Consider the following 57,671-nt stretch of genomic DNA (forward strand, 5'->3'; position numbering starts at 1 on the left):
GAAGTGAAACCTCTTTGCGCTGATGGTAGTGTGGGGTTACCCATGTGAGAGTAAGTCATCGCCAGCTCATTATTCAAAATCCCCCTGCTAATCAGCAGGGGGATTTCTTTTTTATAAAAAGAAAAATAAGAACAATGGTTTGGATGTCCTGCGAGAAAAATAGAGTGCAAAGAAAGGAGTTGAGAGTATTCATCTTTAAACTATAAATAAGTGAAGGTGAGTGTGGAATTTATAAAAACTATGCTATAACAAATAAAACGGCATAAAAATTGCTTATAAAATGAGATTTCTATAATAGGAGGGTACATGAAATTATCAGTGGGCTTGAAAATTGCAAACTCGCTCTCCTTAACTCCGCAGCTTCAACAAGCGATTCGCTTATTGCAATTATCCAGCCTGGAGTTGGAACAAGAAATACAATTACAACTAGACAGTAACCCTTTACTAGAAGAAGTTGAAGAGCAAATTATCACTGAAAATCTCTCAACGATTGATGTGGATCAGCAAGATTTAACCCATGCGTTAAATGCAGATCATCTTCCTGATGATTTACCAGTTGATACAGATTGGGATGATGTTTATACCCATCAACCTACCAGTCTCAGCGCAGCGGATTTTGAAGAGCGTGAGGATAATCGCCAGAGGCAGCAAAGCTTGCAAGAACATATGCTTGAGCAGATTAATCTTTTACACTTTTCCAAGGTTGATCAGCTCATTGCCTACTGTATTGTTGACTCGCTAGATAATAAAGGTTTTTTAGATACAGACATTGCAGAGATTACCGCCTCGGTACAACAATTGCTTGCCTCTATGGATTATGAGGAAGTGGTTGAAGAAGATGAAGTGTCGGTGGTGTTGAAACATATTCAACGCCTTGATCCAGTAGGGGTTGGAGCAAGGAATCTGGCAGAATGCCTGCTGATTCAGCTTGAAGGTGTAGCTGTCACTACGCCTTGTAGACAGGATGCAATAAAATTATTGCAGCATTATGAGCTGCTCATTAGTAATGAATTACCGAAGTTAATTAAACAGACCGGTTTAAATCAGGATCAACTGCGTTGTGCGCTTGATCTGCTTAAGACACTTAAACCTTATCCGGGACAGGAGTTCGAGGATAAAACCTGCAATTATCAGATTCCGGATGTGGTCGTGAGGAAAAAAAATGGTCGTTGGCATGTGGCTTTAAATCCGGATGTAATGCCAAAGCTTAGACTCAATTCTTTTTATAGCAATATGATCCGTCGGGCCGATCAGAGTGAGGATAATCAATATCTGCGTAACCAGATGCTGGAGGCAAAGAATTTTATTAAAAGTATTGATGAACGACATAAAACACTCTTGAAAGTGGCCTGCTGTATTGTTGAACATCAAAAGGCATTTTTGGAAATTGGTGTAGAGGGCATGAAGCCGCTGGTATTGCGTGATATTGCGGAAGAAGTTGAGTTGCATGAATCGACTGTTTCTCGTGTAACCACCAATAAATTTATGCTGACACCGCGTGGTCTGTTTGAGCTGAAATATTTCTTTTCAAGTCATGTCAGTACGACTTCTGGCGGTGAAGCTTCCTCAACAGCCATTCGCGCTAAAATTAAAAAATTGATTGCAGAAGAAAATGTACGTAAACCTTTATCCGATAATGCCATTGCAAGTTTATTAAAAGAAGATGGTATTGATGTAGCACGTCGTACAGTTGCAAAGTATCGTGAATCGTTACATATCCCGTCATCTTCTGAACGAAAAGTCTTGATCTAAGCTTAAAAATTTGACTATTCTAAAGATTCATTATGACCGTGTAATGAATCTATTTTATTTTGAGGCGCAGTAAAATAATTTAATTCCCAATTTTATATGTTGAATAAGCGTATTAGGTTATTTTCTGGGACTCGTCTAATCCTAACGAAGGTGAGGGATAGAATTATGCAAATAACAATTCGTGGACATCATTTATCAATTACACCAGCAATTGAAGAGCGTATAAAAAATCAGTTTTCGCAAATGACCAAACACCTCGATCAGGTGAATAGTATGCAGGTAAAACTCTCCAAAGATCATCAAATAGACAAGCGCTCAAAAAAAGGCAGCAGCAATCATATTGCCGAAGCGATTATACGCTTACCCGGTATTGAGTTTTTTGCTCATGCCAATGCGGATGATATGTATACCTCAATTAAACTGCTGACAGAAAAATTAAAACGACAAATTGATCGTTATCGGGAAATGCACCTGCATCAGCAGGTTTTAATGGGCTAAATAGCCCAATATAAGAAGGAGGCTTTTTAAAAGCCTCTTTTTTTATGCGTATAATGGATAGACTAATGAACTATTTTTTCTATTTATAGTAAAATGGCTGGTTTTATACCCTTAGCCTTATAAGAGGTCTTGTGATGAATAGTGAACAGCTCGCTGAAATTTTAAAAGCCGCTTTCCCCGAGGCGGATGTTGCTGTGAGTGGTCAGGGCGGAAAATTTGATCTCCGTATTGTGGATGATCAATTTGAAGGTAAGCGTCCAGTTGCACGCCAACAAGCTGTTTATGCTCCTCTCAATGCCCATATTGCCAGTGGTGCAGTTCACGCAGTAACAATTCGCGCGATGACAAAAGAAGAATGGCGCAAAGCAAGCTTATTTGGAGCTTAATCATTTAATGGATAAATTTTTAATTCAGGGCGGTATCAAGCTCGAAGGTGAAGTGCGCATTTCTGGTGCCAAAAATGCGGCACTTCCTTTATTGGCAGCAATGATTCTTGCTGACTCTCCAATTACATTAAGAAACGTACCTTGCCTTAAAGACGTAAAGACGCTGGTCAAGCTGATTGCAGGCCTAGGTATTACTATGTCCTATGAAGGCGACACGGTCGTTGCAGATACGTCTACATTAAATAATCAGTTTGCACCTTATGAGCTGGTAAAAACTATGCGTGCCTCTATTTTAGTGCTGGGTCCATTATTGGCGCGCTATGGCAGTGCAAAAGTTTCTTTACCGGGTGGCTGTGCGATTGGTTCACGTCCAGTCGACCAGCATTTAAAAGCCCTTGAAGCTTTAGGGGCAGAAATTGAAGTTGAAGCTGGTTATGTCAATGCCAAAGTCGCTGGGCGCCTTAAAGGGGGTGAAGTCGTTTTTGATATGGTAACCGTGGGTGGTACAGAAAACATCCTGATGGCAGCGGTATTAGCCGAAGGCGTGACCACCATTCGTAATGCAGCCCGCGAGCCTGAAATTACTGATCTTGCGCAAATGCTGATCAAAATGGGTGCCAAGATTGAAGGGGTAGATACTGATACGCTTGTTGTCACAGGTGTTGAAAGCCTGCACGGCTGTGAATATTCGGTAGTTGCAGACCGTATTGAAACGGGCTCTTATCTGGCGGCTGCGGCGATCACTGGGGGCCGTGTGAAGACCACGCATACTGATCCAGTTTTAATGGAAGTGGTATTGGAAAAATTCGAGGAAATGGGTGCAGAAGTTACCCGTGGTGATGACTGGATTGAGCTGGACATGATGGGTAAACGTCCAAAAGCCGTCAGCTTTCGTACTTTGCCACATCCAGAATTCCCGACAGATATGCAAGCACAATTGATGGCTGTGAATGCCATTGCTCAGGGTTTTGCCACCATTTCTGAAACGATTTTTGAAAACCGATTCATGCATGTACCTGAATTGGCCCGTATGGGTGCAAATATTCAGGTCGAAGGTAATGATGCTGTAGTCACAGGTGTGGAAAAATTATCTGCTGCACCAGTCATGGCGACAGATTTACGTGCTTCTTTTTCTTTGGTTTTAGCAGCATTGGCGGCCGAAGGGGAAACATTGATTGACCGTATTTATCATATTGATCGCGGTTATGAAGAAGTCGAAGCAAAACTACAAGGTCTAGGCGCCCAAATTAAGCGAGTAAGTGAATGAGCGAAATGAGAAACGATGATCCAAACTTTGACGTAATGGGCAATTTTGATCATGGTTTAACTTTAGCACTAAGCAAGGGCCGTATCTTAAAAGAAACTTTACCGCTGCTTGAAACAGCAGGGATTAATTTACTTGAAGATCCGGATAAATCGCGTAAATTGATTTTCCCAACTACCCATAAGCAGGTACGTATTCTGATTTTACGTGCCTCTGATGTACCGACTTATGTGGAAAATGGTGCAGCAGATATTGGGGTTGCGGGTAAGGATGTGCTCATGGAGCATGGTGCGCAAAATGTCTATGAGCCTTTGGACTTAAAGATTGCCAACTGCAAACTCATGACTGCGGGTAAAGTGGGCATGGTTCGACCGAAAGGCCGTTTAAAAATTGCCACCAAATATGTAAATCTGACCCGTCAATATTATGCCAGCCTTGGCGAACAAGTGGACGTCATTAAGCTCTACGGTTCAATGGAGCTTGCTCCATTGGTCGGTTTGGGCGATTACATTGTTGACGTAGTGGATACTGGCAATACGCTACGTGCCAACGGCCTGGAGCCTTTGGAGGAGATTTGCAAAGTATCATCACGTCTGATTGTCAATAAAGCCAGTTTTAAGCGTAAGCAAACATTATTGAATCCGATTTTGACACAGCTAGAACAAGCCGTTGAAGCACGTGAGCAGGCAAAAAAAGCCTAGTTCCATGCCATGAAGAACCGCCCCTTGAGGGCGGTTTTTTTATATTTGGATCAGAACCCCTAAGTCAAGATAAGTCCGCGACAAATTGATACCGGCCAACTTGATAGAGGCAAGATGCTTTAAAAATATTTTATAGGTAAGGGAGAATCTAGTGAAAATGCTGCAACAAAGCAAACAGGAGTCTTTTTCCAGATTACAGTTAGAATCGGTCGCTTATATTGATTGGCTACCATTGATTGAGAAGCTGATTTAATCTATTGCTATAACTGGGCATGTGTCGATGCAAGACTGAAACAATAACAGGCACCTGCAGGATTAAATTCATCGATTGTACTTGAACAACATGGCGCTTTAAATTGGCTGCTCCAGCATGATAATGATTGGGACCACCCGGATGTCAGCACTGAGTACCCGATTTTGGCAAGAGTAAAAGTAATTTCCAATCAGTTCAAGTTGAAATGCCGATGTTATCTTGTCCACAATCACATGGAAACAAGGTAAACTAATCTTTTCCATATCAACCTTGTGGGTAAATTGATGCGACGTTTATCGACTCAAGATCAGAACTTCAAGCAGGCTTTTGCTGACTTGTTGGCTTTTGAAACAGTGAGTGATCCTGAACTTTTAAAAACCGTAGACCAAATCATTGCAGACGTACGTCAGCATGGTGATGCTCATGTTCTTAAACTTACTCAGCAGTTCGATCGACATCCAGCGCATCAATTTTCAGATCTGGAACTGACTCAGGAACAACTTAAAGCGGCATTTGAGGGTTTAACTGTAGAAGTCCGTGAGGCGCTGGAGCTGGCTGCGAGCCGTATCCGCGAATTTCATCAGGCCCAGAAACAGGACGGCTGGACCTATATTGATGCCTTGGGTAACACACTCGGTCAAAAAGTTACACCACTGGATCGTGTGGGTATTTATGTGCCTGGTGGTCTGGCGTCTTATCCATCTTCTGTGCTGATGAATGCTATACCTGCACACGTTGCGGGTGTGTCTGAAATTGTGATGGTGGTGCCTGCACCGAATGGTGAACTGAATCCTTTAGTCCTTGCAGCAGCCTATTTGGCGGGTGTACATCGCGTCTTTACCATTGGTGGCGCACAAGCCGTGGCAGCCTTGGCTTATGGTACAGAGACCATTCCTTCTGTTGATAAAATCACAGGACCGGGAAACCGTTTTGTCGCTGCGGCAAAACGAGCAGTGTTTGGTCAAGTTGGCATTGACATGATTGCAGGACCTTCTGAAATTTTAGTCTATGCAGAAGGCGAAAATAATGCTGAATGGTTGGCAATGGATTTATTGTCACAAGCTGAGCATGACACTGTGGCACAAGCCGTTTTCATTACGCCAGATGAAGCATTGTTAAATGCAGTCGGAGAATGGATTGAAAAACATTTAGAAGCACTGCCAAAAGCAGATATTGCACGAACTTCAATTGATAACCGTGGTGCATTGGTTTTAGTCAAAGACCGTGCTGAAGGTGCTGAGCTGATTAACCAAGTTGCGCCTGAACATTTAATGCTGTGCTTAGATGAAGCTGAGGCAATGGCAGAAGATATTCGCCATGCGGGTGCCATCTTTATGGGGCGCTATACTCCAGAAGCGATTGGGGACTACTGTGCAGGACCGAACCATGTCTTGCCAACCTCAGGTACAGCACGCTTTTCATCACCACTGGGTGTCTACGATTTCCAAAAGCGTTCCAGCCTGATTATGTGCTCTGAAGATGGTGTGAAAATCCTAGCCAAAACCGCTGATATCTTGGCACAGCAAGAAAATCTGGATGCTCACGCACGTTCAGCACGCTATCGTTATCAATAATCGAGTTTTCCCCACATTCTAAAACAATACCAAACCCCTTCTCCCTCAGGGAGAAGGTTAGGATGAGGGAGAATACAAATAATTTCTCAGTTGGGCGTTTATCTCTCCCAAACCCTCTTCTGAAGAGAGAGGGCTTACCCTGATGTAAGTTGAGTATAAAGAGAAAGAAAATGTCAAATATCACTACAGAACAAATGCGTTTTTGGAGCCCTGAAGTATGTGAGCTAGAGCCTTATGTACCAGGGGAGCAGCCCAAAATCCAAAATTTATTAAAATTAAATACCAATGAAAACCCATATCCGCCTTCTCCAAAAGTGGTGGAAGCGGTGCAAAAAGTGTTAGCCAATTCAGCAGATGTATTACGTTTATATCCAGATCCAGATGCTGCCGAACTCAAACAGGCCATTGCAAAACAGCAAAATGTCGCTGTTGAAAATGTCTTTGTGGGTAATGGTTCTGATGAAGTGCTTGCGCATATTTTTAAAGCATTTTTTGTGCAAGAGTTGCCCTTGCTTTACCCGGATATTACCTACAGTTTCTATCCGGTCTACAGTCAATTCTTTAGGGTGAAAACCAAGGCTCTGCCATTAAATGATGACTTTGAGATTGTGGTAGATGATTATAAACAGCCAAATGGTGGGATTATCATCACCAATCCAAATGCGCCAACTAGTATTGCCTTAGGCTTGGCAGCGATTGAAGAAGTACTTCAGGCCAATCCAAACTCCGTGGTTGTCATTGATGAAGCCTATGTGGATTTTGGTGCTGAATCTGCCGTCAGTCTGGTGGAGAAATATGAAAACTTGGTGGTCTGTCAAACAACGTCGAAATCTCGGTCGCTTGCAGGCTTACGTGTGGGTTTTGCCATTGCACAGCCACACTTAATTGCAGCACTGGAAGCAGTAAAAAACAGTTTTAACTCTTATCCGATGGATCGTTTTGCCATAGCTGCGGCAGTAGCCTCTTTTGAAGATCAGGCTTATTTTGAAGCACAAAATCAGAAGGTGATAGCCAGTCGTGAACAGCTGATTGCCCAATTAACTGAAATCGGATTTAAAATTTTACCATCGAGTGCCAACTTCATTTTTGTAACCTTGCCTACAAAAGATGCGAGTGAATTAGCAGCAGAATTACGTGAACGAGGTATTATTGTACGTTACTTTAATAAACCGCGGATTAACCAGTATCTACGGATTACTATTGGAACGGATGAGCAAAATCAGCGTTTAGTCAATACATTGAAAAATGATATTTTGGCCTGATTCTATCTCTTTTAATCTTCCTTTTATCAACACAAACTCTTGTCTTTTCTAACAGGAGAGTGAGACAAAATTTGAATCTAATAAAAGCGAATCTCAGGATTCGCTTTTTTGTAGATTGGGCATATACCAGGTATTTAATAAATCTATCATGGCTGAAACTTTATCAAAGCATTCCTGATATTCAGCATCACAATCAGAGGCAATGGTAATACCGCCGCCTGCCCATAAGGAAATATCTTGCTGGTACTTCTGAATGGAGCGAATCAGAATATTCCAGGAGCCTGTACCATCCTGATTAAAATACCCCATCGAGCCACAATAGGCACCGCGCGGAGCACCTTCTAGTTCTTTAATGATCTGCATGGCACGAATTTTGGGAGCACCGGTAATTGAGCCGCCGGGAAGGGCAGACATTAGTACCTCAAAAGGGTTTACTTCAGGTTTCAATTTTGCTTCCACCTCGCTCACCATATGATGTACTTGATTAAAGCTTTCAATATTAAAAAGTTTTGGTGTTTTAACTGAACCTGTTTCCGCATAAACACTCAGATCATTACGTAACAGGTCAACAATCATGACATTTTCTGCCATATCCTTTTTTGAAGATTGTAATCTTTGTTTCGATTGTTCATCCTGAACTGGATCACTATAGCGTGGCATAGTGCCTTTGATCGGTTTGGTGATGATTTTGCGATTCGCTTCAAAATCAATAAACAGCTCGGGCGAACAGCTTAATAATTCAAAATCGTTAATTTTTAAATACCCTGAATACGGTGCATCAGTCAGTTGCCAAAATTTTGAGGCAGTTGCTAATAATGAGCCTTCGGCCTGAGCCACAAACTCTTGGGTTAAGTTAATCTGATAACAGTCACCAGCAACAATATAATCCTGAATTTTTTGAAATGCCTGATCATAGGTAGATTTATTCCAGCGTGGTTGACAGAGGTTTTTAAGTTGAAGTTCTGGCAGATGGGAGGGCTGAATTAAAAGGAGCTGAATATAATTAAACATCTCGTCTGCTTGAGGATCATCACTATAAAATATCCAGTCCCCGGCAATCGGTTTAATATAAGAGTTAAATTGACCTAAAAATAAAGCAGGCTGGGATTTATTTGGATAATCAACCTGCTGTTGAGCAGCATAATCATAGCCAATAAAACCGACATAGCCTCCTGAAAAACTATTCGTTTCATTTGTCATTGTATGCTGATCATGAAGGAAATTTATATCAAATTTCATATTATGAGGGTGATATTGATCAATACCGATTCTTTTAAATCCCCTCACTTGTTCAGCCTGAACAATAAAATATTCCCGTGCACAGCAGGCAATAAAAGGTTGGCCATCATTATTTAAATAGACCAGATGATCTAGGCTGTTTAATGTAGACAGCATATCTTCAAGCAAAGGAGATAGAACTTTTAAAGGACGTTGATACAAGGTCTTGGTCATGCAAATTAATAGATTTCGAGATGACCTGTTATTTTATATCAAGCAGCACAAAAAATACTTTTAAATCGCCAAATACCGTTTGTCGGTAAGCCGTAGATTGCGACCAACGACAGTTGATCAAAATCCGCCTCAACGCTAAGTTAAGTGGGCGAGCAAAATTACTCAAGGAAAGATGTTTTGGGTTGTTAGAAAATAAAAAAATACAACCTGAACACTGAGTGATTCACAACCAAAAAAAATAGTACTCTTGGGAGAGTAAACAATGAAAAAATTCACTAAATTAGCTTTAGCGACTTCAATTGCTTTCAGTGCAAATGCGATGGCGATGCAAGCCATGGATGATGCATCTCTTAGCGCCACAACGGGTCAAGATGGTATCAATATCGGGATCGGTATTTCAAAAATTGAAATTGATAAACTTTTTATTCATGACAATGATGGTTTAGATACTAGCCCTGCGGGTGGAACAGCTACAGCGGGTGCCATTGTAATTAAAGGTGATGGCAAGGCCGGCAGCGTAAATGAAAATCATGGTCTCGTCATTGGTGCAAACTATGACTCCCTGTTGGCGTCTAAGAACTTGGCTGATTTGCAGATTGACTCGGATGCGGGTAATACTGCCAATGGTGGGGCATTCTTAAATATTGCTGCGCAAGTTTCAGGTTTAAAGATTAATATTGGTGAAATTGGTGTAGCTGCATCGAATGCTATGCCAGATGCAAGTGCGACTTCTATCCGTCGTGGTGCTTCTACAAGCAATTATAATGCGATTTTAAGTGGCCTGGAAATCGTAACCGGTACAATGGATGCGAATATTCAGGTCGGTGCTGCTCCTCAAGGTGCAATGATCAAGTTAAATACAACAATGGTGGGCGGTCTGGAAATCAAAAACCTAGGTATCCTTGATAACTCGACAAAAGGTAAATCTATTGGCGAGGTTACAGTTGGCGGTAATACTGTTTCTGTAGCTCCTCAAGAAGCGGGTGAAATCTTTATCGAGAGTATCAAAGTGGCTGATGCAAACTCTAAAGATTTAACCATTAGTCAAAATATCTCCGTATTTAATGATGCTTATGTTGGCCCTTCTACCACGGTCGGTAAGGCTGCACATCTCCGTATCGTAAGTAATGATACGGGGGCAAAAGACCAATATATTAAAGGCATCCATTTAGGTAGCCGCACCGCAGGTTCAATTGGTGATATGGAAGTCCAAGGTCTTCAAACTTATTATTCGCCAACTGCTGGCACATATACAAAAGGCGCAGTTATTACGATTTCTGGTCGTTAATATTGCATAAAAAAGCGCGTGTTTACACGCGCTTTTTTTACGCATAAATATTTATCTGAAAAATAAAAAAATGCTGTTTTTTTTTGAAAAAAAAGGTATCTTGCTAGTTACAAGGAAGTAGAGTGAATACTCTATAAAAATAAAAGTAAGCATATTCTGCTGATGATAAGAAAAGTTAATAAATATGTTAGAGATTGCGTTGGGCTCGGCATTGATATATTACGCTGCCAAAGAAGCTCTGGATATTAAAAAACAGCCGCAGGGAGCTGTTCACTATACTGAAGTTCTTGATTCACGAAATGATTCTTTTGTGCGTATGCACCGTGAACCGGTAGAAGTCAAACCTGCTATTTTCGAGCAGTTCCAGGGAATTGTACGCCAAGCTTATGATTATAGCTGCGGTTCCGCTGCACTCACCACCTTGCTGAATGGTTATGTAGGCACACAATTAGATGAAGAGCAGGTGATGAATGGTCTGATCAAATTTGGTGAAACAGACAGAATCATTGAGCGCCGTAGCTTTTCTCTTCTTGATATGAAGCGTTTTGTGGCTGCTTTAGGTTTGGAAAGCGGGGGGTATCGTGGTGAGTTCGACGATTTGGTCAAACAGGGGCAGCCTGCAATTGTGCCTATTTCTTATGCAGGATTTAAGCACTTCGTTGTTTATAAAGCTTATAAAGATGGACGGGTTTATGTAGCTGATCCGGCATTGGGGAATATCAGTTTTGATGTACAGCGTTTTAAAGATATTTGGGAAAATAACACTCTCTATTTAATTAATGTGCCAGAACAATATCGAAAAAATTTCTTGACCTTAAAAGACACCGATATGCGGCATGTAGAGGATGCAACGATTAACCGTTATGCCTTGGTTGACCTGCAGTATCCACAATTTTATATGGATAAAATTGCTGATAAAGCTTCAACAATCCGTATGGACCGTAATCGCAATACAGAATCAGAGCAATTTGGGGAATATCAATATAATTTCCTAAGGCTGTATTACAAAAACAAATAAAACCAGAACCTGGCTATAAAAATTAAAATGGTGAAATGGATATGAATGGTAAATGGATGAACAAGACGTTTTTGGTACTCAGTATTCAAATGGTAATGGGAGTTGCATTTGCTGCTGAAGAACCTGCATTGGGTGAATATGAAAGTGTGGATGAAGAGGTCATTGAAACTGCTACAGCAGCTCAAACCAGTCAAGTTGAATCATCTTCTGTTGAAGATGTAAAGCTGGGTGCAGATGAAATAGTCCAGGAAGAAATAGCTACTGACACTACAGCCTCTGTAGAAACTCAAACGCCAGCCCAACCTCAGGCAACACAAAGCACCAATGCCTCTCAAGCCTTACAGCAACAAGAGGGCGATACTACTCAGGCTGGAAATTTAGAAGAAGTATTTACTTCAAATGAGCGTCAATATTCACTGATTAAAAAAGGTGAGATTTCCTCTTATTATGATATTGATTATACCTATTATCGAGATACTCAGCTTGATATGGAAATGGCGCAAGGCCAACTTTACCAGCTACGTGTCCAGGAAAATGCAACGCATAGTCTGACCAATACATTCACTTTTCAATATGGTTTAAAAGATAATTTAACTTTAACAGCATCCTTACCTTTGGTGGCGAAAAGTGATCTGTTAAAAGACACCTCTACGGCGGGACTTGGAGATATTAATTTAGGCGCACGATGGGAACCCTTCCCGCTAAAAGCTGGCCGTTTACCACTCATTTTATTTGGCAATATCTCGACCAAAACTGGTGAAAGTCCTTATGAAATTAATGCCGCAACGGATCTGGCAGCAGGTAAGGGTTATTATTCTGTTGGTATAGGTGCAAGTACGCGCAAGTATATTGATCCGGTGGTTCTCTTTGCTTCCGTCTCGGCAAACTATGGATTCAAAGAATCCGGTTTAAACCAAATTCGCGGCCGACGCATCATTGAAGAGTTTGATCCAGGCATTAGCGGTGGTTTTGCTTTCGGTTTTGCCTATTCATTTAATTATGATGTTTCGATGACCATGTCTTATCAGCAAAGCTTTAACACGGGCGCAGAATTTAGCTATAACACGGGCGAGAGCTATTCGGCTGCAGATCAGACCAGTTCAACTTTTGCAATTTCTCTAGGAGTGCGGGTGTCTCCAGAAACGATTGTGAATGGAACCTTGGGCTTGGGTTTGACAGAAGATGCACCAGATGTTTCGTTGGGGCTTTCCTTCCCATTGGATATTTTAGGTTTCGGCAAGAAAATCAGTTAAGAGGGCTGTCGTATGAAGAATATTCGACTCAGCCCGTTATTAACAGGAATTATTCTTGCGGGCTGTTCAAGTTATACCTTTGCACAGTTGGGAACCAACCTTTCGGTTGATTTGCGTGCATTGTCCATGGGGAATGCGGTGACTGCAGACCCTCCAGGGGTGAATGCCATTCACTTTAACCCGGCAGGACTTACCAAGATTGATGGTCTGCAAACCGAGCAACAAATTATTATTGCAGATTTCAATATTCAGCGTGAGTTTAGTGTTCCAGCAGGCTATAACGTCTTCGGTTATTCTGATGATCCTCTAGTCTGTCACGACGGACCAGAAGTTTCATCTGACCTGTGTACCGACTTCAAGGGACCAGTTAACGGCGATGTAGAATATGTCAGCCTGTATGTGCCTATTCTGAAAAAAATGGTGGATTTGGGAGAAGGTTTGCCGATTGCGGCACCGACGATGGGAGTCGCTTATAATCCACCTGGATCGAAAGCAACCTATGCTACAGCTGTATATGCACCTTTAATTGCAGGTTTTGGCCATGAAGATGGTAATCCCGCCAACTTTATGGGACAGCAGGTCGCTTTGGAAAGGATCACTTATCTGTCCCCATCCATTGGTTATGAGATTAATGACCAGCTTTCGATTGGGGCATCTGTGGGAATGTCTTATCAGGCCGTTGCCATGAAAACAGATTTACGTTTTCCGAATGAGCTGATCGGCATGTTACGTATGATTGATGAAGTCGTATGTACACCATTTAAAGAAAACTCCGACATCATTACCGATATTTTATTACTCGGAATCTGTAATGCTGAAGAGGGGATGAATCCATTTGGTAAATTTGGCCAAATGGAGCTGGCACTGGAGCAGAACCTCAGTCCAAGTTATAACTTGGGTATCTTATGGGAGCCAACGGAAGACTTTAGTTTTGGTATGGTTTATCAAAGCGCGGCAAAAATGCGCTTAAAGGGCAAATATCATATTGATAATGCTAAAGCACCTCAGGAATTGATTCGGGGATTAATGACTTCACCAACCGGTCAGATCCTGGCTGCGATTCTGGGCTTTCCCAATTATATTCCTAGCAGTGAATCAGGGCTGGTGGCCATGGATTTTGAATATCCAGCCCACTTTCAGGCCGGTATTAAATATAAACTCATGCCGGATTTACAAGTTAATCTTGATATTGGCTGGACTGACTATAAAGCATGGGAGCAGTTTAAATTTGAATTTGATCGTAGTATTTCTGCTTTAAAAATTGCCAAACTTTTATCCCCGCATGTCACGGATTCTTCGCTTGCCTTGCCTTTAGGATTTGAATCGCCGTGGAACTTCGGCATAGGAGTAGAATATTCAGCAACCGACCGTTTAAAACTACGTGCGGGCTATGAGCCAAGAAACAGTGCAATTCCTAAGGATAAACGAAATACGATGGTTCCTATTAATGGGGCACAGTTATTTGGCCTAGGTCTGGGTTACCGTTTCGATGCTGATACCGATCTGGACTTATCTATTGGCTTTCTGCGCAGTAAAGATAACATTCCTGCCAACACCAGTAGCCTGGCGAATCAGACAGGTGTCAATAACCTGTTGCTCAACCCTTATGCAGGCTTGAATGTCAAAACAGATACCAAGATTACTATTTTAGGTTTGAACTATCGTACACGCTGGTAAGAAAAATATGATGAAAGCAGGGAAGACAGGGTTAAGGCTATTACTCGCCATGAGTTTGGGATCATGGTCATGGTATAGCTATGCTAAAGAGTTTATTAGCATCATTGGTCCGGATGGCCGACCTTTGGTAGTGCCGCGTACTGCGAATGAGCAGAAAACTAAGACAAAAAAAGTTCAAACTGCTCCAGTATCTCACTCTTCTCCCAAAGTCCTTTCCCAACAGGCACGGCAGAAGTCACAGAGTGCATCAGAAAATAATGTGACCAAGGCTGAGCCAGAAATGAGGTTGGTACAACCAGTACAACTACGAGCTAAAGTCGGGTATCCAGAGGTAGAGGCAGCTACACAGGTAACAAGTTTTTCAGCTTCCAATGTATCTCAATCCAAACCTCAGCAAGCTGTCACACTTCCTCATCCCACACCAGCTCCAAAGAGTGGATTTAGTCACATAGATGGCGTGGATTATGTAGAGAGTGAATATCTGGAAAGCAAAGAGTTTAATTTAGAAGGCAAAAAGCGTTTTTACAGTATGCCGGAAGGAGTGGTGGATAAGAATATAGGATCAACCCGAATACAAACGGTTGAGCGTGAGAAAGGCGTTGGGCAGTCTATTCTAAAATCTTTATTTGCTGGTCCGAGTGTAGATACGGCTCCTATTACACTTGCGCAAAGCTATTATCGTATTTCACAGTCAGAAACTGTTGAGAGTCTGGGACAGCAATGTTTTAAGCATAAAAAAGTTCAGCAGGCCAAACACATGATTGTAGGTAAACGTATCAATTTATGGCCACGCGCACCTTTAAAGGCGGATGAGTTTGATTTTGAAATAGTGAGGCTTGATCCGGGTATTAAAAATGTACAGATTCAGTCTTATGCAGCGCGCCAGCATAATCCTGCTTATTACTGGCCATTTGCAGTATTTTTAGATCAGAAAGCTTGTGTACTCGAAGGAGCAGGGGGCTTTAAAAGTCAGCAACAAGCAGCGAATATTATACGACATGAGTATATTGAAGGGATTATCCAGGTCCCAGAACAGGCTCGTTATCTGTTATTAACGCCATTAGCTTCAGCGATTGATATTGAAGACAAGCAGCTCACTAATTACGGACAATTAAAACTGGTCGCAATTCGTTAAGGATAATTTGAGTAAAAAAAAATGAAAAAGAATTTATTATATCCATTTGCTTTAACTACCCTGGTGATGGCTTTAACCGCCTGCGGAGGAGAAAGCGCCAACGTCATACCAGAACCCGAGGAAGCGACAACCAACGGCTCTTGTAATCCTACAGCAAGTAACTGTCTGGAATGGGGGCTTGAATATCCATTAGATGGTCTGAATTTTAATTGTAGCGGAGACAAAGAAAATAAGTTTATTACTTTGTTTAATGTACGCGATGGAGTGGCTTCAGGAAGCTGCCGGAAAACAGATCATGTGGAATTTTATATTGAGAGTCATGGTGGACGTAAGATTGAGCTTGGATCAATTAAACTGGGTGAGTTTCTGAGCTTGAGCACGACCAGCCAGCTTCCACGCTTGGGTGTTCTGGATATTGCCAAAGGTATTACTGGCCGATCTGTATATGAGTTGAAACCTTCGGATGCCACGGTTCAGGTAGCGATGAAACTGGTGAAAATCTGGCAGACCATGGCACTAGATCAAGGGAATATTTATAATCCGACAGATGTACAGCCGCTCTATATCGAAGATAGTCGTAAAGCCCTGGATCAGCTCAGCAAAAATATTAAATTGACGGATACTGACTTTGTAGAAATCCTGAAACCGGCACTGGATATTAGCAAGATTAGTGATGAGCAGGCATTTAAGGTGGTGGAAAAGTTAGCCAATATTGCCAATGCTGCGGTCTATCAGCCAGAATTTTCTTTATTCTCCACATCCGGGATTATCGGCAATCAGTTCTCGGGTTCAGATGGCCTGACGGGATGTAATAAACCAAGTTGTGATATTAAAGATAAAACAAATAAATACTTGTTTGGTCATTTCATGTTGATTACCGATCGTCAAGGCTATACTTTCGGCAGTGGACTGCAATGGCGCGATAGCCAGTTAAAGCTTGCTGATAGTAATCTGAGTTCACTCGGAGGAATCAATGCCGAGTTAATCCGTAAAGTCAAACCCCAGCAGATGACCGCAAATCCTCAGACCTCATGGATTCACCCTGCAACTAAGACTATTTCAAATTATAAAATGAATATTGGGCATAAAGAGGCAAATAATGAGAGCCAACTTGAGGTTTATCAGGGGCGTTTGCTCAGTGATTATGTGATGGCTGGAAAAGAAAATTTCTATAAACTGATCACTGGTAAAACCAGTTTAGATGACAATGACCGTGCAAGCTTAGGCTTATGGCGTATGAATGCGGACAGTGAAGATTATAGGGGAAGCGTAGATCTTTATAAGATTTATCCAATCAGTTATCTGGACCGGCAGGTTTTTAAAACAGTTGAAAATGTTCGCCCAGGAGAGAGCTATATCTTTCCAATGTACGGTAATCTGGAGTTTAAATTTACAGAGAGCAGTGTTGATCCGGTGACAGTCGGAATTATGATTGACAGTAATGGCAATGTGCGTACCAACCGTCAGTCAGCCACCCAACTTTCGACTGATCCAGTGAATGGTTGTATAGGGGACATCTTGGCAAATAATCTTTTGGATGAAAGAGGCGTGCAACAATACCGACTCGGGACTTTGGGGCGTGCTTTTACCCAGGATAAAACGGTATCCATGCGTTTGATCTTCGCAGATCCGGTGTTTGCTTCATTGAATGGAGCCTTGATTGGACTGAACTCGAGTATTCAAGGTTCAAGTAATTCAGCTGATCTGATTGTGGTCGGGGGAGCGCTACTGAATTTAAACCATGTGCTGAGTACACCAGTTGGACAAACAGGACGGGTCAGTTTCGCTAACTCTGCTGGAGAAAATGTTGGTTGGGCCAATACCTATGCCAGCTTCCAGAAAATTTATAATAACAATAATACGGATGAGAGCCCTGCTGATATCGAGGTGGCGAAATATAGTGGTGGAGAAGTCTCTTTTAGACTGGCTGAGTGTTATCAGGTTAAGGCGAAGACCAATGGATAATAAAAGTTATAGATAAGTAACCTGTCTTAAAGCAGGATGCCAGTCAGTGAAAAAAAATTGACTGGCATTTTTTGTTTGAGGTTCCTGAAAGTAGCTGTTCAAAAACCTCATTTATAATTCGATCCAGAAAGTACCACTGTATTTTGAAATATAAAGTGGACTTATATTAAAAATGACGGTTTCTAGAATAAGTGTAAGAGTTGAGGGTCATAGTGCGGTTTTGACATCCATAAAAGCTAAGAACAGATGTTGGCTTTTGCAGAGATTTTTGGTGTAGATGAGAGGTTTTTATTTTGCTGAAAAAATAATTTATTTAATTCAAGTTTTTGAATATATTAGAAAAATAAGCGTTTGTTAGGGAAAATAAAAAAATATTTCTAAGGTTTCTTACTGATCACGCTTCATTTTAAGCCAAATTTTTTACTGATTTTCCGACTTTATCATTTAACCGGTGTGATCCAGACGTGTACCGAGAGTTTCCAGATGCAGCGGGAAATGATGAGTTTTACGGTCTTCAAAATAATGCCGAAGTGTCTGCTCTACACTTGGAAAGGCCAGTTCCGACCAGGGAATATTTTCTTCCTCAAACAGTTGGCTTTCGATGGTTTCTTCACCCGCGCCAAATTTTCCATTAAGCAGGGTGGACTTAAACAGGACATAAATCTGGCCAATCCGCGGAATATTATACATACAGTACAACTGTTCAATCTCGATTTCAGCCTCGGCTTCTTCACGAGTTTCTCGCGCTGCCCCTTGTTCCATGGTCTCAAACAGTTCCATATAGCCGGCGGGTAAAGTCCATAAACCATAACGTGGTTCGATTGCACGGCGGCAGAGCAAGACTTTGTTTTCCCAGACCACCAAGGCACCACAAATAATTTTGGGGTTGATGTAATGAATATATCCACAGGTGGTACATACCTTGCGAAGCTGCTGGTCGCCTAAAGGAATTTTATCTGTTGTCGTATGTCCACAATTCACACAGAAGTTCATATTCATCATCAATGATACTGGGTAAGGTCAGGATAACTGAAAAATCAAATTTTGGCATCATTTCTATCCAGTTGAATCAAAAATCAGCTATGATGAAATCATCCTTATCAGGAGAAAAATCAATGCATGAGCTGGAATTGACACAAAAGTTACAGCAACGTTTACGTTTTTCCAAACGTATTCAGATTGCACATGCTGCTGTGTTGATTGCTATTACAGATGAAGCTAATCCCAAAGTATTACTGACACGCCGTTCGGCTTATCTGAATAGTCATGCCGGAGAAGTTTCCTTTCCAGGCGGGAAACGTGATCCACAGGATACCAGTAATATTGTCGTGGCTCTGCGAGAAGCCTATGAGGAAACGGCACTCAGCCCTTTTGATGTACATTTAATGGGTGACCTGCCCATGCAAAAAGCCCGAAATGGCATGCTGGTCAAACCGATTGTCGGACTGATTCCACCACAGGTTGAGCTGATTGCTCAACCTTCAGAAATTGACCGGATATTTTTTGTTTCTTTACAGCATTTGCTGGATGCCCAGCCGATACCTTATGAAGTGCGCTTTGCTCAGCAGTCCTTATATTTTCCGAGTATGCGGGTGGAGAATGAAATTGTCTGGGGCCTGACGGCGCGTATGTTGATTTCATTATTTCAGTATGGTTTGGATTATAAAAAAGACTGGCCATTTTTACTGAATTCACCTGTGTTTACACGCTCCAAATTTTTTAACTATTGAACAGGATTTCAGCCATGTTATACAAGTTTCAGGGACATATGCCTCAAGCACTGCATCAACCGTGGGACGGTTGGGTTGCCCCGACTGCGACAGTGATCGGGCAGGTCGAACTCGGCAAGCAGGTTAGCATCTGGTTTGGTGCAGTGGTCCGTGCAGATAACAGTAAAATTCATTTGGGGGATTTTACCAATGTACAGGAAAATGCTGTGCTACATACTGATGCGGGCATTGAGATGCATATCGGCAATTATGTCACCATTGGTCATCAGGCGATGTTGCACGGCTGTACCATTGGCGAGAATAGCCTGATCGGGATTCAGGCCGTGATCCTGAACCATGCAGTGATTGGTAAGAATTGTATTATTGGCGCCAATGCCTTGATTCCGGAAGGCAAAGTAATTCCTGACAATTCGGTCGTGATGGGATCTCCTGGCAAGGTTGTCAAGACTCTGGATGAAGCCAGTATTCAAAAGCTGAAAATGAGCGCGATGCATTATGCCGGGCATTTTCCGAAATTCCAGGCTCTGGAAGAAGTTCAGCTCTAATTCAAAATTTTATCAAACTTAGAGCTGTTAACACGTCATAAATAGATTGGGCTGTGGATCAGGCATCGCTTTGTTCGCAGCACAAAAGGATAAGCATACTCTCCAATAAGCCTAGATTTTTCTAGGCATTTTTGTATCCTGCTCGTGAAAATCTCGCCTAGAAGATAGCAGTGGAGTATTATATCTGCGTTTTTATATTCTCTGAATAAGGGTGTGCATGAAAGTGCTGGCACTGGAAACTGCCAATGAGCAGTGTTCCGTTTCTGTGATTGATGATACTCAAACGTTATTTTTTCAGCTGGATGCGCGCGCCAAGGCACAAACGCAAACCATTCTTCCCATGATTGAACAAGGCTTGAACGAGTTGGGACTAGCTGTAGCTGATCTCACCGCGATTGCTTTTAGCCGTGGACCGGGTTCATTTAGTGGCGTCCGGATTAATGCAGCAGTGACTCAAGCCCTGGCCTGGTCAAATGACTTGCCAGTGATTCCTGTCTCGACTTTACAGGCTTTAGCACAGGCAGCTTATCGTTTGCAGGGGCTAACCGAAGTCTCTGCTGTGCTGGATGCGCGCATGAACGAAGTTTACATTGCTAGCTATCGGCTTGATGATGCAGGCATTATGCAGCCAGTCCATGAAGAACAATTATTAAGTTATGCCGATGGGGCTAAGGCTGCCATATTTATGCCAGTAGGTTCAGGTGTCGAGCTGGTTCAAAATGAACAGTCTGATTATAAAACAGTGAGTGCAACTGCACAGGATATTGCAGTCATTGCACGTGCGGCAGCAAAAAATGAAAACTGGGTCAGTGCAGAATTAGCATTACCTGTTTATTTACGTGAGAACGCGTGGAAAAAAATTCCAGAACAAGGCAAAGCATAATTAATTAGGATTAAGCATGGATCTTTTACTGCTGCTCAAAGCGGCAATCATGGGTATAGTCGAAGGTATTACCGAGTTTTTGCCTATTTCCAGTACTGGGCATCTGATTTTGGCTTCAGAGTTAATGAACTTCTGGAGCAAAGAAAAAAGTGATGTATTTGTGATTGCCATTCAGATGGGAGCAATTGCTGCAGTTATTTATGAATACTGGACCCGACTCTGGGGTGCGGCGACCGGGATTGTAAGTGGCGAACCTCAGGGACGCCGTTTGGGTATTGGATTGATACTGGCTTCTATTCCGATTGTGCTGGTCGGTCTGACTTTGGGACAAACTGTCAAAGAGCTGTTATTTAACAATATTGCGATTGCCATTGGGCTGATTGTGGGTGGCCTGATCATTATCTGGATCGAAAAGAATCCTCCGCAGGTGCGCGCCAAAGAGGTGGAAGATCTGACTATTAAAGATGCGGTCTGGATCGGACTGATTCAGGTTTTGTCCTTGATACCGGGCACTTCACGCTCGGGTGCGACCATTATTGGGGCGATGTTCCTCGGTGTATCGCGTAAGGCGGCAACCGAGTTTTCTTTCTTTCTGGGAATTCCGGTGATTGTGGGGGCGGGTCTGCTCGACCTGTATCAAAGCTATGGGGTTTTCCATACCACCGAAGACTGGGTCGTGCTGGCAGTCGGGATTTTGGTGTCCTTTGTTTCGGCCTTGCTATTAATCCGTGCTTTGGTGGCATATGTAGCCAAACGCGATTTCATGATCTTTGCCTGGTACCGGATTGTATCCGGGCTGCTGATCTTGTTATTTGCCTATACAGGTTGGACATTATGGTAAACCAGATTCGTCTCTATACCGAATCTGACCATGTAGAGAAAGCACAGCACTTTGAGGCTGTGCTTTCTTCTCGTGGAGTAGAGACTGAAATTGTAACAGTAGAACAACTAAATGCTCGCTTTCTCCGTTTACATCCCGAGCTTGGTCTGTGTGTCGATGTGGACGGCTTGTGGCTATGTGCCAATGGCATGAAAATGCAGCCTGACTGGCAGGCCGAAACGGCCCGTTTAAAGCGTGCATCTTTAAAGTCGGAAATGATCGCCCGTGCCTGTAATCTGGCAGAAAAACCGTTTCTGATTGATGCGACGGCGGGTTTGGGTCATGACAGCCTGTTAATGGCACATTTAGGTGCCCAAGTCACTCTGGTAGAGCGGCACCCGATTTTATTTACCCTGCTGGAAGACAGCCATATCCGTGCCCGTCAGGATACCTTTTTGAGTCAGGTGGTTGCGCGTATTCATCTGGTTTTTTCTGACTCGGCAGATTATTTAAAATCCCGGGTGGAACAGAAAAACCTGGTCGATGTGGTGTATCTGGACCCGATGTTTCCACAGCGTGACCAGAACCAGCAAGCGCCCAAAAAGAAGGCACAGGTCAAAAAGCAGATGCAGCTCTTGCACCTGCTACTGCCAGAAGATGGAGAAATGGATCTGGGCGATCATCTGCTGGAACTGGCACAGGATATTGCAAAACGGGTGGTGGTAAAACGTCCGCGTCTGGCGGTTTTTTTGGCGGGCAAACAGCCAGATCATCAGTGGCAAGGTGATGCTTGCCGTTTTGATGCATATTTTCAGCATGAACTTGTAGCTTAATATGATAACTGCTTCTAAATTAATCAAGGATTTGTTATATATGTAACAACTGGCATTGATAAAACTATTATCAGACATACACTTATTCAACACTTGAGCGAGCTATTTATCTCCCTGACCTCCTATGATCGACTTTAAACCCTCCATTAATTTTTGGCATGATTTTAAAAGCAACCAAATGGCTGGAGTATGGTTATTTTTAGGATCGCGACGCTCGTTGCAGCTGGTGCGTCCTTCCATTGTCCAGCTGGTGTTTTGGGGAGTTTTGGGTGGCTGTGCCAACAGCCTGTTTAGCTGGCTGAGTTCTGGCCGTATTGGTGATTTTAACTCGCAAGGTCTGATCAGCTATGCGCTCTGGCCTTTTATTGCCCTGATTGTCGGGATTTTTCTGTCCCAGCGGATTAATAATCCACGTTTGATGCTGGTGCCGGCCTTGTTATGGCTGGTACTCGATACGCATATCATGCTGTTTCAATCTCTGATTCAGTATCTCGGGGATATCGATTATCTGCCTTATGTGTTGTATCCGTATATTCCGACCCTATTTGTGGTGCTGTTTGTCTGGCAAAGTCTGGCAGTGGTCTGGGTGATCTCGCGTGAGCTGCAATGGCCATGGTGGGAACGGGCGCTGATTATACTGGCCACTTTATTTACTCTGGTGGTCTGGCAGATTTCGATTAAGGACCAGCCGATCTGGAAAGTGGAGGAAACTCCGCCAAGTTTTGCAGAAGATGCCTTTTATGCACAGCCGACGCTGCTGAATAAAGCGCTGGACAATATTCAGTATGGTGAGTTTGCCCAGTCGCACTGGTATTTTATGGGGATTGCTGGCGCCAGTTACCAGGATGTGTTTTATTCGGAAATCGAGCGGATTAAAGAACAGTTTGATACCCGTTTTGGTACCTATGGCCGTTCCATTGCCCTGGTGAATCATCCAGCGACCCGCACCCAGATACCGATTGCCTCCAGAACCAGTATGGAGTTGGCGCTACGCCGCATTGGCCAGCAGATGAACCGTGAAAGTGATGTGCTGTTTTTGTATATGACCTCTCATGGTTTGCCAAATACTTTTGAAATGGAAAATGCACCTTTGGATCTGGCACAGGTCGATCCGAAATGGTTACGCGAGACGCTGGATGCTTCCGGCATTCGCTGGCGGGTGATTGTCATTTCCGCCTGTTTCTCAGGAAGCTTTGTCTCAGCCTTGCAAAATGATAATACTCTGGTTATTACTGCTTCTGCGGCGGACCGCCAGTCTTTTGGCTGTTCGAATGAAGCCGACTATACTTATTTTGGTCGCGCGTTTTTTGATGAAGCCATGCGTGAGAACAGCAGTTTAAAAGCGTCTTTTGAACAGGCCGCAAATACAGTAGCCAAATGGGAGTCTGCTCAAGGTTTTGAGCCATCAGAACCGCAGTGGATGATTGGCAAGAATATGGAACTGATGTTGCCGCAACTGGAGCAGCAGTTATTTCCAGAGATGACAACCGTGAAACAGTCTCCTTAAATATTTTTTTCGCAGCAGGTCTGCAAGCAGAATAGGGATATAGCATGGAACTTGTACAGAACAATAGAAGCTTCGACGGTGAACAGCGGATTTATCGTTTTGATTGCAAAACCTTAAAAACCCCGACCAGATTTGGAATTTTTCTGCCGCCTCAAGCGCTGGCCGGGGAGAGCTGTCCAGCACTGTTTTACCTTGCTGGCCTGACCTGTACTGAGGAAACTTTTGCAATTAAGGCTCATGCACAGCGTTTGGCGGCACAATTGGGCCTGATTCTGATTACTCCGGATACCTCACCACGTGGAGAAGGGGTGGCAGAAGGCGACAACTGGGATATTGGTCAAGGTGCCGGATTTTATATCAATGCAACCCAGACACCTTGGGCTGAGCATTATCAGATGGAAAGCTTTATCGTAGATGAGCTTTACCAGCTGGTGAGTGATGAGTTTGTGATTCAGCCAGGCAAAATCGGGATTTTCGGTCATAGTATGGGTGGACATGGCGCGCTTACCCTGGCTTTTAAATATCCTGAAAAATTTAGCTCTGTCTCGGCATTTGCCCCGATCTGTGCGCCAAGTCAGTGTCCATGGGGAGAAAAAGCCTTTAGCCATTACTTGGGTGAGAACCGGGCTGAATGGCAGCAACATGATGCAACTGAGCTGATCAAAGCCAAAGGGGTTTTATTTAATGATATTCTGATTGATCAGGGTTCTTCTGATCAGTTCTATAATCAGCTGAATCCGGCGCTGTTTCAGCAGGCCTGTGACAGTGTGCAGCAGAAACTCACACTACGTGAACATCCGGGATATGATCATGGCTATTACTTTATTCAAAGTTTTATCGATGATCATTTGCAGTTTCATGCGGTACAATTACAACCTTAAGTGACTTTAAGGCTTATATAACTAAAAGAAAAAATAGCATGGGCCCAATTAGAGCGTGGCCCATGTTCTTAGGAATCAATTCTTATAATAAAAACCAGGATAATTCATGCAAAACTCAAGCAATATTCAGTCTTCTTTTGAAGATTCCGGGACCTTATCTTTTCCAGTTGAGCCTCGCGTCAGCAGCCTAGGCTTAGGCACTGTCCAGCGGTTATGCTTTAAATGCCTTACATGAGCAGCATATTTCGCCCCGACACTTTGCTCATTTCCTTGAACGGCTGGCATCAGCAACAAGATGGAAAAAATCCGGCTGAAAAATCTCTCGGGGATTTTCTGAGCAGCCATCCGGCAACTGCTGAACGCATTCAGGCAGTCAAAGCTTTTGAGCAGGAACACGCCCAACTTACTCCTTAAATTTTTTATCGGAGTCATGGTACTGCCACTCGGCAGTCAGTGGCTCCTGTCCCATACGGATCAGATGATCCAGAACACATTTTCAAGTTTATTCAGTCAGTAGATTCATCTGTGCTTTGAATCGTTACGGTAAGATGATCTGCCTCGGGTGTCAGACTCACTTCTGCACCTGGAAAATGAATCAGGAAATTTTGTTCGGTTTCATCAATATTAAATTTATGTTTCCAGTGATTAGCCAGGCGTTTGGCAATTCGTGAAGCTTGTTGCGTCTGGATATGGGCAATACTTTTCATCAGTTTTCTACACTATTCATCATTATCCTGCACTTTAAACCAAGTCCTGATCAAGTTATAAGCTTATCAGCGTGACACAGTGTTTTATTCTTGCAACATCAAGAGCACAGTCGCCGGACTGGATTTGCTATAATGAGGCACATCCAATTTCAGCTCATCAGGTTCTTCCATGTCCAAACCTTATTTAATTGCCCCCTCAATTCTGTCTGCCGATTTTGCCCGTTTAGGGGAAGAAGTGGAAAATGTCTTAGCCGCTGGGGCAGATGTGGTTCATTTTGATGTGATGGACAATCATTATGTACCGAACCTGACCTTTGGTGCAGGCGTATGTAAAGCTCTAAAAAACTATGGCATTCAGGCGCCTATTGATGTGCATTTGATGGTCAAGCCGGTTGATCGTATGATCGGGGATTTTCTTGAAGCAGGTGCGGATATTATTACCTTTCATCCAGAAGCTTCTGACCATATCGATCGTTCCTTGCAGCTGATCAAATCGGGCGGTGCAAAAGCAGGTCTGGTCTTTAACCCGGCCACGCCGTTGCATTATCTGGATTATGTCATGGACAAGGTTGATCAGATCCTGCTCATGAGTGTGAACCCGGGATTTGGTGGACAGAAGTTTATTCCAATGACCTTGGACAAGCTGCGTCAGGCTCGTCAGCTGATTGAGGCCTCAGGTCGTGATATTCGTCTGGAAGTGGACGGAGGAGTGGGGCCTGCGAATATTCGTGAAATTGCGGAAGCAGGTGCCGATATGTTTGTTGCAGGCTCAGCTATCTTTGGTAAACCGGATTATAAAGCTGTGATTGATGAAATGCGTGCAGAACTTGCTAAAGTCGGACAGGTTCAACTTTAATCGTTAGAATGTTTAAAGTGCATAAATCTGTGGATAACTTTATGGATAAGTGTGTAGATATCTATGTTGATAACCATATGGATAAGTTGCATAAAATGTAAACATTTGTGACTCGTTTGATTGCTTATTAGACAAAAAAAGTATAAAAAGAATTCGATTGGAGTTCTTTTTATACAGCGTATGCCTTTAATTCGGTGAGTGTTTATTCACCAGTTATGAGTATTTAGGCGAGTCAAAAAGTAGTCAAAAAGTATAGGGTCTGGCTTGAATCATATAAGATCTCCACACTATTCTTTAAATTTAATTGATATGTATTACTTAATAATTTGCGGATAACTGTGAGTTTTATTTTTAATAAAATTAAATTGGAAAGAGTAACTGGGTATTTCTCCAGATTCAGCATAAGTTGAATGTAAAGCTCTGTCTTGAGTATTTGAGTAAGGCAGGGTTAAATTAGCTCTCTTTTAGTCAGGTTTTGTAAAAATTACAGTTCTAGAAACTGGATTGTATAGCCTCTATTTTCCTTATTCAGGAGGAACGACCTCCCTTGTTAGTTGCTTATTTAAATGGAAATTAACAGGAAAAATCGTCAGGACGGCCTGACTCTGTCATATAGGAGGAAGGCGAAATGGCCTGGATCATCTTAATTCTTGCGGGTTTATTTGAAATCGTGTGGGCATATTCAATGAAATTGTCTGACGGATTTACCCGGCTCACCCCAAGTCTTGTCACGCTGTTTTTTATGGTGCTGAGTTTTGTGCTACTGGCGTATGCCATGCGCACATTGCCCTTGGGGACGGCTTATACCATCTGGACTGGAATTGGAGCCGTTGGCTCATTTCTGGTTGGGGTGTTTATTCTGGGTGAGCCGGCTACTGCCATGCGCATGCTGGCAGCGGTGCTGATTATTTCCGGTCTTGTGTTGATGAAATTATCTTCATCTTAAAGCCTGTCGCACGTTTCAAAATTCCATTAAAATGAATAAGAGAACACTTCATTTTAGAGGAGTATGGTCATGCAGCTGAGTTATCTGAATATGGATTCACCTGTAGGGCAGTTGCGACTGGTGGCACATGAAACGGCACTGGTGGCTGTACTCTGGGATGGCGAAATGCCCCATTGGTTTAAATTGGCGTCACTGGTGGAGGGCCTGCAACATCCGGTATTAATTGAAACCAGACGCCAATTGCAGGAGTATTTCTCCGGTCAGCGCAGTGCCTTTGACGTACCTTTAGAATTTATCGGGACTGATTTTCAGAAAAAAGTCTGGCAGGCCTTGCTGAATATTCCCTATGGTCAGACCCGAAGCTATCGTGACATTGCCGAGCAGATTGGCAACAGTAAAGCGGTGCGTGCTGTCGGGGCAGCCAATGGTAAAAATCCGATTTCGATTATTGCGCCTTGTCATCGCGTGATTGGCAGTAGCAGCAAGCTGGTCGGATTCGCGGGCGGCCTGGACAAAAAAGAAATTCTGTTAAATATTGAACAAAAACATTAAGCTTTAAGTATCTAAAATAATTGAATAATTAAAATATGGAAAATTCTACAATATCGATATTTGGCTCACTCTGGTCAAATATAGGGTGGATTCTTCTGCTTTTCTTTGGTGTGATGATTTTTAAATTATTCAAGCCCTTTCTGAAAGGAAAGCTGGGAGAGTTTACCGTTGCTATGCATGCCAAACTTTATCTGAAAGATCCGCAATATCTGCTGCTGAATGATCTGACCTTGCCGGATGGGGAGGGCGGAACCACACAAATTGATCACCTGTTATTAAGTCCTTACGGAATATTTGTGATTGAAACCAAAAACTATAAAGGCTGGATATTTGGAAACGAGCGACAAAAAATCTGGACCCAGAAAATCTATAAAAACAGTTATAAATTTCAAAATCCGATTCATCAGAACTATAAACATATTAAGGTTCTAGAGCAGCTGCTGGCAGATAGTGTGGAACCAGATCTTTTGCATTCGGTGATTGTATTTATGCCGGATGCCGTGTTTAAAACGCCGATGCCACCTCAGGTATTTCGGGGGGCAGGTTGGACCGACTACGTGAAAAGTTTTGATCAGCCGATGATTTCGGGAATGAAATTAAAACGGATACAACTGCGACTAGAAAAAGAAGTTTTAAAAAAATCCTGGAAAACCAATCGGGAACACGTAGAAAATTTAAAGCAGCGTAAGCAGTTATAGGTTTTTATGGGCTCATCAAAAAGCCTTTGAATCATTCAAAGGCTTTTGGGTTTTAAATATTTGAAGCTTTCAGTTTTTCGGTAATCTCGGCCAGAACCTTAATCCGTTTTACTTCATCCCATAAGGCTTTGGCTTCCGGATAATGTTTCGACATCATGCCCAGCCATTGCTTGTAGCGGCCAACCATGCCAATTTCAGTTTTTGCCGGCCCATTGATAAAACGAATTTGCAGTTGCAGCAGGTCATTCCAGTTCAGTAACGGCATATCCGAATTTTGACGGATACATTGAGTCAAGTCGGGTGTGGTGACTGCACCGCGACCAATCATCAGGTCTTCACAGCCCGACTCCAAACGGCATTGCTTGGCATCGGCATTGTTCCAGATTTCACCATTGGCAATAACATTGATCTTGAGTGCCTCACGAATCGGCTGTAACTGATCCCAGAATGCAGGCGGAGTATAGCCATCGGCTTTGGTACGCGCATGAACAGTGACCCAAGACGCTCCCGCATCTTCAATGGCATGCGCATTGTCCAGCATGAAATTGCGATCCATGTAGCCTAAGCGCATTTTGGCCGATACTGGAATGTGTGCAGGAACGGCATCACGCACAGCTTTGACTAACTCATGCACAACTTCAGGTTCATCCAGTAAAATCGACCCACCACGATGACGGTTCACGGTTTTTGCCGGACAACCAAAATTCAGGTCAATTGCCGGTGCGCCCATTGCGGCCACTTTGACGGCATTCGCTGCCAACATCTCCGGGTTATTGCCCAGAAACTGCACATGGACCGGCGTGCCGGCAGCAGTTTTGCCCTCATTTAACAGTTCCGGGCAATAGGTATGATAAACATGATCGGGCAGGATGGAGTCGGTGACGCGGATAAACTCGGTGACACACCAGTCAAAGCTACCTACGGATGTTAGTACATCGCGCATAATCGGATCGGTTAAGCCTTCCATGGGTGCAAGAACAAGTTTCAACGTGGCTACCTGTAAATTCGAAAAATGGAGTTATACGTTTTTTTACTAGGGTTGTCTAGCCAATCTAAATGTTTACCAGTTAACTGACAGCCAGCGTGATTGTAGCGAAGACCAAAACTAAGAAAAGGATGTCTGATAATTACATCCCGCTTAATTTACAAAATAGTTGTTACTTGATTAATCATAAATGGGGATTAAGATTAAAGGCATTTAAAACTTGGCTTAAGCTGATTCAAGCACAAGCCAAGTCTTGATCAGAATTATAAACGGCGACATTGACCTTCTTTGTCACCATTGACTCGGTTATTACCACCGATCGGTTGAATCCGGTTAGATTCGCATTGCAAATTACCGTCTACCACATTGTCATTTACAGTAATTTTTTGGGTATTCTTTTTCAGCTGGATATCGCCTTCTACCTGATTGGCAGTAAGCTGAATTGTCTGACCATCTTCTAGCTGGATATTGCCGTCGATCTGGTTATGTTGTGCCAGAACCGAGCTAAAACGTCCTTTCGATTCCAGATTGCCATCAATCGCCGTATTTAAAATCACTACTTGTGCACCCTGATACAGCATGACATTGCCTTTAATCGTGGCATTATCAATCTGACAGTGTTGACTGATACTGACATTGTCATCAATCGTACGATCTTTAATGCTACCGTGACAGTGATAATCTGCGAAACTTGCGCTCGATAAACAAAGAAGTGCTAAACCTGAAATGACTTTTATCATCATGAACCTTAGGGTATTTTTAATGCACTTTGACCATAATTTTTGAATATGACCGTCTCATGACAACACTTAGATATAATGTTGGCTTTCGGTTAGCGTACCAAAATCATTTCCAGTACAAACTTGGAGCCAATAAAGCCCAGTGCCAGCAGACCAAAGCCAATCAGGGTAAAACGCACCGCTTTCTGACCGCGCCAGCCAAATTTCCAGTGTCCAATAAGCAGGGCACCATAAACCAGCCAGGAAATAATACTAAACACCGTTTTATGTGCCAGATGCTGGGCAAAGAAATTATCAATGGTAAAGAAACCAAAGCTTAGTGCCAGTGTCAGCAAAATGAAGCCGGTCATCAGCATATCGAATAGCAAAGATTCCATATCCTGATAAGAGGGCAATAAATTGACCCAGACCCGGCGTTTCTGTTTCTTTTTCAGTTCACGGTCCTGAAAACGCAGAATAACTGCCTGAATGGTGGCCATCAGCAGCACGGCATAGGCAGACAGAGACAGGATAATATGAATATCCAGCCCCAAAGAGTTTTGTACAGTAATTTTGGCGGGCTGGGTAAAGGCAAAACCCAGAATTAACCCGGTAGCAGCCACCGGAATACCAATCAGGTTTAGCGCAATAATTGGCCGATATGTGCTATAGATAATACTCAGCAGTAACATCAACCCCGAGGTAAAGGAAAACAGGGCAAAAACATCATAATTGATCCCCAGTGGCGTATACATATCGCCGGAGACCACCAGCGCATGCAGTAGTAGTCCCACCAAGGCCGTCAGGCCAACAAACCATTGATTTGGAGCACGTTTAGCCATCAAGTGAATGAACAGATACCAGAAGGAAGCGGTATAAGCGACTAATGCTAAGATCGTATAAACCAAGGGGAGGCTAACCATGTCAAACCTTTTTAAGGGTGATGAATATTCATTTATATAAATTCGCTGCGAACTACAGTATCCTATAGCATTCTATGCATAAATTTTCTATTTTAAGAAACAATTTTTTGCTACTGGCTATTTTAAGCGGATTTTGCAATGTTTGATACCTTAACAGAACGACTCACACAGAGTTTAAGAAATGTTACTGGCTCAGGGCAGCTAACCGAAGACAATATTAAAGATACGTTACGTGAAGTACGTATGGCACTTCTTGAAGCCGACGTTGCGTTACCTGTAACTCGTGAATTTATCGCGAAAGTTAAGGAAGAAGCATTGGGCCAGGAAGTGATGACTCAGTTATCCCCAGGGCAAGCCTTCGTCAAAATTGTCTATGACGAATTGACCAAAATGATGGGCGAGGCCAATGAAAGCCTTGACCTGGCTGCTAAACCCCCGGTGGTTGTGCTGCTGGCCGGTTTGCAGGGTGCGGGTAAAACCACCACTGCAGCCAAACTTGCACGCTTCTTGCAAGAACGTCAAAAGAAAAAAGTCGCGATGGTCTCTGCCGACGTCTATCGTCCGGCGGCGATTAAGCAGCTTCAGACTGTTGCCGGTGAAGTTGGCGCAATCTTCTTAGAGTCAAATGCTGACGAAAAACCAATTACCATTGCCAACCGTGCTATTGAGCAGGCAAAAATCCAGTTTGCTGATGTGCTCATTGTCGATACCGCAGGACGTCTGCATATCGATGATGACATGATGGATGAAATTAAAGAGCTACACGCAGCGATTAACCCGACTGAAACCCTGTTCGTGGTCGATGCCATGACCGGTCAGGATGCGGCCAATACTGCCAAAGCTTTTAACGATGCCTTGCCTTTGACCGGTGTGATTCTGACCAAGACGGATGGTGATGCGCGTGGTGGTGCGGCACTTTCGGTACGTGCCATTACTGGTAAACCGATCAAGTTCCTCGGGATGGGTGAAAAGCTGGATGCTCTGGAGCCATTCCATCCGGAGCGTGTGGCACAGCGTATTCTTGGCATGGGTGACGTGCTGTCTTTGGTCGAAGAAGTTGAACGCAAGATCGACAAAGAAAAAGCCGAAAAAATGGCGAAGAAATTGCAAAAAGGCGGCAGCTTCAACTTTGAAGACATGCTGATGCAATTCGAGCAGATGAACAAGATGGGCGGCATGATGGGCTTTCTGGATAAACTTCCGGGCATGAGCAATGCAGGACTTCAAGATGCGATTGCGCAGGCGAATCCTGAAAAGCAAGTGAAGAAAATGGAAGCGATTATCCAGTCGATGACCATCAAGGAGCGCCGTAATCCGGAGCTGATGAATCCCAGCCGTAAAAAGCGTATTGCAGCAGGTTGTGGCATGGAAGTGTCAGAAGTGAACAAGCTGATCAAGCAACATGCACAAATGGCAAAAATGATGAAGAAATTTGCCAATCCGTCGGGTATGGCAAAAATGATGAAATCACTCAGCGGTTTACAGAAACAGTTTGGAGGCGGCGGTGGCATGGGTCCACTGTTCGGCGGCAATGATAAAAAGTAAGGTGTTGAAATAAAAAAGGCGCGCAATGCGCCTTTTTTATGGGCTGGTTTTTCTTGCGCTTTTGTTTAAACAAAACAACATTTGCTTACCCAAATCCTCGATAAAATCAGGCAGACTCGACAGCATTAAAATAAATAAAGGCAAAATGCAGATGGCTCAGGTGATTGTGGTGCATGGTTATACGGCCAGCCCGGAAGAAAACTGGTTTCCATGGATTCAGGAAAAAGCTCGGCAACAACAGGTAAGTTTAAAAGTCTTGAAACTGGACCCGTCAACGACGCCAAAGCTGGAAACCTGGGATCAGCAGATGCGTGAACAGATTGATGGAATAGATGAAAACAGTATTTTCATTGCGCATAGTCTGGGCTGTCTGGCCACCTTGCATTATTTAAGCCGTGAACTAAAAAATCAGAGAATCAGACAGCTGGTGCTGGTTGCCGGTTTTAATGGCCGGCTCGGGCGTTTAGAGGAAGTGGACCCTTTTATTGATGCCGCTCAGGTAGATTTTGAGAGACTGAAACGTCAGATTGACGAGCGTGTGGTGATTTATTCGGAAGCTGATGACCGGGTATTGCCTGAATTTAGTTTAGAGCAGGCAGAAAGTCTGGATGCTATCGTGATCAGTGCCGAGCATCAGGGACATTTTATTAATTCTCAAGGCTGTACAGAACTGCCTGAAGTCTGGCGGGTAATTGAACCTTATTTAACTAAAATTCCATCTGATTAAACTGTGCTCACTTGCTGATTTAGAGCTTAAAGGCTTTAGATACATGATTTATATAGAAGCTAATCTATAGACAAAAAGTATGCAGAGCAGAAGCCAGCACTGTTGGCATGCTCTTTTCTAAATAATAAAAATGAATACAGCAGCGAATCGTCTGCTTTCTTTAAAATTTAAAATAAGTCAATCACCATGACCCATAGAATAAAAAAAGTGTATATCGTACCCGACTATCAAGCCACGATTAATGATCACTGGTATCCATGGCTTAGCCATCAGATCAGGAGAGCCGGATTTCAGGCCAAGCGCGTCATACTGGCCAATCCATTTCAACCCGATCTGGACGAATGGCAGCAAAACCTGCAAGTGCAGATGCCGCAGCTGGATGAACACAGCATTATTGTGGCTCATGGGTTTAGTGCTTTGAGTGTCTTACAGTTTTTGCAAAAACAGCCGGGCTTTCAAGAACAAAAAATTGGAGGATTGGCTATAGTGGCGGGTTTTGATACGCCCTTGGTGGCTTGGTCTGAATTAAATAAAATGATTCAGACAGTACGATTAAACTTTAGGGGATTACCGCAACATTATCAGCGGGCAGTAATGTTTGTGTCCAGCAATGACCCTTATGTGCCTGCACCAGTTTCACTGCGGCTGGCTCATACCCTGAACGCTCAAATTTTTGAAATCAGGGAAGCAGGCCATTTTTGTAAACGGGACAGTTATACTGATTTTCCTCAGTTACTCACTGTGATCATACGTTTTCTGGCAAATGGTCTGCAAAGTGCTGTAGGCCTTTAAGCAGCAGATCCGGTTCAATCACAGGGTCAAACTGTACCAAATGTTGGGCAAATAAGGGAGCATCGCCACCGGTCAGGATCAATTGTGCCGGAAAATGTTCCAGTACTTTTTGAATGGTACTGAGCAGCCCCAGCAAAATGCCATGATGTACGGCATCAATGGTATTGCGTCCCGGAGAAAGCTCCTCAAAGGCAGCATCCGGAATTTTAATGCCCTTGGTATTTTGAATCAGGGAATCGCGTTGCAAATACAGGTTCGGCAGAATATAGCCCCCGAGATGATATTGGCCCTGGGTCAGATCAATGGTCAAGGCAGTGCCACAGCTGATCACACAATAATTTTGTTCAGCTGATTTGGCGACTGCGAGCACTTGCAGCCAGCGGTCGATGCCGAGCTGGGATGGCTGGTCATAACCGCAGTGCAATCCTGCATATTCAGCCTGCACTTTGGCACAGATGACAGGTACATTCAGCTTCTTGAGTATTTTTAGAATACGGTCATTACTTTTTTTATCCTGAACTGAAGAAACGCCGACTTGCTGCAAGCCTAGCTCTTTAAAATGCTGGATCAGTCCAAGCAACAGGTCAGTGGGAGACTGTAAATGCAATTCAGCCGCATGCTCAATAATCTGATCCTGCTCGGTGATCCAGTATTTAAGCCGGGTATTGCCGATATCTAGCCATAGTTTTTTCATAGAGCTTGCTCTGTTCAGGTAGGGTTTTTAAGGCGAAGTTGACCCTGATAAAAAGCTTGAACACCCTGACTGGTGGCAATTTTTACTGCACCATCATCCTGAATGCCCAGAAAAGTTCCTGAATACTGCCCTTGCAGATCCGTGAATTCAACCGTTTGTTGTATAAATGCTGCAGAACGGTTAAAACGCGCCGCCAGATTTTGGCAGTCATAATTAAACCATTGACCGGCCTGCTGGATCGCCAGATAAAGCTGGGCAATCAGTTCCACTCTTGAGGTCTGCGTCAATCCCAACTCGCTTAAAGAACTGACCTGCTGGTCGGGTATCTCGGCAGAGAGAGGATCAATATTCAGGCCAACACCGACTACTACTTGCCGGGTTGAAATCGGTTCCACTAGAATGCCGCCCCATTTACCTTGGGGGCTATACAGGTCATTGGGCCATTTGACTTGAAGATTCAGTCCTTGCAGGCTCGGCATTTGCAGGATATTTAACGCAATTTCCAGCGCCAGACGGCCATCTATTGCTTTTTGTGTATGTAGCAATGTGCTTAAATAGATATTTCCTTCAGGCGAGACCCACTGACGCTGGCGTTGTCCGCGCCCCTGGGTTTGCACCCGGCTACAGACCAGTACGTGTTGTACATTTTTGCTGGCCAGTTCGCGTACATCATCATTGGTTGATGTGGTCACGGGCTTGATTAATAACACTTCAGGGAGTTGGCCTGCATCGCTTAAACGTTGCTGCAGTTCGCGAGTTTCTACATCCATTTGAATCTAAACGTGGTAAATGTCGTTATGGAGTTAATCATATATTTATTGATTGGTGCAATCGCAGGATTCGCCGCAGGCCTGTTTGGTGTCGGTGGTGGTCTGATCATTGTACCCATCCTGTACATTGTTTTTACCCAGCTCCAGTACGATCCAGGCGTGATTATGCATATGGCAGTAGGCACTTCTCTGGCCACAATTATTGTCACTTCGATCAGTTCGGTGATGGCACATCATCAAAAAGGTGCCGTTTTGTGGCATGTGTTTCGTAATCTGGCTCCCGGTCTGATCGTGGGCTCATTTTTCGGAGCGGGAATTGCCGATTATTTATCCGCTCAGGGCCTGCAACTCTTAATCGGCTTCTTCGCCGTCTGGGTCGCTTTCAGAATGTTTAGGGGTGCCCATATACAGATTAATCCGAACCAGCAGCTGCCTTCGGCCCCCCTACAACTTGCAGCAGGTGCAGGGATTGGGGTGGCTTCAGCGATTTTCGGAATTGGGGGAGGCAGTCTGACGGTACCTTTTTTAAATCGTTGCGGCGTCGCGATACAAAAAGCAGTCGCGACCTCAGCGGCCTGCGGACTCCCTATTGCACTTGCCGGAGCGATCGGTTTTATCTGGTTTGGACAGCAGGCACAGGTCAATGTAGCGAATACCATCGGTTATATCCATATCTATGCTTTTATCGGGATTAGCCTGATGAGCTTCTTTACCGCAAAGCAGGGTGCAAAAGTGGCACATCGATTGTCACCAGCGATGCTCAAAAAATGTTTTGCCGGCTTGCTGACCACAGTCGGGCTATATTTTATCTATCAGGGCTTTATTGCCTGATTTGTCTCTTTTAAACCAAACTTGATCAGGAGAATCGACTTGTATTCTCCTTTTTATCGGGCTGGATTGGCTGTACAGACACAAGATTGTCTGACAATGTCAAAGTATTTCCTACAAAAAAACCGTTTAATCAATGAAAGTTATTCAGAATGACTCCATTTGCATCAATAAAAATAAGACAGGAACGGTATGCAACAACAAGAAGCACACAGTTTATCTGTACAGATTGCCAAGCACATCAGTGAACAGATCATCCGGGGCGAGCTGGTCGAAGGCGAGCGGATTCAGGAACTTAGAATTGCATCGGAGCTGGACGCTAGCCGCGGTTCAGTGCGTGAAGCCCTGCTTTTACTGGAACGCACCCAATTGATTGAAATCTTCCCGCGCCGCGGAGCGATGGTCTCGGAAATGTCCGCTTTGCAGGTACGTGCCCTATTTGAAATGAGTGCCTTGCTTCTGGGGCAGATGGTGCATCGTATGGCTGAAAGCTGGCGTAGCCATGAAGCTGAGCGTATTCAGCTATTATTAGAACAATTGGAAGCCGAAACTCGCCAAGGTCATACTGAAAAGTTTTATGATTTAATCTTTCAGGGGATGGCCCAGCAACCGGAAATGGTGGGAAATCCTTATCTGATGCGCTACTACCAGGAACTATTACCCTCCTTGCGCCGTAGCTATTTTCTGACCCTGAATATTTCCAGACGTGAGCTACAAGAATCTTTCGAGCTGTTTAAGCTGGTTACTGAAGCAATTTTAATCCGAAAATCACATCAGGCCTCTTTATTTATGGAAGATTTTTGTCGACACTTACGCAACCTTGTGTTGGAATCTCTGACACGGATGAAACAAATTGAACTCGCGTGGGCCAGACGCTCACGACGTTAAATCAGGACACTATGCGTTTAAGCAGCTTAAAACTTTCAGGCTTCAAATCTTTTGCTGACAGCACCACGCTACACTTTAAAGATAATCGTACTGCGGTGGTCGGGCCCAATGGTTGTGGGAAATCCAATGTGATTGATGCCATTCGCTGGGTCATGGGTGAATCTAGTGCCCGCCAGTTGCGTGGTGGCAGCATGCAGGATGTGATTTTTACCGGAACCGCCAAGCGTAAACCAGTAGGCATGGCCAGTGTAGAATTACGTTTTGACAATACTTATGGCAAGCTGGGCGGGGCTTATAATGCCTATAGTGAGCTGGCTGTACGGCGACAAGTCAACCGGGATGGCAAGTCTGAATATTTCCTGAATGGCAGCAAATGTCGCCGTCGTGATATTACCGATATTTTTCTGGGGACCGGTCTGGGACCACGTTCCTATGCCATTATTGAACAGGGCATGATTAACCGTCTGGTCGATGCCAAGCCGGAAGAAATGCGGGTCTTTATTGAGGAGGCTGCTGGCGTTTCGCGTTATCAGGCCCGTCGCCGCGAAACCATGCTGCATCTGGACCACACTACACAAAACCTGTCCCGTCTGGAAGATATTGCTGCTGAACTGAAAGCTCAGCTAAAAACCCTGAAACGCCAGTCCGAAACCGCGATTCAATATAAAGAGCTGGAAGCAGAGATTCGCCGGATCAGGGTTGAAGTGCTTTCGTTCCAGTCGGAGCAGAGCCAGCGCCTGCAAGAAGAATACACGGTGCAGATGAATGAACTGGGTGAAAGTTTCAAGCTGGTCCGTTCAGAGCTGACGACGGTCGAGCATGACTTGGGAACCACCAGCGAGCTGTTCCAGCGCCTGATCCAACAATCTACACCGCTACAAAGCGAATGGCAGCAGGCTGAAAAAAAGCGCAGTGAACTGGAAATGACTTTGCAGCAGAAGCAATCCCTGTTGCAGCAGAACTCCAATAGTCTAATCAAACTGGAAGAGCAAAAAGCCCAGACCAAAGAACGGCTACAGTTGACTGAACTACAACTGGAAACCCTGCAAGCACAGCTTGAAGAACAGACAGTACAGCTACACCAACAGGAAGGCCAGAAGCAGAATCAAACGCAGCAGCTGGCAGAGCTTAAATCTCAGCAAGCAGCAGTCGCGGCCCAATTTACGCAAATTAAAACCCAGGTAGAGCAGCAACAACAGCGTCAATTACAGATGCTGGCGCAAAGCGAACAGCTGGCAAAAAATATTGCCCGTATCGAGCAGCAAAAACAGACCTTGGCTCAGCAAGTTAGCCAGATTCAGCAGCAAGTACAGCAGGATGAGCTGGAATATGATCAGCAAGATAGAGCCCAGGCTGAACAGCAGCTTGCAGGCCATGAAGCCCGGCTGCAAGAATTCAAAACTCAACTCGAGCAACTTCAGGCACAACAGGCCACGCATCAACAGCGTCTGATGCGGCTGAAATCGGAAATTCAGGTGCTGCATTCAGAACGGAAAAACCTGAGCCAGTTACTGACCAAAGCCCATCCACCGGTCAAGACCGATAGGGTACAGCTCATGCAGGTCTTAAAGCTTCAGCCTGCGGCCAAAGTCCATGCCGCTTTGATCGAGAAGTTTCTGGCCAAATGGCTCTCGGCTCAAGTGCTGACACAAGATGAGTATTTTTTAGAGAATCATGCACGTCAGCTCAAGACGCAAACGGTGCAGCTCCAGATACAAATCGCCGGCTTGCCATGTCTGGCGGACTGGATTGCCGCGCCCCATTATTCACTCTGGCAGCAGGTCGCCGTTGCCGAATCTTTTCATGCCGCTTTAAGCCTGCAACCGCAGTTACAGCCGGGTCAGTCGATCCTGAGTCTGGATGGTTACCATGTAGGGCCAGACTGGGTCATTGCGCTGGATTATGATGCACATAGTCAGGCCGGACAGGGTGCGCTCAGTCATCGTATTCGTCTGGATGAGATTGAGCAGCAGCTTGCTGAGCTCGAACCACAGCTTACAGAGGCGGAACAGCAACTCCCTGAGCTGAATCAACAGATCGCAGCCCTACATCACCAGATTCAGGCGAGTAGTGAGCAGCAGAAGCAGGCGCAAAAACAGTTACAACAACTTGATTTAAATATTGCCAAAGCCCAGAGTGCGACACAGGCCTTTACGCTACAGAAGCAGCAGTTACACAATCAATTGCAACAGCTGGAAGAGCAGCTGGAAGAAGATGCCATGCAGAAAGATGATCTGGAAATTGATCTGCATGCTTTAAACCTGAAATTGGAGCAGGCACTTCCGCAGTATAAAACCCTGCAATTTCAGCTGGAAGAACTGAATACTCAGCTGGAAGATGCACAGCAATTGAGCCAGCAGGTACAGCAGGAAGCGGAATTGTTGCGCCGGCAAAGTGTCCAGAGTCAGCAACAGCTCGAATTACTGGAAAAAGATCAGGTCTTTTTAAAACAGCAATATCAGCAAATTGCGCTCCAGATTGAGCAGGCCAAAAAGTTTGTTGATCCGGTACAGCTGGAATTACCCGCGCTACATAGCCAGTTTAAGGAACAGGCGCAGATCACGGAAAAACTGCAAAACACCTGGGCAGACTGGCAGCTTGAACTGAAGCAGTTGCAGGACAAACAGCAAAATTTAACAGAACAGCGACATCGCTTTCAACAACAGGATGAGAGAATCCGAACCGAACTGGAGGCGAAGCGTCTGGCCTGGCAGGCAGCCAAATCAGATTTACAGCATTATTCAGAACAGCTAAAAGAAATGAATAGTGAGATGATTTCCGGTTTGACGCTGGATGTACAGGCACATCAGGCCAAGCTGGAAAAAGCCCAGGCTAAGTTTGACAAATTGGGCGCAGTCAATCTGGCAGCTTCCGCAGAATACGAAGAAGTTTCCCGACGTTATGAGGAACTCAGCCACCAGATGCAGGACCTAGAAAATACAGTGGAACAGCTCCAAGCTGCCATGAAAAGTATTGATCAGGAAACCCGTAAGCTGTTTATGAACACTTTTGATCAGGTCAATGCCGAGCTGCAACACCTGTTCCCGAAAGTGTTTGAAGGCGGTGAAGCCAGCTTGAGTCTTGAAGACGGATGGCAATCGGGTGTAAAACTGATGGCAAGACCCCCGGGCAAACGCAACAGTTCGCTGGCTTTGCTGTCTGGTGGTGAAAAGGCCCTCACGGCATTGGCTTTGGTCTTCGCGATTTTTCGTTTAAATCCGGCGCCATTTTGTGTGCTGGATGAAGTGGATGCACCGCTGGATGATGCCAACGTGGGACGTTTTTGTAATTTAGTCAAAGAGCTTTCTGAACACGTGCAATTTATTTATATTACTCATAACAAACTTGCAATGATGATGGCGACTGATCTGTTAGGTGTAACCATGCCTGAACCGGGCACATCAAAACTAGTGACAGTAAATTTGGAACAGGCAAAAGAATACGGCTTAGCTGCGGAGGTATAACATGGAAATCACCACAATTATCGGGATTATTATTGCAGTTGTAATCATGCTGCTCGGCATCAAAATGATCTTTAAAAAACCTGCTGAAGCTGTCCCTTCTCTTGATGCAGATCTCCATATTGACCCGGATAGCCAGACGCCCGTCATTCCACGTCATGTGCGTTCACAGCTCAACAAAAAAGAAGCAGAAGCGGTAGAGCGGGTAGAACCACGCCTGCATGAAGAAACCCCTGTAGCGCTGTCTGCAAATCCCGACCAAGTCGAACCGGGACTTGCAGATGCAGCAAGTGTGGCAAAAGCAGAGAAGCATCAAGCTGTTACAGCAGAGGCTAAACCTGCCCCAGAACAGCTAGAAGATACACCGGCTGACGTGGCAGCCCCTAAAGCAGGCTTAGAACATCAAGCAGAATCTCAGCCGCAAGAGCAGATAAAAACTGAAGAAAGCAAAGCAGATATGACCGAAACGGTGCATGACTCAGCGCCTGAGTTCAGCCTGAACAGCAATATCGAAAAAGCTGAAATCTCTGAATTTAATGATGAAAGCAGCATTCTGGATGCACATCTGCATGAGCAAAAAATTGTGGATGAAGAAAGTGCGCTGGCCAATGCTGAAATGATCATTTCATTGCATATCTATCCGCAAAACCGTGTACTGTCGGGTGATAAAACCCTAAAAGTCTTGTTAAAATACGGCTTGCGTTATGGCGAGCTGGCCTGTTTCCACCGTTATAGTGAAGATGGTTCCAAACTGCTTTTTTCGGTGCTGCGCATGACAGATATCGGCATGGAAGGCTTTGATCTGGAAACCTTATCTACTGAAGAAGTGAAAGGTTTGGCTTTCTTCCTGGCACTGCCGCATAGCGATGTACAAAATGCCTTTGATACCATGGACAGTGTTTCACGCCTGATTGCCCGTGAAGTAGACGGGATTGTCTATGATCAGAATCATCAGGAATTTACCCCGCAATTACGTGAATTCTGGCGTCATCAGGCCATCGATTATCGTGCCGGACAAACTGCTGCAGAAGCTTGATTTGCAATATTGAATCTGTCGGTTCCGATTTTTATAATAGCCAACAGCTGAATGTGTATAGGGCGGATTAACCGCCCTTTTTTATGGTGAAATTATGACCCAAGATGCCACTGTCATTGCGCAAATGCGTCAACTGATTCAACTGCTTGCCCGGCATAATCATGCCTATTATGTAATGGATCAGCCAACCATTGAAGACAGTGAATATGATCAGCTTTTTCATCAGCTTAAAGCGCTGGAACAACAATATCCACATTTGAGACAACCGGATACGCCAACCGACAAGGTCGGAGGGCAGCCGCTGGCAAAATTTGTTTCCGTGACTCATGCAGTGCCTATGCTGTCTCTGGGCAATGTCTTTAACCAGGATGATCTCTTTGCCTTTGCCCGCCGGATTGAAGAGCGTTTGCCAAAGCAGACAATTGAATATGATGTCGAATTAAAGTTCGATGGCCTAGCGATTTCTCTGTGGTATGAACATGGGGTACTGGTGCGCGGTGTCACGCGGGGTGATGGCGAAACGGGTGAAGATATTACCCAGAATGTCAAAACCATCCGGAACTTGCCGAAGTTTCTGGTAGCGGTGAATGGAATCATTCCAGAGCTGCTTGAAGTGCGCGGTGAAGTCCTGATGCCGAAGTCCGGTTTTGAACGCTTGAATGCCGCCAATCTGGACAAAGGGGAAAAAACCTTTGCCAATCCACGAAATGCTGCGGCAGGAAGTTTACGCCAGCTGGATCCGAAAATTGCCGCTTCACGCCCTCTGGCATTTTATGCATATGGCATTGCCCAGTGCGTACCGCATCATGGTCAGGACAGCATGTCAGCCAGTCTGGAATGGCTGAGCCAGTTCGGGTTTGCAACCGGAGAGCAGCACTTTATCTGCCAGTCGATTGAGGAAGTGCAGGCTGTTTATGAGCGGATGATTCAGCAGCGGGTTGATCTAAGCGTAGAAATTGATGGCTTGGTCATTAAAGTCAATGACCTGAAACAGCAGCAGCAACTCGGCTTCTTGAGCCGTGAACCGCGCTGGGCCACTGCCTATAAATTCCCAGCCGTGGCGGCCATTACCACAGTTGAGCATATTGACTGGCAGGTCGGCCGCACTGGTACCTTGACCCCAGTGGCGCGCTTGAATCCAGTTGCAGTGGGTGGCGTCACGGTTTCCAATGTGACCTTGCATAATATAGGCGAGATTCACCGTCTGGATGTACGGATTGGTGATACCGTGAGTGTCTATCGCAGTGGAGATGTGATTCCTAAGGTTGAAAAAGTCTGGCCGGAATTTCGTCCTGCCGATGCACTTGAGGTTCGTTTGCCAGATACCTGTCCGGTCTGTGATTCACCAGTAGTTATGCCAGAAGGTGAGGCACTGGCACGCTGTTCAGGGGGGCTATACTGTGCGGCACAGCGGATCGAGGCGATTCGTCACTTTGTTTCGCGTAAGGCCATGGATATTGAAGGTCTGGGCGACCGTTGGGTAGAATCGCTGTTGCATCTGAATCTCTTGAAAGATATCTCGGATATTTACCATCTGCATGAGCATCGTGAAACCTTGCTTGGTATTGAAAAGATGGGAGCCAAATCGGTTCAGAACCTGCTGGATGCGATTGAAAACAGCAAGAAAACCACACTGGCAGCATTTATCTATGCACTCGGTATTCGGGGGGTAGGTGAAACCACGGCGCGGATGCTGGCCAATACCTTCCAGACTCTGGACGCCTTACGCCATGCTGATCTTGAAACCTTAAAGAAAACACCGGATGTGGGGGATATTACCGCAGAATGGATTATTGATTTCTTTCAGGCACCGCATAATCTGGAAGTGCTGGATCGTCTGCTTGCCGCAGGCATTCACTGGGATGCACCGGTTGCTCCGACTCGCCAGCCACTCAATGGTGAAAGTTGGGTGGTGACCGGAACCCTCAGCAGTATGGGACGTGATGAAGCAACGCAATTATTGCAAGCCCTCGGTGCTCGGGTGAGTGGCAGTGTATCTGCTAAAACCAAATGTGTGGTGGCTGGAGAAAAGGCCGGCTCGAAACTGGATAAGGCTGAAAAACTGGGCGTACCCGTGATGAATGAAGAGCAGTTTATTGATTTGATGCATAATTATGGCCTGCTGGAAGCCTAAGCTATTTTCTTGGCTTTTTAATCGCCTCTAAATATTAAAAAAGACACCTTCGGGTGTCTTTTACTTTCAAATCACTCTACCCGTTAAGGAATATAGCGTTTGACCAATCCGTCATCAAGAAGCTGCTGAAAATGCTCAACCAGACTTTCTTGTACCGGACGATATTGAATTCCGAGCTGATCCTGACTTTTTTGTGCATTAAAATAAATTGGATAGCCCATGTTGAGTTCGACAAATTTCCGGCTAAAGCCGGCAAGTGGGCCGAACATCTTAAATGCAGTTTTAGGTAACTGATTACGTGGGAAAGGAAACTTGGCACCAAAAGCTTTACGCAAAATTTTTCCCATCTCCAGCAGGCTTAAAGTCTCACTACAAATAATATAACGGCCTTCGGCCTCGGGATTAAATGCTGCACGGAGATGTGCTTCAGCCACGTCTTGTACATCGACAACCCCATTCCACATAGGCGGAACACCCAGCAGGGTCAGACCATTGGCAAACTGTTGCAGAACTTCCACGCTGCCAGACTGGGTGTTGGGGGTAAGGGATTCTCCAAATACCAGAGCAGGATTAATACAAATCAGATCCCAACGGTCCTGCGCCTCCGCCATTTCCCAAGCCTTGCGTTCTGCCATCACCTTGGAATAAGGATAAGGCTGATGATGGGACGAGCTGGTCATATTCCAGTGCGACTCATCAAAACGCTGCTGTTTGGTTTGTAAGATATCGATGGCATCGCCATAGGTCGAGGCAATACTAGAAGTCACCACCACGCGTTGAACCGATTCGGTCTTATTGATGCTATTTAATACATTTTCTGTGCCCACAACTGCGGGCTCAATGATATCTTTTACGGGGTCTGTATAATTGGTCACAACAAAAGGCGAAGCCATATGAAACACGATTTCACAGTCCTGCATCGCCGCATCAAAAGAACCCGGGGTTAGCAGATTGGCTGCAAACAGTTTAAGTGTGCCAGGAGCAGTGTCGGCAATCTGCTCCAGATGCTTAAAACTTTGCGTCTTGTTTAAATCCCGAACAGTAGCGTGAACGGTATACCCTTGAGTTAAAAGTTTTTGAATTACCCAGCTGGCGATATAGCCAGAGGCACCGGTCACGAGCACAGGCGCTGTAGTTGATGGTTGTATCATAATGAAACCGTTGTTGTTTTAAATTTCCCTGCATCATAAGACAAATCATGCATAAAATACCCCAATATAATGATATTTATACAAATATGATGAGTATTTTTTATCACGATGATTTTTTACAATTTTTAACGTTTGATTTTTCTAGTAAAATTTTGACTTTGGAAAAGATACAAGCAGTTGCAACATCTTGTTTTCTAAACGGGATTTATCTGAATTGAGAGGGTAAATGCAAGTGCTTCTCATTTTAATTTTATAAAAATCATATATTTACGTAAATTTAACTTTTGCAAAACCGCACAGTTTTATTCATAATAGATTTTATAAAATAGGGAGTAGTTCAAAATGCGTGGTAATCCAGAAGTCGTAGACTATTTGAATATGCTGATTGGCGGCGAGCTGGCTGCCCGTGACCAATATCTGATTCACTCTCGTATGTATGAAGATTGGGGCTTGAGCAAGATCTTCGAACGAATTGATCATGAAATGCAGGAAGAAGCCCAACATGCGGATGCAATTATCCGTCGTGTCCTGTTTCTGGAAGGCAAGCCGAACATGATGCGTGATGATATTGAAGTCGGTGAAGATGTGGTCAGTTGCTTGAAAGCCGATTTAAAACTTGAGTATCATGTGCGTGAAAAGCTGGCTCAGGGAATCAAGCTGTGCGAGGAAAAAGGGGATTATATCACCCGTGATCTGCTACGCCAGCAAATGTCTGATACTGAAGAAGATCATACTTACTGGCTGGAAAAACAGCTGAGGTTGATTGAGTTGATTGGTCTGCAAAATTATATCCAGTCACAGATGTAAAACATAGATAGAAAATCCCGCAATTTTGGCGGGATTTTCTATATTGAAAGGCGCTATTTTGAACACCCAACCATTTTTGATAATCCAGACGCGGGCAGACTGCTAAATGACAAGCAATAAAATGAGTGATTGATATAAAACAATAAAATTGAAGCGTGTAATGACAAGGCTTGGAAAAAATAGTAGCTCAGATCTACAGAACCGGATGAATCTTAAATTTAAGTTTATAAAGCTGCTCTTATTCTAAGCAGACTGTGGCATTATCTAGAGCTTGAACCTGTTAAAAAAATAAAGAATTAGATCAAGTGCATGCTAAAAGAAAAATTTTTAACTCCATTTTTACAGCTGACTCACTGTCTGATCGTAAGCTGTCTGTTTGCAACTGCTGCAGTACCGGTCGGGGCTGCCAATCCAGCCGATCCAAATAAAATCCTGCGTGATGTTTTTCCTGTGGCTGAAACCGGCTTTGATCCGGCTGCGACTCATGATGTCTATTCTGGCCGGGTCAACGCTGCCATTTTTGAAAATCTATTTAGTTATGATTATCTGGCGTCCCCGGTCAAACTGGTACCGAATACGGCAGTCGCTTTACCACAGGTCAGCGCGGATGGTCTGACTTATATTATTCAAATCAAGAAGGGAATTTATTTTGCAGATGATCCGGTATTTAAAGGCAAGAAGCGTGAACTGACGGCTGCTGACTATGCCTATTCACTGAAACGGCTGATAGACCCGACCTTACATTCTCCAAACAGCTGGTTGCTGGAGGGCCGGATCAAGGGGACGGAAGCCTTACTGGCACAGGCTAAAAAAACCGGCAAGTTTGATTATGATCAGCCCTTTGAAGGCATCCAGACGCCGGATCGCTATACCCTGATTTTAAAGCTGATTAAACCGGATCAGAACTTTGCAATGCTGCTTGCCCATCAGCCGGCAGCGGCGGTCGCCAGAGAGGTCATTGAAAAATATCGTAATAAGGCCGGCTTTGTGATGGATCATCCGGTGGGCACCGGGCCCTATCTGCTGAGTCACTGGACACCAGCTTCACGGATCATCTTAACCGCCAATCCGAACTATCGTGGCTTTGTCTGGAACTTTAAGGCCAGTCATCATGCAGATCAGCCTATTATTAAGGCCATGCAAGGAAAGAAAATGCCACAGATTGGTACCATTGATATTCGGGTGATTGAAGAAGCTCAGTCTCGCTGGCTGGCTTTTAGTAAAAATGAGCTGGATATCAGTGAAATTGAGGGTGATCTGGTGGTACAGGCATTAGAAAATGGTGTACTCAAACCGAATTTAAAAAAGCAGGGCATACAGCTTTCTCGCATTAGCGATCCTTTAATTGGCTATCAGTACTGGAATATGCGGCATCCGGTCGTCGGCGGATTGGCAAAGGAAAAAATAGCCTTACGTCGGGCAATGGCAATGGCATTTTCAACTGAGAAGATGATCAATATTCTGTATAAAGGCGATGCCAATCAGCTACAAATGCCGATTCCTCCCGGGATGGTCGGTTATTCTCCACAGTACAAGAGCAGTATTCCCTACTCAGTCAAGGCGGCCAATCTGCTGCTGGACCGCTATCAATATCAGGTCGGGACGGATGGCTGGCGGCGTCAGCCGAATGGCAAGCCGCTGGAAATTGAGCTGATTGTGGGAAATACCAGCCGTGGCCAACAGCAGGCTGAATTCTGGAAAAAGGCACTCGACAGCATCCAGATCAAGATGGTGAGTAAAGCCATGCCATTTGCTGAAGCCCTTAAACTGGAAAAGCAGTGCAAGACCATGTTTAAAGGCTCGGCCTGGATTGCAGACTATCCGGATGCCGATAACTTTATGCAGCTGTTTTACGGTAAAAATATCCACATGAGCAATAATTCCTGTTTCAGGCATCCCGAATTTGACCGGCTCTATGAGCAGACCCAGAGCATGAATCCGGGTCCTGAACGTGATGCCCTGTATCGCAAGATGTCACGCATTCTGGAGGTTAATATGCCGGTTCTCATGCTGTACAGCAGCTACCGTAATGTACTCACTCAAGCGCGGGTGATTGGCTATAAGAACCATCCGATTTTGTCAGCAGAATGGATGTATCTCGATGTCGATTCTAAAAAATAATCCAACACTGGAGCGATGGATGCAGTCAAAGAAAATGAAAATAAGCACTCTCAGTGTGTTGCTCATGATGAGCAGTTCCGGGGCAATCGCGGCTCAGCCCTCATTCTTGCCTTTATTTAAGGCAAGCGAGATTCCCGTCTTATGTGATGCAAACTTAAAAAAAATGCACAAGCAGGTTAAAAAGTTTGAAAACAAAAAAATAAAAAACAATGCCCGGAGTTCGGCCTATTTGGCAGAGTGGGACAACATTCTGGCCGAAGCGAGCGATTTTATTTCACCGATTGGACTATATAGCAATATAGATCCTGATCCGGCCATACGTCAGGCCGCAGATGATTGTGAGCTTAAAAGTGATCAATATCTGACGGCACTGTATCAGCGTCCACAGCTTTATGTCCAATTCAAGAAATTAACCGCAATAGATGAAATTGATCAGAAATATCTGAAGGATATTCTGGAACAGTTTGAAAAAAACGGTATACAGCTGAGCGCAGACAAGCAGAAACGCTTAAAGGAAATTATGGATGAGAGCACCAGGCTCTCTCAGGATTTCTCCAAAAACGTACGGGATAATCAGGACAAGGTTGAATTTAATCCAGAGGAAATGAAAGGTTTGCCAGACAGTTATATGGCAGGCCTGAAGACAAATACCCGTGGGAATTATGAGTTAGGCTTTGATTACCCGGAATATCAGCCTTTTATGGAGCTGGCAGACAGCGATGCAGCACGTAAACGCTATCAGACGGCGTATAGCCGGCGTGGTACTGAACAAAACCTGAAGCTGATGAAAAGGGCAATCGATCTGCGTTATGAGCAGGCACAACTATTTGGAAAAGACAGCTATGCCCATTTTGCCCTGGCATATCGTATGGCTAAAACCCCTGAAGCCGTCAATGCTTTTCTGGAGGAAGTTCATGCCAAGGTGGCGCCGCTAGAAAAACAGGAGATAGAGGAATTACGTCGTTTCAAGGCAGAAAGCTTAAAAATTCCTGTAGAAACAGCAAAAATTGAGCGTTGGAACCAGCTTTACTGGAATGAAAAGCTACGTCAGGCCAAATACCAGATTGATCAGGAAAAACTGCGCGATTATTTTCCAACTGAAGCTGCACAGAAATGGTTATTTGCCCTGTCTTCTGAACTATACGGCACCCAGTTCAAGCCGGTGAAAGTCAAAGCCTGGCATGATGAAGTGGAATACTATGCTGTGCATGACACTGCTTCCGGAGAGTTTCTGGGCGGCCTGTATCTGGATAAATACCCACGTAAAGGTAAGTATGGCCATGCCGCGGTGTGGGGTGTGTATGGGGGCAGCCGTTTAAATGAGCGCCGTCCCATCTCCGTTTTGGTGACCAACTTTAACCGTAAAGGGCTGAACAGCAATGAGCTGGAAACCTTTGTACATGAAATGGGACATGCCTTGCATGGCCTGCTATCTAAAACCCGCTATAGTGAGCAGTCAGGCACATCGGTAGAACGTGACTTTGTTGAAGCTCCTTCACAAATGTATGAAGAATGGGCGCGCCGTTTTGAAACGCTGTCTAAAGTGGCCGACTATTGTGAACCCGCCTGTCCACGCATTGATTCAGCCATGGCCGAGCGCTTAAAAAGCGTCAAGAATTATGGCCGGGGAGCGCATTATGCACGTCAGACCCTATATGCGCAGTATGACATGGCTGTGCATGGCCAAAATGCCTTAAGCCTTGATCCCTTAAAACTCTGGCAGGAAATGGAAAGTCAAACTGCCCTGGGATATGTCTCGGGACAACAGTTTCCGGGCCAGTTTGGGCATTTGATGGGGGGCTATCAGGCAGGTTATTACAGCTATATGTGGTCACAAGTTTTGGCACTCGACATGCTGTCTGCTTTTGGGGAGCATTTGATGAATCCTAAAGTGGGAGCACGTTATCGCGCTACGGTACTGGCTCAGGGGGGGCAAAAGCCGGGTGAGCAGATGGTCAAAGACTTACTGGGACGTGAGCCAGACAGTCAGGCGTTCTTCAAGGAAATTTCAGGACATTAAGTCAGGGCAGGGATACAATGCTGGCATATATAATTCGCAGGATTTGGCAAATGATTCCCACCATGCTGGGTGTGATCTTGCTGATTTTCTTTTTGTTTAATTGGGTGGGAGGAGACCCGGCGTATATTCTGGCAGGGAAAATGGCCAATCTGGAACAGATTGAAAATATCCGGCAGCAGCTGGGAGTTGAACAGCCCTATTATGTCCAGCTCTGGATATTTATCCAGCAGATCGTCAGCTTTGATTATGGCCTGAGCTGGAGTACCGGAGAACCCGTCTCGCAGATTATCATCACCCGTTTGGGACCTTCACTGACCATTTTAATTCCCTTAACCATTTTACAAACTTTAATTGCCATTATTCTGGCACTGGCTGTGGCTGCTGTACGAGGCTCGCTGACTGACCGCATGATCATGATGCTCTGCACCATTGGCATGTCGATCAGCATTCTGGTGTATATCATCGTTTTTCAGTATGTACTGGCCTATCAGCTGAGCTGGTTCCCGGTTCAGGGCTGGAGCGACAGTCTGACTAACAACCTGTTTCAATATGCCATGCTGCCGATTCTGATTATGCTGGTGGTCAGTATTGCACCGATGCTGCGCTTATATCGCAGCTTTGTACTGGATGAAGTCAATCAGGACTATGTGCGTACCGCACGGGCAAAGGGCTTGGGGGAAAGCCGGATTCTGGGCGTACATGTACTGCGTAATGCTTCAATTCCCATGATTACGGATGTCATGTCGAACTTGCCGGCCCTGCTGATCGGTGCTTTTTTGATTGAACGTTTCTTTGGTATTCCTGGCATTGGACGTGAAGTGATTATTGCGGTAGAGCGCTCTGATTTTCCGGTTATTAAAGCCATTACCGTATATGTGGCAGTCGCGACCATGCTGTTCAACCTGATCGCGGATGTCATCTATAAATGGATTGATCCGCGTATACAGTTGAAGTAGGTGAAGGTATGCTGAGTGCCATTTTAAAACGAACGCAGGCTCACCAGACAGCTGCATCTGCCTCAAGCGGATTATGGCAACTGGCCTGGCGCCGTCTAAAGCGTGACCGTATTGCCATGTTGTCGTTGTGGATTGTTGGATTCTATTTTCTGCTGCTGATCTTATCTCTCAGTGGCATGCTTGCCAAAGACTGGGATCAGGAAGTGGCGGTGAGCTATGCACCTCCCACTTTTATGAAGAGTACCCCGGCAGTCGAGGTTTCATTTCCTGAAGAAAGCCAGCTCAGAGCGGCATCAGGAAAACCAGTCGAGCCTTTACAAAATAACGGCACGGCATTAAATCTGCAAGTTGCTACTGTGCAGGGAGCAGGTCAGATCATAGAGGATTATAGGGTGGTCGATCCTTTGGCTGAAGATATGCTGGCCATCGAACAGGAACTGGGAGGCCAGTTAATAGATCAGCGCAATGAGCTGAAACAGAGCCTGATTTTTGGTGCAGATAAATGGGGACAGGATATACTGCTAAAAACCATTAAAGGTGCAGAAACTTCGATTCTGGTGGGGCTGGTTGCCGCAGTAATGTCGGTGGCTATCGGCACGTTATTGGGTGCAGTCGCAGGGTATTTCAGTGGCTGGGTCGATGATGCACTGAACTGGTTTTATAATATTTTTACCTCAATTCCTTATCTGTTACTGATACTGGCCATTGCGGCGGTATTGCAGCAAAAAGGTATTCTAGCCATTATCCTGATTTTAGGGCTGACGGGCTGGACCGGGGTATTTCGTCTGGTACGGGCTGAGTATATGAAGCACACTTCACGTGAATATGTAATGGCTGCCAAAGCTATAGGGGTCAGCCATATGCGGCGTATGTTTGTGCATATTTTTCCCAATGTAAGCCATATTGCGCTGGTACAGATGTCCATTCTGGTGGTGGCCTTTATCAAGTCTGAAGTGATTTTAAGCTTCTTGGGCTTTGGCGTACCGACAGGTGTGGTGTCGTGGGGCAGCATGCTGAATGAAGCACAAAGTGAGCTGATTTTAGGAAAATGGTGGCAACTGGCAGCCGCCTCCATTGCCATGGCGGTGTTGGTGACGGCATTTTCGATGTTTAGCGATGCACTGCGTGATGCATTAGATCCCAAACTGAAATAGGAGCCAACATGTCTGATCAGAACTTTCATCCAGCCCCTGTATTGCTCCGTGTAGAAAACCTGCGCGTCAGTTTTAAAGATGAACATCAACAATATATTGAAACGGTCAAAAGTATTTCGTTCGAGATCCCCGCCAATACCACCGTAGCCTTGGTCGGAGAGTCGGGAAGTGGAAAATCTGTGACTGCGCTGGCCACCATGGGACTATTGGCCCCTGAAAATAGCCAGATTTCTCCCGACAGTAAAATTATGTTTGAAGGACAGGATCTGCTTACACTACCTGTCCGTAAAATGCGCCAGATGTGTGGAAGAGACATCGCCATGATTTTTCAGGAACCCATGTCTTCGCTCAATCCGGTCTTTACGGTTGGTATGCAGATTGCAGAAGTATTAAGACTGCATTTGGGCATGAATAAAAAACAGGCCCGTCAGAGAACTTTGGAGCTGTTGCAGGAAGTGGGTATTCCTTCACCGGAAGCCCGGATTGATGCTTATCCGGGCCAACTATCTGGTGGACAGCAGCAAAGGGTGATGATTGCCATGGCGATTGCCTGCGAACCTAAACTCCTGATTGCCGATGAACCGACCACAGCGCTGGATGTGACCATTCAAAAGCAGATTCTAGACTTGCTTGAATCCTTGCGTCAGCGCAGGCAAATGTCAATTTTGCTGATTAGTCATGACTTGGCCTTGGTCGCTGAAATTGCAGATCAGGTCATTGTAATGCGTGATGGAGAAATCCGTGAACAGGGAGCAGTCAAATCCGTACTTGAGCATCCAAAAGACGTGTATACCAAAGCGCTTTTACATTGTCGGCCTCAGCTTTCTCATCGGCCACAGCGTCTGCCGGTAATCAGTGACTTTATCCAGCAAAAAGGAGAGCAATGGCTTGAAAATGTGCCTCCAAATCCTGAAAAACTGACAGAACGTAGCCGAGGCTTAAAGGGCAATGAAGAAATTATTCTGGATGTACGCGATCTGAATAAATCATTTTATAGCCCCAAAGGCCTATTTCGAAAAGAAGAATTTCAGGCAGTGAAGGGGGTGTCATTTCAGCTGGCCAAAGGTAAAACCTTGGGTCTGGTTGGTGAGTCAGGTTCTGGGAAAACCACCATTGGGCTGTTGCTGATGCGTTTACACCAAGCTACAGGCGGTCAGGCCCTGTTTCAGGGACAGGATATTTTGTCCATGTCAGAAAAAGAATTTAAGCCATACCAACGCAAGATTCAGATCGTTTTCCAAAATCCTTATGCCTCACTCAATCCACGCTTTAGTGTAGGACAAATCCTGATGGAACCAATGCAGATTCATAGTATTGGTGCGAATGATGCAGAACGTAAACAGCTGGCACTGGAGCTACTGAAACGGGTCAGCCTGCCCGTGCAGGCCTTTGATCGTTATCCGCATGAGTTTTCAGGGGGACAACGTCAGCGGATTGCGATTGCACGTTGCCTGACGCTCAAGCCTGAAATTCTGATCTGTGATGAATCGGTCTCGGCACTAGATGTCTCGGTTCAGGCTCAAGTACTGAATTTGCTACAGGATTTACAGGATGAATTTGGCCTGAGCTATATCTTTATTTCGCATGATTTGTCGGTAGTGAAATATATTTCTGATCAGATCATGATACTGAATCATGGGGAGTTGGTAGAAATCGCCAATTCAGATGAACTGTATCAATCTCCGCAGCATGAATATACCAAGCGTTTACTCAGCGCCATTCCGCAAGGGATTCCACAATAATATTTTAAGTTCCAAATCAAAATGCCCACATTGTTGGGCATTTTTTATGACTGAACGATGTTCTCAGGAAACAGGTGGGATAGCTGCATAGGTATCAGATTCTGGTCGGCTGTACTGAACAGACTAAGGTTAAGATCATGATCCTGTGCGGCTGTATGGAAGCGGAGCAGCCCAGTCTGCTGCTGATCTGCAGGAGAAGTCACACTAGATTACATCTGTTGAACCTTACTGAATTTACATATCTTATGAGAAGGATCAGCAAAGAGCGCCCAAGCGGTATTGCCCTCGGAAATAACAAGTACTCGATAGGTTTTTATAATATGGTGGCTGATTACCAATAATAGAGAACATCCGATCGGTATACAGATCCATAGAGCTAGCATTTACATAGGCTGTGTAATGAAAGCAAGAATAAAATCAAGATCGTTGAAAGAGATAGAGCGGCGTTCTGGATCTGCTCTTTGCCAGCTGCTGTAATGAACCAGCATAAAATGCACTAGCATTAGTATGTAGAAACCATAAAGCCGGGAAGCCTGAGGTGCCACAAGATGATAATATTGGGTCATTATTATTGTTCTTGCAAAAAAAAGAGCCACCGAAGTGACTCTACCTTAATGAAAGCTTAAAACTTTTTAAAGCCTTTGTTGATGCCATAAGGACGACGCGGTGCATTTTCATCACGCTCTTCACGACGACCAAAACCCTGTTCATGACGATTGTCACGACGTGCGAACTGGGTACCGTTCTGGTTTTCGCGACGTACAAAACCACTGTCTTCACGGCCATGAGTATTTTGTGGCTGATCATCGGTATCACGACGTTGCTGACGCAAATACCCCCCACGGCGTGCTGCCAGCGGTTTTTCCTGCATACGCTCATTGCGGCGTTTTGCCATACCGTATAGACCCGTACCTTGGCGCGGCTTAAGCTCAACTGCCTTGGTCAGGTTATCAATATCCTGTTTATCCAGTTCCATCCAGCGACCTGTACGCAGCTCACGTGGCAGAATTACCGTGCCATAACGTGTACGTAACAGACGGCTGACTTTCAGACCTTGTGATTCAAAAATACGGCGCACTTCACGGTTACGACCTTCTTTTACCACTACTTGATACCAGCGGTTAATACCGTCGCCACCCAGCTCAGAGAAAGACTCGAACTTGGCCGGACCATCATCCAGTACCACACCTTTTAGCATGTTGTTTTTCAATTGTGGAGTTACTTCACCCATGACACGAACGGCATATTCACGTTCAATTTCATTTGAAGGGTGCATCAAGCGATTCGCCAGTTCACCATCATTGGTGAACAGTAACAACCCGGTCGAGTTAATATCCAGACGGCCGACCATTACCCAGCGATCATTTGCCAGAGCAGGCAGATTATCAAATACCGTTGGACGGCTTTCAGGATCATTACGCGAACAGATTTCGCCTTCAGGCTTATAATAAATCAGTACACGACGACGAATTTCATCTTCAATCTGGAAATGAACCTTACGACCATCAATGCGAAGCTCATCACCTGGTTCAATACGTTCTCCCACTTGGGCAATTTGCCCATTTACACTTACACGTCCAGCGGCAATGACTTCTTCCATATAACGGCGAGAACCCAGACCAACACGTGCAAGTACCTTTTGCAATTTTTCACTCATGACAGCATAACCTTAGAAATAATTATCAACAGTTCACCTATTTATGATGTCAATCCATTTGTATCGAGCATCATAAAAGCTTCCTTGGCATTCTGTAAGGGAGGCAATTGGCCTAAACTGATTAAGCCAAAAGCGTTCAAAAATTGTGGCGTTGTGACTAACAACGCAGGTCTTCCCGGGAGTTCACGAAACCCGGATTCCTTAATCCAGTTCCAGTCAAACAGCGTACGCAAAATCTGGCTGTTATTGGTGACTCCACGAATCTGTTCAATATCGGCTCGTGTGACCGGCTGGTGATACGCAATGACTGCAAGTATTTCCAGTAAAGCAGGCGAGAGACGTGTTGGTCGCTCAGGCCAGGTCTGTGCAATAATTTTACGATATTTTGCACGGACTTGAAAACGGTAACCTTGGGCCGTTTCAATCAGTTCAATGGACCGGCCATGGAATAGCATCGAGAGCTGTTGTAAATACTGGCGCAATTCCTGCTTGCTATAACGGTCATGAAACGCTTCCTTGAGGCGTGCCAATGACACGGCTGAATCACTGGCGAATATAATCGCTTCAAGCTGCATTAACACTTCATGCCGGTTATCTTCGGCAGATAAAGGACTGGCTGGATCGAGGGTCATGAGCGAGCTCCTTGAATTGCGAGCGGGGCTTCTACGCCTGTAGCAATAATCTGGATTTTTTGTTGGCGAGTCAGTTCCAGTACGGCCATAAAAGTCACGACCATGCCCATACGGCCCTGACTCGGTTTTAATAGTGCATCAAATAACAGCACTTCACCCGATTCAATACAACTTTCAATATAAGCAATCCGCTCTTCGAGTAACACCGGTTCTTGCTGAACCTGATGAATGACTGGTTCAGGACGATTAAAAACGCACAGCAGCGCATCCCGGAGCAGGTCAATATTGTGGCCTTCATTGGACTGGATAAACTCACCCAGGCTGACATTGGTAGCAAAAGTGTCACGTTCCAGAACACTCATCTGCCCCAGATGCTCTGCTGCCTGTTTAATCCGTAGATAATTTTCCAGACGGTCAATCAGTTCCTGCCTTGGATCTTGCTCGACAGTTGAAGTTGTTTTAGGCTTGGGAAGCAGTAAGCGCGATTTAAGATCCGCCAATAATGCGGCCATCACCATATAATCAGCTGTCAGCTCAATATTCAGGGACTTCATAGCATTCATATAAGATAAATACTGTGACGCAATCGGTGCAATATCGACCTGTAATAAATCAAAACCGTTGCGCTGAATCAGGTAAATTAAGAAGTCGAGTGGGCCTTCAAAATGTTCTAACAGAATTTCAAATGCGGCAGGCGGGATATAGAGGTCCTCTGGAATCTGATCTTGCCACTCATCCAATACACGGATTTGCAGAGCTGATTCCACCACACTAGAGGTCGTTTGATTCATTACAATTATAGGCCACGCGAATTTTCAAAGGCATGAAAGGGCTAGGACTTCGATATTGTATCGAAAGAAAAAGCACATAAAGGGTGGCGCTATTGTACGGTAAAAAACTTGCTAAATAAATTGTTTGAAAATAATTTTGCTAAAAACGCGAAATTAAATCCACTATTCATGTATTTGAAATCTGCTCTATCCTTATAAAAAGCTCAATAGAGTGAAAGCTTCTCGCAGAATTCTATGGTGAGTTTAGATGTGTTGGAGTGCATGAAAATGAGTATAGATCAGCATTATCTGATTGAGCGATATGAACTCATGAAATTTCAAACGATACACTACATCGCATGGTCAATTTTCTCTTGAATCATGCCAGGATTTAAAAATATAGAATCACAGAGGCTAAAGCGTCCACAAATGAAAGGTGCAAGATCGAACTTTCTTGGTTTAAGTTGTTTATGTATTTGAAGCTCTTCAAAATACTTGCTGAAATTATCTATAGCTTGGAATTGAACAGAAAGGTACTGAATTCGTCAATCGGACTGTTGCCGTAAGGCAAATTCAATTATACGTTGATAGCTGCTGGCCAGACATAAATTCTGGTTTGAATAGAGCTGGAAAAGTCTGTGAACCCAAGAAAGCTCAAGAAAGAACCTATATTCAATCTGGTCAAGATTCAAGACCGGAGAAGAACTAGCTTCGACCAGGATG

General features: G+C 44.6%; 51 protein-coding genes and 2 pseudogenes (1 of these 53 running past the window's edge). 40 read left to right on the forward strand and 13 right to left on the reverse strand.

Translation table 11 applies throughout. The features are described 5' to 3' along the window. Positions 1-306: 306 nt before the first annotated feature. The 8 genes and pseudogenes from NI467_RS07955 (at position 307) to hisC (ending at position 7,690) form a co-directional block, all read left to right on the forward strand. Positions 307-1,752 (forward strand): RNA polymerase factor sigma-54, encoded by a 1,446-nt coding sequence (locus NI467_RS07955; protein WP_174659367.1) that lies wholly within the window; start codon positions 307-309, stop codon positions 1,750-1,752. A gap of 165 nt (positions 1,753-1,917) precedes the next feature. After that, entirely contained in the window at positions 1,918-2,250 is a 333-nt protein-coding gene (gene hpf, locus NI467_RS07960) for a ribosome hibernation-promoting factor, HPF/YfiA family (protein WP_151204339.1), read from the forward strand. Between the two features lie 134 nt (positions 2,251-2,384). Beyond that, on the forward strand, positions 2,385-2,636 hold the full coding sequence (gene ibaG, locus NI467_RS07965; RefSeq protein WP_151204340.1) for a BolA family iron metabolism protein IbaG: 252 nt from the start codon (positions 2,385-2,387) through the stop codon (positions 2,634-2,636). A 7-nt stretch (positions 2,637-2,643) separates the two neighbouring features. Then, positions 2,644-3,903, forward strand: a complete 1,260-nt coding sequence (gene murA, locus NI467_RS07970; RefSeq protein WP_253152176.1) for a UDP-N-acetylglucosamine 1-carboxyvinyltransferase — start codon at positions 2,644-2,646, stop codon at positions 3,901-3,903. Then, entirely contained in the window at positions 3,900-4,601 is a 702-nt protein-coding gene (gene hisG, locus NI467_RS07975) for an ATP phosphoribosyltransferase (RefSeq protein ID WP_174659370.1), read from the forward strand. Before murA ends, hisG begins: the two co-directional genes overlap by 4 nt. Before the next feature lie 240 nt (positions 4,602-4,841). Then, a pseudogene (locus NI467_RS07980) lies at positions 4,842-5,006 on the forward strand (DUF4272 domain-containing protein); the annotation flags it as partial. Positions 5,007-5,126: 120 nt separating this feature from the next. Continuing rightward, on the forward strand, positions 5,127-6,428 hold the full coding sequence (hisD, locus tag NI467_RS07985) for a histidinol dehydrogenase (protein ID WP_253152178.1): 1,302 nt from the start codon (positions 5,127-5,129) through the stop codon (positions 6,426-6,428). Positions 6,429-6,598: 170 nt separating this feature from the next. After that, positions 6,599-7,690: a histidinol-phosphate transaminase gene (gene hisC / locus NI467_RS07990; protein WP_174659372.1), complete on the forward strand. Its 1,092-nt coding sequence runs from the start codon at positions 6,599-6,601 to the stop codon at positions 7,688-7,690. Positions 7,691-7,783: 93 nt separating this feature from the next. Here the strand turns inward: hisC and NI467_RS07995 are convergent, their stop codons facing one another. Next, positions 7,784-9,142: an anthranilate synthase component I family protein gene (locus tag NI467_RS07995; protein ID WP_253152180.1), complete on the reverse strand. Its 1,359-nt coding sequence runs from the start codon at positions 9,140-9,142 to the stop codon at positions 7,784-7,786. 262 nt (positions 9,143-9,404) lie between these two features. Here NI467_RS07995 and NI467_RS08000 point away from each other — a divergent pair, with 262 nt between their 5' ends. From NI467_RS08000 to NI467_RS08025, 6 genes are all read left to right on the forward strand, one after another. Further along, positions 9,405-10,430 (forward strand): DUF6160 family protein, encoded by a 1,026-nt coding sequence (locus NI467_RS08000; protein WP_174659374.1) that lies wholly within the window; start codon positions 9,405-9,407, stop codon positions 10,428-10,430. Positions 10,431-10,614: 184 nt separating this feature from the next. Next, positions 10,615-11,448, forward strand: coding sequence for a C39 family peptidase (locus NI467_RS08005; protein ID WP_151204347.1), 834 nt, complete (start codon positions 10,615-10,617; stop codon positions 11,446-11,448). A 35-nt stretch (positions 11,449-11,483) separates the two neighbouring features. Next, positions 11,484-12,701 (forward strand): hypothetical protein, encoded by a 1,218-nt coding sequence (locus NI467_RS08010; protein WP_174659375.1) that lies wholly within the window; start codon positions 11,484-11,486, stop codon positions 12,699-12,701. A 12-nt stretch (positions 12,702-12,713) separates the two neighbouring features. Then, positions 12,714-14,378, forward strand: coding sequence for an OmpP1/FadL family transporter (locus NI467_RS08015; protein WP_253152182.1), 1,665 nt, complete (start codon positions 12,714-12,716; stop codon positions 14,376-14,378). A gap of 7 nt (positions 14,379-14,385) precedes the next feature. Next, complete coding sequence (gene filE, locus NI467_RS08020) at positions 14,386-15,513, forward strand: putative pilus assembly protein FilE (RefSeq protein WP_174659377.1); 1,128 nt, start codon at positions 14,386-14,388, stop codon at positions 15,511-15,513. Positions 15,514-15,534: 21 nt separating this feature from the next. Continuing rightward, positions 15,535-17,478: a hypothetical protein gene (locus NI467_RS08025; protein ID WP_174659378.1), complete on the forward strand. Its 1,944-nt coding sequence runs from the start codon at positions 15,535-15,537 to the stop codon at positions 17,476-17,478. Positions 17,479-17,922: 444 nt separating this feature from the next. Here NI467_RS08025 and NI467_RS08030 read toward each other — a convergent pair whose 3' ends face one another. Continuing rightward, the gene (locus tag NI467_RS08030; protein WP_174660547.1) at positions 17,923-18,471 is read right to left on the reverse strand and encodes an NUDIX hydrolase; all 549 of its coding nucleotides are present in this window, start codon (positions 18,469-18,471) and stop codon (positions 17,923-17,925) included. Between the two features lie 122 nt (positions 18,472-18,593). Here NI467_RS08030 and NI467_RS08035 point away from each other — a divergent pair, with 122 nt between their 5' ends. From NI467_RS08035 to NI467_RS08070, 8 genes are all read left to right on the forward strand, one after another. After that, positions 18,594-19,208 (forward strand): CoA pyrophosphatase, encoded by a 615-nt coding sequence (locus NI467_RS08035; RefSeq protein WP_151204353.1) that lies wholly within the window; start codon positions 18,594-18,596, stop codon positions 19,206-19,208. A 14-nt stretch (positions 19,209-19,222) separates the two neighbouring features. Next, positions 19,223-19,753, forward strand: coding sequence for a gamma carbonic anhydrase family protein (locus NI467_RS08040; RefSeq protein ID WP_151204354.1), 531 nt, complete (start codon positions 19,223-19,225; stop codon positions 19,751-19,753). A 217-nt stretch (positions 19,754-19,970) separates the two neighbouring features. Further along, positions 19,971-20,636 carry a tRNA (adenosine(37)-N6)-threonylcarbamoyltransferase complex dimerization subunit type 1 TsaB gene (gene tsaB, locus NI467_RS08045; RefSeq protein ID WP_253152184.1) on the forward strand — a complete coding sequence of 222 codons (666 nt, stop codon included), beginning with the start codon at positions 19,971-19,973 and terminating at the stop codon, positions 20,634-20,636. Between the two features lie 16 nt (positions 20,637-20,652). Next, positions 20,653-21,477 carry an undecaprenyl-diphosphate phosphatase gene (locus tag NI467_RS08050; protein WP_151204356.1) on the forward strand — a complete coding sequence of 275 codons (825 nt, stop codon included), beginning with the start codon at positions 20,653-20,655 and terminating at the stop codon, positions 21,475-21,477. After that, positions 21,471-22,289 (forward strand): class I SAM-dependent methyltransferase, encoded by an 819-nt coding sequence (locus NI467_RS08055; RefSeq protein WP_253152186.1) that lies wholly within the window; start codon positions 21,471-21,473, stop codon positions 22,287-22,289. Before NI467_RS08050 ends, NI467_RS08055 begins: the two co-directional genes overlap by 7 nt. A 124-nt stretch (positions 22,290-22,413) precedes the next feature. After that, the gene (locus NI467_RS08060) at positions 22,414-23,796 is read left to right on the forward strand and encodes a C13 family peptidase (protein ID WP_151204358.1); all 1,383 of its coding nucleotides are present in this window, start codon (positions 22,414-22,416) and stop codon (positions 23,794-23,796) included. A gap of 44 nt (positions 23,797-23,840) precedes the next feature. After that, positions 23,841-24,677: an S-formylglutathione hydrolase gene (gene fghA, locus NI467_RS08065; protein WP_174659381.1), complete on the forward strand. Its 837-nt coding sequence runs from the start codon at positions 23,841-23,843 to the stop codon at positions 24,675-24,677. A 231-nt stretch (positions 24,678-24,908) separates the two neighbouring features. Next, complete coding sequence (locus tag NI467_RS08070) at positions 24,909-25,091, forward strand: hypothetical protein (RefSeq protein ID WP_253152188.1); 183 nt, start codon at positions 24,909-24,911, stop codon at positions 25,089-25,091. Here the strand turns inward: NI467_RS08070 and NI467_RS08075 are convergent. Then, positions 25,081-25,384: pseudogene (locus tag NI467_RS08075) on the reverse strand (DUF2218 domain-containing protein). The gene NI467_RS08070 and the pseudogene NI467_RS08075 overlap by 11 nt on opposite strands. 169 nt (positions 25,385-25,553) lie before the next feature. On the opposite strand from NI467_RS08075, the gene rpe reads away from it, so the two are divergent. The 4 genes from rpe (at position 25,554) to NI467_RS08095 (ending at position 28,436) form a co-directional block, all read left to right on the forward strand. Continuing rightward, complete coding sequence (gene rpe, locus NI467_RS08080) at positions 25,554-26,240, forward strand: ribulose-phosphate 3-epimerase (protein WP_151204362.1); 687 nt, start codon at positions 25,554-25,556, stop codon at positions 26,238-26,240. A 628-nt stretch (positions 26,241-26,868) separates the two neighbouring features. Next, entirely contained in the window at positions 26,869-27,186 is a 318-nt protein-coding gene (gene sugE, locus NI467_RS08085) for a quaternary ammonium compound efflux SMR transporter SugE (RefSeq protein WP_151204363.1), read from the forward strand. A 69-nt stretch (positions 27,187-27,255) separates the two neighbouring features. Continuing rightward, complete coding sequence (locus tag NI467_RS08090) at positions 27,256-27,738, forward strand: methylated-DNA--[protein]-cysteine S-methyltransferase (RefSeq protein ID WP_253152189.1); 483 nt, start codon at positions 27,256-27,258, stop codon at positions 27,736-27,738. A 35-nt stretch (positions 27,739-27,773) separates the two neighbouring features. Further along, positions 27,774-28,436 (forward strand): nuclease-related domain-containing protein, encoded by a 663-nt coding sequence (locus NI467_RS08095; RefSeq protein WP_253152191.1) that lies wholly within the window; start codon positions 27,774-27,776, stop codon positions 28,434-28,436. Positions 28,437-28,488: 52 nt separating this feature from the next. Here NI467_RS08095 and NI467_RS08100 read toward each other — a convergent pair whose 3' ends face one another. The 3 genes from NI467_RS08100 to NI467_RS08110 all read right to left on the reverse strand — a co-directional run bounded on the left by NI467_RS08100 (position 28,489) and on the right by NI467_RS08110 (position 31,063). After that, positions 28,489-29,424: a tRNA-dihydrouridine synthase gene (locus NI467_RS08100; RefSeq protein WP_174659386.1), complete on the reverse strand. Its 936-nt coding sequence runs from the start codon at positions 29,422-29,424 to the stop codon at positions 28,489-28,491. 260 nt (positions 29,425-29,684) lie between these two features. Beyond that, on the reverse strand, positions 29,685-30,164 hold the full coding sequence (locus tag NI467_RS08105) for a hypothetical protein (RefSeq protein ID WP_228723970.1): 480 nt from the start codon (positions 30,162-30,164) through the stop codon (positions 29,685-29,687). 89 nt (positions 30,165-30,253) lie between these two features. Next, the gene (locus tag NI467_RS08110; protein ID WP_151205019.1) at positions 30,254-31,063 is read right to left on the reverse strand and encodes an inner membrane protein YpjD; all 810 of its coding nucleotides are present in this window, start codon (positions 31,061-31,063) and stop codon (positions 30,254-30,256) included. A gap of 138 nt (positions 31,064-31,201) precedes the next feature. Between NI467_RS08110 and ffh the strand changes: the two genes are divergently transcribed. The 3 genes from ffh to NI467_RS08125 all read left to right on the forward strand — a co-directional run bounded on the left by ffh (position 31,202) and on the right by NI467_RS08125 (position 34,127). Then, positions 31,202-32,608: a signal recognition particle protein gene (ffh, locus tag NI467_RS08115; RefSeq protein WP_151205020.1), complete on the forward strand. Its 1,407-nt coding sequence runs from the start codon at positions 31,202-31,204 to the stop codon at positions 32,606-32,608. Between the two features lie 151 nt (positions 32,609-32,759). Further along, positions 32,760-33,335, forward strand: coding sequence for an alpha/beta hydrolase (locus NI467_RS08120; protein WP_174659387.1), 576 nt, complete (start codon positions 32,760-32,762; stop codon positions 33,333-33,335). Between the two features lie 186 nt (positions 33,336-33,521). Beyond that, positions 33,522-34,127 (forward strand): alpha/beta hydrolase, encoded by a 606-nt coding sequence (locus NI467_RS08125; RefSeq protein WP_174659388.1) that lies wholly within the window; start codon positions 33,522-33,524, stop codon positions 34,125-34,127. On the opposite strand, the gene NI467_RS08130 is transcribed toward NI467_RS08125, so the two are convergent. Both NI467_RS08130 and NI467_RS08135 read right to left on the reverse strand, forming a co-directional pair. Then, a complete protein-coding gene (locus NI467_RS08130; protein WP_151205023.1) occupies positions 34,081-34,821 on the reverse strand; it encodes a type III pantothenate kinase in 741 nt (246 codons plus the stop codon). The genes NI467_RS08125 and NI467_RS08130 overlap by 47 nt on opposite strands. A 14-nt stretch (positions 34,822-34,835) precedes the next feature. Beyond that, the gene (locus tag NI467_RS08135; protein ID WP_174659389.1) at positions 34,836-35,591 is read right to left on the reverse strand and encodes a biotin--[acetyl-CoA-carboxylase] ligase; all 756 of its coding nucleotides are present in this window, start codon (positions 35,589-35,591) and stop codon (positions 34,836-34,838) included. Positions 35,592-35,618: 27 nt separating this feature from the next. Here NI467_RS08135 and NI467_RS08140 point away from each other — a divergent pair, with 27 nt between their 5' ends. The 5 genes from NI467_RS08140 to ligA all read left to right on the forward strand — a co-directional run bounded on the left by NI467_RS08140 (position 35,619) and on the right by ligA (position 43,938). Continuing rightward, the gene (locus tag NI467_RS08140) at positions 35,619-36,422 is read left to right on the forward strand and encodes a sulfite exporter TauE/SafE family protein (RefSeq protein ID WP_174659390.1); all 804 of its coding nucleotides are present in this window, start codon (positions 35,619-35,621) and stop codon (positions 36,420-36,422) included. A 189-nt stretch (positions 36,423-36,611) separates the two neighbouring features. Further along, positions 36,612-37,307 carry a GntR family transcriptional regulator gene (locus tag NI467_RS08145; protein ID WP_151205026.1) on the forward strand — a complete coding sequence of 232 codons (696 nt, stop codon included), beginning with the start codon at positions 36,612-36,614 and terminating at the stop codon, positions 37,305-37,307. An 11-nt stretch (positions 37,308-37,318) separates the two neighbouring features. After that, the gene (gene smc / locus NI467_RS08150) at positions 37,319-40,771 is read left to right on the forward strand and encodes a chromosome segregation protein SMC (protein ID WP_253152230.1); all 3,453 of its coding nucleotides are present in this window, start codon (positions 37,319-37,321) and stop codon (positions 40,769-40,771) included. A 1-nt stretch (position 40,772) separates the two neighbouring features. Beyond that, entirely contained in the window at positions 40,773-41,804 is a 1,032-nt protein-coding gene (locus NI467_RS08155) for a cell division protein ZipA C-terminal FtsZ-binding domain-containing protein (RefSeq protein WP_253152193.1), read from the forward strand. Positions 41,805-41,898: 94 nt separating this feature from the next. Beyond that, positions 41,899-43,938 carry an NAD-dependent DNA ligase LigA gene (ligA, locus tag NI467_RS08160; protein ID WP_253152195.1) on the forward strand — a complete coding sequence of 680 codons (2,040 nt, stop codon included), beginning with the start codon at positions 41,899-41,901 and terminating at the stop codon, positions 43,936-43,938. 83 nt (positions 43,939-44,021) lie between these two features. Here the strand turns inward: ligA and NI467_RS08165 are convergent, their stop codons facing one another. Further along, complete coding sequence (locus NI467_RS08165; RefSeq protein ID WP_253152197.1) at positions 44,022-45,089, reverse strand: aldehyde reductase; 1,068 nt, start codon at positions 45,087-45,089, stop codon at positions 44,022-44,024. A gap of 342 nt (positions 45,090-45,431) precedes the next feature. On the opposite strand from NI467_RS08165, the gene bfr reads away from it, so the two are divergent. From bfr to NI467_RS08195, 6 genes are all read left to right on the forward strand, one after another. Next, a complete protein-coding gene (gene bfr, locus NI467_RS08170) occupies positions 45,432-45,896 on the forward strand; it encodes a bacterioferritin (RefSeq protein WP_151204903.1) in 465 nt (154 codons plus the stop codon). 309 nt (positions 45,897-46,205) lie between these two features. Continuing rightward, positions 46,206-48,017 (forward strand): ABC transporter substrate-binding protein, encoded by a 1,812-nt coding sequence (locus NI467_RS08175; protein WP_308729487.1) that lies wholly within the window; start codon positions 46,206-46,208, stop codon positions 48,015-48,017. A gap of 19 nt (positions 48,018-48,036) precedes the next feature. Next, positions 48,037-50,037, forward strand: a complete 2,001-nt coding sequence (locus NI467_RS08180; RefSeq protein WP_253152232.1) for a M3 family metallopeptidase — start codon at positions 48,037-48,039, stop codon at positions 50,035-50,037. A 17-nt stretch (positions 50,038-50,054) separates the two neighbouring features. Beyond that, positions 50,055-50,993 carry an ABC transporter permease gene (locus NI467_RS08185; protein WP_253152198.1) on the forward strand — a complete coding sequence of 313 codons (939 nt, stop codon included), beginning with the start codon at positions 50,055-50,057 and terminating at the stop codon, positions 50,991-50,993. Between the two features lie 8 nt (positions 50,994-51,001). Next, entirely contained in the window at positions 51,002-52,147 is a 1,146-nt protein-coding gene (locus tag NI467_RS08190) for an ABC transporter permease (protein ID WP_253152200.1), read from the forward strand. A gap of 8 nt (positions 52,148-52,155) precedes the next feature. After that, the gene (locus NI467_RS08195; protein ID WP_253152202.1) at positions 52,156-53,889 is read left to right on the forward strand and encodes an ABC transporter ATP-binding protein; all 1,734 of its coding nucleotides are present in this window, start codon (positions 52,156-52,158) and stop codon (positions 53,887-53,889) included. Between the two features lie 622 nt (positions 53,890-54,511). Here NI467_RS08195 and rluB read toward each other — a convergent pair. The 4 genes from rluB to NI467_RS08215 all read right to left on the reverse strand — a co-directional run. Beyond that, positions 54,512-55,546, reverse strand: coding sequence for a 23S rRNA pseudouridine(2605) synthase RluB (gene rluB / locus NI467_RS08200; RefSeq protein WP_151204908.1), 1,035 nt, complete (start codon positions 55,544-55,546; stop codon positions 54,512-54,514). A 41-nt stretch (positions 55,547-55,587) separates the two neighbouring features. Further along, complete coding sequence (gene scpB / locus NI467_RS08205; protein ID WP_151204909.1) at positions 55,588-56,178, reverse strand: SMC-Scp complex subunit ScpB; 591 nt, start codon at positions 56,176-56,178, stop codon at positions 55,588-55,590. Next, positions 56,175-56,969, reverse strand: coding sequence for a ScpA family protein (locus NI467_RS08210; protein ID WP_253152213.1), 795 nt, complete (start codon positions 56,967-56,969; stop codon positions 56,175-56,177). Before NI467_RS08210 ends, scpB begins: the two co-directional genes overlap by 4 nt. A gap of 524 nt (positions 56,970-57,493) precedes the next feature. Next, on the reverse strand, positions 57,494-57,671 hold the 3' portion of the coding sequence (locus NI467_RS08215; RefSeq protein ID WP_253152215.1) for a hypothetical protein. The gene runs 92 nt beyond the window's last position; the window shows 178 of its 270 coding nt (coding positions 93-270); its start codon lies off the right edge, out of view — the gene reads right to left on this strand; it ends in the stop codon at positions 57,494-57,496.

Origin of the sequence: Acinetobacter sp. S4397-1 (genome assembly GCF_024129285.1) — a bacterium.
Classification (GTDB): Bacteria; Pseudomonadota; Gammaproteobacteria; order Pseudomonadales; family Moraxellaceae; genus Acinetobacter; species Acinetobacter lwoffii_C.

What these genes read in the sequence shown, in the direction of transcription:
- ffh (WP_151205020.1), top strand. Translation starts at nt 31,202, where the DNA reads ATGTTTGATACCTTAACAGAACGACTCACACAGAGTTTAAGAAATGTT.
- rpe (WP_151204362.1), top strand. Translation starts at nt 25,554, where the DNA reads ATGTCCAAACCTTATTTAATTGCCCCCTCAATTCTGTCTGCCGATTTT.
- filE (WP_174659377.1), top strand. Translation starts at nt 14,386, where the DNA reads ATGATGAAAGCAGGGAAGACAGGGTTAAGGCTATTACTCGCCATGAGT.
- NI467_RS07955 (WP_174659367.1), top strand. Translation starts at nt 307, where the DNA reads ATGAAATTATCAGTGGGCTTGAAAATTGCAAACTCGCTCTCCTTAACT.
- NI467_RS08140 (WP_174659390.1), top strand. Translation starts at nt 35,619, where the DNA reads ATGGAGTTAATCATATATTTATTGATTGGTGCAATCGCAGGATTCGCC.
- NI467_RS08190 (WP_253152200.1), top strand. Translation starts at nt 51,002, where the DNA reads ATGCTGAGTGCCATTTTAAAACGAACGCAGGCTCACCAGACAGCTGCA.
- NI467_RS08195 (WP_253152202.1), top strand. Translation starts at nt 52,156, where the DNA reads ATGTCTGATCAGAACTTTCATCCAGCCCCTGTATTGCTCCGTGTAGAA.
- NI467_RS08125 (WP_174659388.1), top strand. Translation starts at nt 33,522, where the DNA reads ATGACCCATAGAATAAAAAAAGTGTATATCGTACCCGACTATCAAGCC.
- ligA (WP_253152195.1), top strand. Translation starts at nt 41,899, where the DNA reads ATGACCCAAGATGCCACTGTCATTGCGCAAATGCGTCAACTGATTCAA.
- NI467_RS08185 (WP_253152198.1), top strand. Translation starts at nt 50,055, where the DNA reads ATGCTGGCATATATAATTCGCAGGATTTGGCAAATGATTCCCACCATG.
- NI467_RS08155 (WP_253152193.1), top strand. Translation starts at nt 40,773, where the DNA reads ATGGAAATCACCACAATTATCGGGATTATTATTGCAGTTGTAATCATG.
- sugE (WP_151204363.1), top strand. Translation starts at nt 26,869, where the DNA reads ATGGCCTGGATCATCTTAATTCTTGCGGGTTTATTTGAAATCGTGTGG.
- hisC (WP_174659372.1), top strand. Translation starts at nt 6,599, where the DNA reads ATGTCAAATATCACTACAGAACAAATGCGTTTTTGGAGCCCTGAAGTA.
- NI467_RS08030 (WP_174660547.1), bottom strand. Translation starts at nt 18,471, where the DNA reads ATGAACTTCTGTGTGAATTGTGGACATACGACAACAGATAAAATTCCT.
- NI467_RS08110 (WP_151205019.1), bottom strand. Translation starts at nt 31,063, where the DNA reads ATGGTTAGCCTCCCCTTGGTTTATACGATCTTAGCATTAGTCGCTTAT.
- NI467_RS08095 (WP_253152191.1), top strand. Translation starts at nt 27,774, where the DNA reads ATGGAAAATTCTACAATATCGATATTTGGCTCACTCTGGTCAAATATA.
- hisG (WP_174659370.1), top strand. Translation starts at nt 3,900, where the DNA reads ATGAGCGAAATGAGAAACGATGATCCAAACTTTGACGTAATGGGCAAT.
- bfr (WP_151204903.1), top strand. Translation starts at nt 45,432, where the DNA reads ATGCGTGGTAATCCAGAAGTCGTAGACTATTTGAATATGCTGATTGGC.
- NI467_RS08135 (WP_174659389.1), bottom strand. Translation starts at nt 35,591, where the DNA reads ATGGATGTAGAAACTCGCGAACTGCAGCAACGTTTAAGCGATGCAGGC.
- NI467_RS08210 (WP_253152213.1), bottom strand. Translation starts at nt 56,969, where the DNA reads ATGAATCAAACGACCTCTAGTGTGGTGGAATCAGCTCTGCAAATCCGT.
- murA (WP_253152176.1), top strand. Translation starts at nt 2,644, where the DNA reads ATGGATAAATTTTTAATTCAGGGCGGTATCAAGCTCGAAGGTGAAGTG.
- NI467_RS08060 (WP_151204358.1), top strand. Translation starts at nt 22,414, where the DNA reads ATGATCGACTTTAAACCCTCCATTAATTTTTGGCATGATTTTAAAAGC.
- NI467_RS08005 (WP_151204347.1), top strand. Translation starts at nt 10,615, where the DNA reads ATGTTAGAGATTGCGTTGGGCTCGGCATTGATATATTACGCTGCCAAA.
- NI467_RS08010 (WP_174659375.1), top strand. Translation starts at nt 11,484, where the DNA reads ATGGATATGAATGGTAAATGGATGAACAAGACGTTTTTGGTACTCAGT.
- fghA (WP_174659381.1), top strand. Translation starts at nt 23,841, where the DNA reads ATGGAACTTGTACAGAACAATAGAAGCTTCGACGGTGAACAGCGGATT.
- NI467_RS08025 (WP_174659378.1), top strand. Translation starts at nt 15,535, where the DNA reads ATGAAAAAGAATTTATTATATCCATTTGCTTTAACTACCCTGGTGATG.
- NI467_RS08130 (WP_151205023.1), bottom strand. Translation starts at nt 34,821, where the DNA reads ATGAAAAAACTATGGCTAGATATCGGCAATACCCGGCTTAAATACTGG.
- NI467_RS08040 (WP_151204354.1), top strand. Translation starts at nt 19,223, where the DNA reads ATGTTATACAAGTTTCAGGGACATATGCCTCAAGCACTGCATCAACCG.
- NI467_RS07995 (WP_253152180.1), bottom strand. Translation starts at nt 9,142, where the DNA reads ATGACCAAGACCTTGTATCAACGTCCTTTAAAAGTTCTATCTCCTTTG.
- NI467_RS08145 (WP_151205026.1), top strand. Translation starts at nt 36,612, where the DNA reads ATGCAACAACAAGAAGCACACAGTTTATCTGTACAGATTGCCAAGCAC.
- NI467_RS08070 (WP_253152188.1), top strand. Translation starts at nt 24,909, where the DNA reads ATGAGCAGCATATTTCGCCCCGACACTTTGCTCATTTCCTTGAACGGC.
- tsaB (WP_253152184.1), top strand. Translation starts at nt 19,971, where the DNA reads ATGAAAGTGCTGGCACTGGAAACTGCCAATGAGCAGTGTTCCGTTTCT.
- NI467_RS08035 (WP_151204353.1), top strand. Translation starts at nt 18,594, where the DNA reads ATGCATGAGCTGGAATTGACACAAAAGTTACAGCAACGTTTACGTTTT.
- NI467_RS08055 (WP_253152186.1), top strand. Translation starts at nt 21,471, where the DNA reads ATGGTAAACCAGATTCGTCTCTATACCGAATCTGACCATGTAGAGAAA.
- NI467_RS08180 (WP_253152232.1), top strand. Translation starts at nt 48,037, where the DNA reads ATGCAGTCAAAGAAAATGAAAATAAGCACTCTCAGTGTGTTGCTCATG.
- hpf (WP_151204339.1), top strand. Translation starts at nt 1,918, where the DNA reads ATGCAAATAACAATTCGTGGACATCATTTATCAATTACACCAGCAATT.
- NI467_RS08105 (WP_228723970.1), bottom strand. Translation starts at nt 30,164, where the DNA reads ATGATGATAAAAGTCATTTCAGGTTTAGCACTTCTTTGTTTATCGAGC.
- NI467_RS08165 (WP_253152197.1), bottom strand. Translation starts at nt 45,089, where the DNA reads ATGATACAACCATCAACTACAGCGCCTGTGCTCGTGACCGGTGCCTCT.
- ibaG (WP_151204340.1), top strand. Translation starts at nt 2,385, where the DNA reads ATGAATAGTGAACAGCTCGCTGAAATTTTAAAAGCCGCTTTCCCCGAG.
- NI467_RS08090 (WP_253152189.1), top strand. Translation starts at nt 27,256, where the DNA reads ATGCAGCTGAGTTATCTGAATATGGATTCACCTGTAGGGCAGTTGCGA.
- NI467_RS08015 (WP_253152182.1), top strand. Translation starts at nt 12,714, where the DNA reads ATGAAGAATATTCGACTCAGCCCGTTATTAACAGGAATTATTCTTGCG.
- NI467_RS08120 (WP_174659387.1), top strand. Translation starts at nt 32,760, where the DNA reads ATGGCTCAGGTGATTGTGGTGCATGGTTATACGGCCAGCCCGGAAGAA.
- NI467_RS08175 (WP_308729487.1), top strand. Translation starts at nt 46,206, where the DNA reads ATGCTAAAAGAAAAATTTTTAACTCCATTTTTACAGCTGACTCACTGT.
- NI467_RS08000 (WP_174659374.1), top strand. Translation starts at nt 9,405, where the DNA reads ATGAAAAAATTCACTAAATTAGCTTTAGCGACTTCAATTGCTTTCAGT.
- smc (WP_253152230.1), top strand. Translation starts at nt 37,319, where the DNA reads ATGCGTTTAAGCAGCTTAAAACTTTCAGGCTTCAAATCTTTTGCTGAC.
- NI467_RS08050 (WP_151204356.1), top strand. Translation starts at nt 20,653, where the DNA reads ATGGATCTTTTACTGCTGCTCAAAGCGGCAATCATGGGTATAGTCGAA.
- rluB (WP_151204908.1), bottom strand. Translation starts at nt 55,546, where the DNA reads ATGAGTGAAAAATTGCAAAAGGTACTTGCACGTGTTGGTCTGGGTTCT.
- scpB (WP_151204909.1), bottom strand. Translation starts at nt 56,178, where the DNA reads ATGACCCTCGATCCAGCCAGTCCTTTATCTGCCGAAGATAACCGGCAT.